Genomic DNA, 57,671 nt, shown 5'->3' on the forward strand with positions numbered 1-57,671 from the left:
TGCTCACCATACGGAAGCGAAGGTAGTTACGGAGGAAGAGTTCTTCACCAAGGGCGAGAGCGGCGGAACCATATGTTCCTCGGCCTACCAGCTCGCGGTGGATTTGATCGACCGTTCATACCCGTCATCGCGCTTCAACATTTATCCGTTCCATTTCTCCGACGGCGACAACCTGACCTCCGACAATGAGCGATGCGTAAGGCTGATCAACGAACTGATTCAACGCTGCAACCTGTTCGGCTACGGCGAAGTGAACCAATACAACCGCAGCAGCACCCTGATGTCGGCTTACCGCAACCTGCACGATCCGAAATTTGTTCATTATGTGATTCGCGAGAAGGGAGAAGTATATAAAGCGCTCAAGACCTTTTTCCCCAAGGGAATCGAAGGGAAGGTGGCAAGATGAACGCCGACGATATGAAGCAGCTTGAATACGCCATAGCGGAAATTACGGAGATCGCCGAAGGCTTTGGCCTGGATTTTTATCCGATGCGTTACGAGATCTGCCCGGCGGATATTATTTATACCTTTGGGGCTTACGGGATGCCTACCCGCTTTAGCCACTGGAGCTTTGGAAAAACATTCCATAAAATGAAGATGCAGTACGATTTCGGGCTCAGCAAAATCTATGAGCTCGTCATCAACTCCGATCCATGTTACGCGTTTCTGCTTGACGGCAACTCGTTGATTCAAAACAAGCTGATTGTGGCGCACGTGCTGGCGCACTGCGACTTTTTCAAGAACAACGTTCGCTTCTCCAAAACCAACCGCAACATGGTCGAGAGTATGTCCGCAACGGCGGAGCGTATCCGTCAATACGAGATCGAGCATGGTATAGATGAGGTCGAGAAGTTCATTGATGCCGTATTGGCCATTCAGGAGCACGTCGATCCGCTTCTTATCAAGCCGTATCACCGGCAGCGCGAGGAACGTGACGCCAAACTTATCACCATGAAAGAACCCAGAGAACGCACGTTTGGTTATGAAGATCTGTGGGATTTGGATGATCGCGGCCAAACTGAGGATAAAAAGCCTGAAGCCAAAACGAAATTTCCTCCGGTCCGGCAAAAGGACGTCATGCTGTTCATCGAAGAACACGCGCCGTATATGAAGGATTGGCAGCGCGACATTATGACGATGCTGCGCGACGAAATGCTCTATTTCTGGCCGCAGCTCGAAACGAAAATCATGAACGAAGGCTGGGCCTCTTACTGGCATCAACGCATCCTGCGCGAGCTGGACCTGACGGATGACGAGACGATCGAGTACGCCAAGCTCAATTCCTCGGTCGTGATCCCTTCGCGGCACAGCCTGAATCCTTATTATCTCGGGCTGAAAATTTATGAAGACATCGAGAAGCGATGGGATAACCCTTCCGAAGAAGAGCGAAAGCGCTTTGGCCGGAAGGGCGGCGAAGGAAGGCAAAAAATATTCGAGGTACGGGAGTGCGATTCCGACATCTCGTTCATCCGCAATTATATGACGAGGAAGCTGTGCGACGAGCTGGACCTCTATGTGTTTGAGAAAAAAGGGCCGGAGTGGAAAATCACCGACAAGTCATGGGAGAACGTTCGCGATCAGCTGGTCTATTCCCGCGTCAACGGGGGCTTCCCTTACATTGCCGTGGAGAACGGCGATTACGAACGGAAGGGAGAACTCTATCTGATGCACATGTATGAAGGGATGGAGCTGGACTTGAAGTATGTAGAGCGCACCATGCCTTACATTTATCGTCTCTGGGGCAAAACCGTCCATCTGGAAAGCGTGATCGAATCGAAGCCGGTGCTTTTCACCTATGACGGCAGGAAGCATAACCGGAAGTTTCTTTAAATGCTCAAGCCGCGGCAGCTCACTGTGCCGCGGCTTGATCGACTTTATAAACTTATACGCCTTCGCAGCCTTTCTTCCGCAGGACCTCATCCACCCAGCTTCGGTCAATCGTCCCTTTCTCAATATCAGCCATGATCTTGCGTTCGGCAGCCATCGTTTGGCGGACCTTCCCGATGAGCGCTTCCGCATGTTCATACGGTACAACCACAACACCATCCATGTCGGCCAGAATCACATCGCCGGGACGGACAATGACTCCTCCCAACTGGATCGGAACATTAATTTCGCCGGGGCCGTCCTTATATGGACCGCGATGCGTTACACCCTTGGCATACAAAGGGTAATTCATATCGCGAATCGGTTCCATGTCGCGGATTGCTCCGTCAATGATAAAGCCTTCAATTCCGTTTTTCTTTGCTATGTTAACCATGATCTCGCCCATGATGGCGTTGGTCAGGTCGCCGCCTGCATCGACCACAATGACATCCCCCGGACCTGCCATATCGATGGCTTTATGAACCATCAAATTATCGCCCGGCCTGGTCTTTACGGTAAAGGCGGAACCGACCAGGGTTCCACGGGTGTGAATCGGACGGATCGACGCATCAACCGCGTTCAGACGGTTCATGTTATCCGACAGATGAGGAGTGACGAACCCGCGGTATGTGTCCAGTACCTCATCCGATACGTTCCTTACTTTCGGCAGTATGCGAAAACCGATATTGGTCATTAGAAAGCTACCTCCAGACGGGCATTTCTAAAACCGATTTCTAAAACCGGTTTTAGAAATGCCGAAATAAAATCGGGACTTACTTGTATTGCGTATAAACCACTTTTAATTCCGTATAAAAATCTTTATTCGTCTGACCGATGGAATATGCGCCATGACCCGAATGCTTCACGCCCCCGAACGGCATATGGCCTTCGCTGATCGTACCGTTATTGATGTGGATCATTCCGGATTCGACGTCTTCCGTAAAATCATAGGCCCACTCCAATTGATCCGTAAAGATGGAGGCGGTCAACCCATATTCCGTATCGTTGGCTACGCGAACCGCTTCTTCAAACGATGCCACGCGGATGATCACAAGAACCGGCCCAAAAATTTCTTCTTTCGCCACCTTCATATCAGGCGTGACCCGAGTAATCACGGTAGGCTCGAAATAAAACCCCTTATCATAGAGGCCGCCCGTCAATCTGCTGCCTCCGAGAACAATGGACGCCCCTTGCTCTTGCGCGGATTTCATATATTCCTGAATCGTATTTACTGCGTCTTCGCTCACAACCGGACCGATTTGGGTCCCCGGGTCCATTCCGTTGCCGACCCGATACTGCTTCACTTTTTCAACGATCAGCTTCTCAAGCGATTCCGCATGCCGTTCCAGAACGATGACCCGGCTGATGGCGGTGCATCTTTGGCCGGCATTCGTGTAAGCGGAATTCACAATTTCAGTGGCGGCTCTTTCCAAATTCGCATAATCGGCAACGACTGCCGGATTTTTGCCGCCCAACTCCAATTGGACCTTGGTAAAGTTTTCAGCAGCCAGTTTATTGATGTTTCTGCCGACATGGGTAGACCCTGTAAAAGAGACCCCTCTTACCAGCGGATGGCTTACCAATGCGTCACCCACTTTGCGCCCGCTTCCCGTAACCAGATTGACCGTACCGGCCGGAAGTCCCGCTTGTTCGAACAGTTCCGTTAAAATGACCGCTGTGAGAGGCGTTTGGCTCGCCGGTTTCAACACAACCGTGCAGCCGGCGATGAGAGCGGGAACGATTTTTCGCAATGGGGTGAGAATAGGAAAATTCCATGGTGTAATGGCAGCTACCACGCCAATCGGAACGCGCACGACAGTGTTCGTTACACCTGTACGGTCGCTAGGCAGAGTGATTCCCTCCAGACGGGCGGCTTCCCCGGCCACATACCGCATTTCCTTCACGCCCCGGGCCGCTTCGGTAAATGCCTCTTTGTAAGGCTTTCCCTGCTCCCGGCACAGCGCTTCAGCCAACCGTTCTTTATTCTCATCCAATAAGGCGATGAAACGGTAAATATATTCAGCCCGTTCGGATGCGGGCACCTTTCTCCAGCTTTGGAACGCTTGATGCGCAGAGACGACCGCCCGATCCATATCTTCTGCCGTAGACAGCGGGAAGCTTCCCACCACATCATCCGTATTGCCCGGATTGACGATTTGATAAAACTCTCCGGTGCTGCCGTTTACCCATGCTCCATTAATATAATTTTGGTACACTTTCGTTTCGGTTTGCCTCGCGCTCATGATTGCATCCTCCTGTACATGGTTAAATGGATTGTCTGACGATTTCTTTCAAATCTTCCAACGTCGGTTTGCGGGGGTTGACCCATACATTGCCGCTTTCCATGCCTTCCTTGGCAATATAATCCAGATCCTCCTCCGTTACGCCGTATTCTCTGAGACCCGCAGGAATCCCGATGTCCTGATTTAATTTTTTAATGGCTTTGACGGACAGCTCGGCCGCTTCCCTTAACGGCAGTCCTGCCGTGTTTTCCCCGAAAATCTCGGCGATTTCCTTGAATTTTTCCAAATTGCCGACAAGATTAAATTGCATCACCTGCGGAAGAAGAATGGCGTTGGCAGTACCATGCGGAACTTTAAACTTCCCGCCTAACGGCATACATAAAGCATGCGCCAGGCCTAACCGCGTAGGGTTAAAAGCCATCGCCGCAATCGTGCTCGCCAGCAGCATATCATAACGCGCTTCCAGGTTATCTCCCTGCACGACGGCTTTGCGCAAGCTTTTTGCAATCAAGCGCATGCTTTCGCGGGATAAGGCTTCAGAAATCGGCTGCGTCGCCTTGTTCACGAACGATTCAAGAGCGTGCGTCAAGGCATCCATTCCGGTTGCTGCCGTCATCGGGCCCGGGAGCGATAAGGTGAGAGCCGGATCGCAGAGCGCCAGCGTTGGTGCCAGATATTTACCGCCTATGCCGAATTTGCGATGGTGATCTTTCTCCGAAATGACCGTCCAAATCGTCACCTCGCTGCCCGTTCCCGCCGTCGTCGGGATACAAATGATCGGCAAGCCAGGATTGGGAATATGATTCAAACCGGCATATTGTGTGATTTTCCCTTCGTTATTCACCATCACCGCCACGGCTTTGGCAGCGTCCTGCGCACTGCCGCCTCCAACTCCGATCACAAGATCGGCACCGAAAGCTTTCGCCTCCGCCGTCGCGATTTCAATCGTTTTGACATCAGGCTCCCGTTCCACTTCGGTGAAGGTATGAAATGTGATATGAGCCTCTGCAAGCGGCGAAGTCACTTTGTCCAGAATCCCTGCTTGCGCAACCCCGGGATCGGAAACGATGAAAACCTTTGATCCTTTCAAGCTGTCAATCCACTTGGGAAGCTCATTTACGGCATGGACGCCAAAGGCGATCTCCGTCGGCAGTTCGTACGTAAAAACCCGGCTTAATAAGTTCATGTCTACTACGCTCCTATCGATTTATCTTGAAAATCTTCTATATGGACGCCGCAGGCTTCCCCTACTTGTTTAATATCCTCGTACACTTCCCTGGTCAGGGGAATGCCTTCGGCCAGCCTTTTGCACTCGATGTTATATTCGATTTCTCCAGGCACGAAGATTTCGTTCACGCCTGCGGCTTTCGGAGAAGATTTGATTTCTTCGATCATCTGGTCAACCCGCTGCTTAAATAGGTCTACCGGCATAAAACGCGAAATATCGATCAATTGGAAGAAGTGGCCTACATTTTGCGGCTTGTCGTAATCGCCGTAGATGTTGTTGATGTGCGGTCCGAATCCCGCTCCGGTCAACACACCGCTCATGATATCGATCATCAATGATATGGCATATCCTTTGGGTCCTCCAAAAGGAAGTACGGAACCCTCCAGGGCAGACTGTGCGTCCGTGGTGGGTCTTCCCTCCTTGTCGATGGCCCACCCTTCGGGAATCGGCTTGCCCTCTTGAGCCGCCGTAATGATTTTTCCTCTGGCGACTACGCTGGTGGCCATGTCCAGAATAATCGGGTTGTATTTGCCGGCGGGAATGCCGAACGCATAAGGATTCGTGCCGATATAAGGCTGAATCCCGCCCCAGGGCGCCATCGTCGAGGGAGCGTTGGACATCGCATACGTAATCAGGTTTTCCTTCACACCCTGCTGAACGAAATAGGCCCCCGTGCCAAAATGGGTGGATTTTTTTACTCCAATATAGACGGCACCGTTCCGGCGGGCTTTCTCCATGCCTAATTCCATCGCTCTCTTCCCGACGACTTGCCCCATGCCGTCATCGCCGTCGATCAATAACGTGGCGTCGCTTTCCGCGACTACGCGAATATTCGGTTTCGGATTGACGACACCCAGTTTCAAGCGCTTGACGTAAATGGACAATCGGGTAACCCCATGGGAATCCACGCCGCGCAGGTTGGCTCCCACCAGGCTGTCGGCCACTGTGCCGCCATCGGTCTCCGACAGCCCCGCATTTTGCAAAATGCGCCGGAGGTATTCCTTCAAATGCTCTGCTTTAAAGATCATTTTCTCCACCCCTATAGCCTATTTATTATTTGATTAACCATTGCAGCGGAACCGTTACGATGGCAGGGAAGAACAACAGCAGCAGCAGAACCAGGGTATGGACCAGCAAGAAAGGCCATATGCCCTTCATGATTTCTTCCATACTGATTTTCCCAACCCCGCAGGCCACATTCAGCACGGTGCCCACCGGAGGAGTAAGCAATCCGATACAATTGTTCAAAACAAACAAAACGCCAAAGTAAACCGGGTCGATGCCTGCTTCTTTCACGATCGGCATCAGGACAGGCGTTAAGATCAGGATCGTAGGCGTTAAATCCATCGCCGTACCGATGATCATGACCAGAACGGTGATAACGATCATCAGCATTAGCGGATGTTCAACAAATGGCCCCAGCAAATCGGATAATTGGGCCGGAATATTCGCAAAAGCAATCAGCCAGGCGGACACCATAGCCGCAGCCGCCAGGAACATCACTACGCTTGTCGTTTTGGAGGCGGCCACCAGCACACTGAAAAATTGGCTGATTTTCAGCTCCCGATAGATGACTACACCGACGAATAACGCGTAAAATGCCGCAACCACCGCCGCTTCCGTCGGAGTAAATATGCCGCCGCGCAGCCCGCCGATAATAATAAGCGGCAGCAGCAGCGCCCAGAAAGCTTGTTTGGTCGCATTCCACATTTCCCTTGCCGACTTGCGCGGAAAAACCTCTACTTCGCTTTTACGGGAAATGATCGCCCACGCTATGGTTAAACCTACGCCCATGAGAATCCCCGGCACAATGCCGGCCATAAAAAGCTGTGTGATGGATACCCCGCCCGTCACGCCAAACATAATCATCGGAATGCTGGGAGGCAGGACAGGCGCGATGATGCCGCCGGCTGCAATCAACCCCGTTGACCGATTGCGGTCATATCCGGCTTTCACCATCATGGGGATCAAAATAGCCCCAAGCGCTGCGGTGTCCGCAACAGCGGATCCCGACAACCCCGCAAAGATCAGACTGGCGATAATCGCCACATAACCAAGTCCCCCCCCGAATATGTCCTACAAACGCTAGGGCAAAAGTAATGATCCGTTTGGAAATGCCGCCTTGATTCATCAGTTCCCCCGCAAGAATGAAGAAGGGGATGGCCATTAACGGGAAGTTATCCGCCCCGTTGATCAGATTTTGCGCAACGATCTGGGTATCGAACATGTCCAAAAAGAACATTAAAGCCACGCCGCTGGCCAGCAGGGCAAAAGCGATCGGCATTCCAAGCGCCATGGCGCCGAGCAATGAAGTGACAAAAATGCCTAGGGCCATTTATCTCACCCCCTTTTCCAAGAACGCGGCACTTGAGGATGAATTTGGCACCGACATGATTTCTTCTTCAGATTCACGGGTTTGATCCAGCTCAGAAACCGGGACATGTTGAAAAAAGGCTTTAAAAAGCTTGATGCCAATAATCGCCGCCATACCGATGGCCATCACCATTCCGGCTCCGAAAACAACGGACATCGAAAGTCCGATAGCCGGAGATTTAGTATTCCAATTCAGAAGAACCATCGTCCAGCTTCCATCAAGCACTAATCCCAAAATACACAGCATAATGACATTGCTGATCAAAAAGACGAGCTTTCGAAGGGCTGGAGAAAGCTTTTTGATCACGAGATCGACGCCCAAATGCTGATTCTCGTTTAAAGCGCCGACGGCCCCCAAAAAGGTAAGCCAAACGAACAGAAACCTTGCCGCTTCTTCGGACCAGGTAATTCCTGTGTTAAACAAATACCGAAGCACGACATTGCCAAACACCAGAATGGCCATTAACAAAAGAGCGCCTGCCATTGAAACGTTAACGATGCGCGTAAACGTCCTGGACATCTTTTTCAAGAGATACCATCTCCTACGGTTGAATGAGGATTATGCATGCCGGACGGAGGTAGGATGCGGAGACAGTGCCTCCGCACCCGGCAATCTTATTGCTTTGTTGCTTCCGTTATTTTTTTGTACAAATCCGCGCCGTACTCTGCATCGAATTCGTTGTGAACGTCTTTGGTCGCTTCAACAAATGGAGCCAGATCGGGCTTGCTGAGCTTCACGCCGGCTTCTTCCAGCTTCTTCATCAAATCGGCTTCCTGCTCCGCGCTTACTTTTCTTTCATAGTCCCTTGCTTCATTCGCCGCTTCCTGGACCGCCTTCTGCAATTCCGGCGACAGCTCCGACCATGTTTTTTCACTGATCATCAGCAGCATCGGCGAATACATATGATTGGTAATGGAAATATACTTTTGCACTTCGTGGAAATTATTCGTGTAAATCAGGGAAAGCGGGTTTTCTTGTCCGTCCACCGTTTTTTGCTCCAGCGCCGTATACAGCTCTCCAAACGACATCGGAGTCGGATTGGCGCCAAGCGCTTTAAAGATAGAAAGAGAGACCGGACTCTGAGGCGTTCTCAGCTTAAGACCCTGTAAATCGGCAGGGGTCAGCACTTCCCTCTTCGAATTGGAGACATTCCTAAAACCGTTTTCAAAATAGCCTAAAACGCGAAGGTGCTGTTGTTGGGGAAGCTCGCTTACCATCTCTGCCCCCAAGGGGCCGTCAAGCACCTTGTATGCGCTTTCTCTGTTCGGAAAAATATACGGCAGACCAATGACCTTTAATTTGGGAGCGATGACGGCGACCGGTTCGACTCCAATCATGCCCATTTGAACGTTGCCCGTTTTCATAAAGTTGATCAAGTCGTTATCCTGGCCGATCGTACCGTCGGTATATATATCCACTTTAATTTGACCGTTGGTTTTGGCTTCCACCAATTCTTTGAACTTTACGGCTCCCGTATGATATAAAGACGTGCTCGAGGTTCCATGGCCAAGTTTAAATACGAAAGCGGCTTTATTGTCCGATTTCGATCCTTGCGGGGCATTGGCACTATTGCCTTGCGTTCCTTGACCGGAACCGCAGCCCGCTGCCGTCAGCATAAAAGACAAGGCCAGGATAATCGCTCCCCATTTTTTGTTTTTCATAGTAACCCTCCTGCTTGTTTTTTGCTATAATAGCATTGCGTTTAAAATTTTTTCTTTCTTTGATCCGCCTTCAAAGAGCGTACTCCCAATACCTCTCTTTGAAGGCCATTTTTTTCCATGGGCATCAACTCCTTACTCGATTTTTACAGGGGAAGAACATGAAGCGCGGATAATGATTTTGGGTTCCAATTGAATAATCTGCGGCTTCATTTTCTTTTTGGATTCCAATCTATGAATCAACAAAGCTACTGCTTTGACCCCCATCTCGTAAGCCGGCTGCGCTACAGTACTTAAAGGTGGATCCAAAAGCGGTATCCACGGAAAGTCATCATAGCCGAAGATGGATACATCCGTCGGAACTCTCAATCCTGCTTTTTTTGCTCCGCTCAGCACCTCCAAATTAAGTCTTGCATTAGTTGTGAATATGGCTGTCGGCCGATCAGGCATCGATAGCAATTCTTGAGTCGCCTGAATTCCGCTGCCGTTATTTTGATCACAAATCTTAATCAACGACTCGTCGATCGGCAAGCCGTTTATGCTGAGGGCCTGTTTATATCCTTCCAGCCTTTCGATACGGGGACTCTTGTTATTCGTCGGATAGAGCAGAATGCCGATTCGCCGATGACCCTGATCAATTAAATATTGAATCGCCTGCTTGGCCCCGTTTACATTGTTAACCACAACCGTATCCGCTTTCATGTCCCCGGCCAAACGGTCCAACAGCACAAAAGGATATTTTTTTGCAATGAACTCCTCGAATAATTCGTTCGTATTCCCGATGGTATTTACAATGACGCCGTCTACCTGCCGGCTCTTGAGCATGAGAATATTGTCTCTTTCCAACTCGGGATCCTCATTGGAGCTGCTGACCATGATCCCGTATCCGCATCGGTTCGCTTCCTCCTGCGCACCCTTTAAAATCTCGGCCCAGAAAGGATTCGAAATATCGGATAAAATGATGCCGATGACCTTCGTTTTTTTCTTTTTCAAGCTCTGCGCTAACGAATTAGGACTGTAGTTCATCTCCGCTATGGCAGCTAAAATTTTATTTTTCATTTCTTCGGACATATATTCAAAATTACCGTTGAGCACCCTGGATACCGAGCTTTTGGAAACTCCCGCCCGTTGTGCAACATCATCAATGGTCGCCATAAAAACCTCCTCACTTTTCTAAAACCGGTTTCTGAAACCGGTTTTATAGGACTATAATAACATATTCCTAAAAATGTTCAATACTTTTTCCAAAAATATTTCCCGGCTTTTATAGAAAAGTGACCATTTCCATAGGGAAATGGTCACTTCCATGATTCCAACACGTATTCCATTCAAAGGTCTTGCCTGGCGCTGCGAAAACGCATGGCCGACCAATCGTCGTCAATGGCAATCAGGCGCACACCCTCGAAGCCTAACTCCTTGAGCGGCTGCCAGCCTTCATCCCGCGAAATATCCGCTTTATATTTTTCGATGTCTTCTTGGGGTATGCGAACCACAGCAGCCCTCCCGGCTCGCAGCGTTTCACCGCCTCCGGCGCCATGGCCATAACATCCCGGCTGTTTTTGGCAAAGACAAGCACGAAGCCGTAGAGCTTCCTCTCTGATTGCCCGATGGTTTCGTCCACCTCAGCCGCTTCACGAAAAGCCTGCAGGTGAGGATGAAATTCTTCAGGGGCATTCAAAACCAGCAAACGTTGTTGATTTTTGTAGTTCATCTTCTTCAGCAGCTCGTTCATCCTGAAAGCCTCCTTCAACCTGTTGTACATCGCAGACCGGCGTTTATTTTCCGAACAGAGGATTTTCTGTCAGCTTTGTCCGGATTCCAGCTTGCTTTGCGCTTCATTCACCAGCCGATCGAACAGCTCATCGTCTTCCTCAAGAATTTCCTCCAGCGACAGGATTTCCTGTTCGGGCCCCGATTCCTTCGCAAAGTTCAAGCTGTACATCCATTCTTTGGCATTCTTGCTGTGAAACGTGATTTCATATGGCGCCTGATGCCCTTCGCACGTAAATTGCACATGCCCGACATATCCGTCCTCTTTACTGTACGTCATGTCGGATTTGACGATTTGGATATCCATCCGCCTGATCCCCTTTCATCTTTTGAGCAGAAGCTCTTGATACTGTACTGTCCTGTTCCCACAGTATAGCACAACCGGCCGGCGTCCGTGCTGCCCTGCAGGATCCCGCTTGCCGGCGACGCGCGGAAGATCCGCGGCGACGCGCGGCTTTACAGCGCGGAACCGTGCCTGGCATCATGCCCGGGCTGGAGCTCGCGGGCCACCTTGGCAAACTTATAGCCTACACCATGTACATTAATAATGTACTGGGGGGCGGAAGGATCGGGCTCGATCTTTTTGCGGAGATTGCTCACATGTACAATGATCGTCCGCGTATCGTTAAAGCATTCCTGTTCCCATATTTCCCGAAACAAATATTCGTGACTTATCGTCTGCTCCGGGCGGTAGGCGAGAAAGCTCAGCAGATCGAATTCCTTGCGCGACAGCGTCACTTCCTGCCCGTTCACCTTTACGACACGACTGAGGCTGTCGATGTGGAGTGAGCCGATATGAAGCTGAGAGGGCTTGCTCTGCTCCGGGCTCTCGGCCGCCCCATTGCCTGCCAAATGCGATCTGCGCAGGTTGGCCCGTACCCGGGCGACCAGCTCATTGGGGCTGAAGGGCTTCGTAATGTAATCGTCTCCCCCTGAGTCCAGCCCCTTGATTTTATCCGCTTCGTCCTTCTTGCAGCTCAGAAACAAGATCGGCGCGCCGGAGATATTCCGCATTTCACTGCAAACCTCAAACCCGCTTCGGCCGGGAAGCAGCACATCGAGAATGATGAGATCCGGCTGCTCTGCCACAGCCAAGGAGAGTGCGTTCTCTCCATCTTCCGCGCACACCACTCGATAGTTGTTTTTCTCCAAATACAGCCGGATGACGTCGCGTATCTCGTAGTCGTCTTCAACAACCATTATGGTTTGGCCTGTCATTCCTTATTCACCTTCATTCTATATTTAAATCGCGGTTGGCGCATGCCGATGAACCGGCAAGTTACTCTTTCACTTGCGCCAATGGGATGGAAAAGCAGATGACGGTACCCTTCTGATGATCCGATCCCTCCACCCATATACGTCCGCCGTGATACTCAACGATTTCTTTGGCAATCGATAATCCGAGCCCTTTACCGCTTGTCTTGGTGTTGCGCGATTTATTGTTCGTGTAGAACCGGTCGAATATATAGGGCAAGTCTTCCGGATGGATTCCGATACCGCTATCGCTGATTCGGCACAGCATGCCTTGACCGTCATCGACCAGCTCCACATCGATCGAGCCGCCTTCAGGCGTAAACTTGACGGAATTATGAATCAAATTGCCGAACACCTGATGCAGCCGCTCCAAATCGACCTCAACCGTGGAGAACATCCCGCGTTCGGCAGCCGTTCCCTTCATATTCAATGTATAACGAAGTCCCGCGTTTCGTACATCCAACTCATATCTTGTATAAAGCAGTTCTATCAGACGCCGGGTCTGCATCGGCTGCATTTTAAAGGCGACCTGCCTTGCCTCCAATTGGGAAAGGTGAAACAAGTCTTCAATCAGCCGGTCCATCCCGACTACCTTGCTGTGGATGATTTGAAGATAACGGGTTTTCTGATCTTCCGTATCCACCATGCCGTCCATAATCGCTTCCAGATAGCATTGAATCGTAGTAAGCGGCGTTCCAAGATCGTGTGAGATATTGCTGAGCAGATGACTGCGGGAATTCTCCAAACGGGAGAGCTCGTCATTTTTCCGTTTTAACGCTTCGTTCGCCTGTTCAAGAGCCAGGGTGTGCGATTTGATTTTATCGTGAAGTCCGGTGTTCAGCTCGGTCAGAGCAGCCGAGAGCCTTTCCTCGTTGATGTAAGCCCGGGACAGCTTGGTCGATAACAGTATGGATTGGGAAAAAACAAAGATGAGCAGGCCATACCCCGACATTTGATCAGTCGTATGCACAAGCTCGTGCGCGTACAGCATGTCATTCACAATCGTCAAGGCAAAAATAGAGCAGGCCACAAGAACAATGCCGCTGCCTTCCCGTTTATGCAGCAAAGCGAGCGTGATGATGCTCATGAAGTAAACAATGCTTGCGGCGACAAACAACTGCAGAACGATCAGTGTCGGGGTGAACACCGTTGTAGGAGAAATAACGACAAATAAAGAGTAGGCCAGCATCGGTGCGCATAAAGCGAAATCGATCTTCCGGGAGCTTTCGCACGGATACAGCTTCGAGAAAAACAGCGCGAACAAGGGGATGCCCAAGGCAGCCGTCAAATACTCCATTTTCAGCAAAAGCGTCCAATTAAAATCGGGGAACATTCTGGTCAGGACACTTTCGCCAAGCAGTGTCACCCGTAAGCTGAATAACAGGCAGAACAGGCCGAAGTACAGTACGGACTGTTCCTTCGTTCTAGCGGCGAACACCCCCAAATGGTACAACCCCATGATCAGCAGGCTGCCGATCAGCAGCGTGTCGAATCCGGTGCACAGCTCTTTGGAGCGCATGATCATATCGATTGACCCCAGTTTGATGGGTTTAAGGACGCCGCCTTTTTGATGGTCAAAGTTTGATACCTGGAGCACCAAATCCAATTGGGAATCCTGCGTGTGCGCTGCCGCGGTTTGCGTAATATACTGGGGCACGGAACTCCACTTCGACGTCCCGACATGACCCGCCTCTGCAACCTCTTGTCCGTTCACCCAAAGCCTGTAAGACGTATTCATCGCCGGAATCCAGAGCATAAGCATTTCATCGGCCTGCTCCGGCAAAAGAACCTTAAGCCTGTAAGTGGCAAAGCCGTCACCCGGGCGGGATTGGCCTCCCGTCACCGTTTTATTCCAAGCGCCTGGAATCGAAAAATACTGCATCGGCAGCGGGCTTGCATTTTCTGCAAATTCATCAGGGGGGACAAGCCGGTTCCAATAAAATTCCCACTCGCCGTTCAGGGACACGGTTTCATTCGGCTTCCAGTCCCGGGTTCGCAAATCCAGGACGCCTTTTTCCGCAGCAGCCGCATGAGATAAAGACGAGAAAAACCGGCTCCCCTCCGAAAAGAGAGCCATGGCCAGAATTAGCAGCAGCAAGAAAAACGCGGTCAATACGGGAAACATTCTTTCGCTGGGCATGCTGTTCCATTCACTCTCCCGGGCTTCGATTACGGATTTGGTGCGATTCTGAGCCAATCCAAGCCCGCCTTGTTCGCAGCACCCTTCTTGCCTTAACGCGCTCCGTCTCGTTCTTAATAACTAACAATTGGGGTTAAATGTTAATTCGCTCCAATCGGCCAAAATCCTGCCTGTCCGTTGAAACCATCCCCCCGCAGCGAGGCCGTGTTAAGCCAACGCCTGCGCGGGATTTTGCGGAACAGAAGATTTACTTTAGACGTGCCGCATCCCAGTCCGTTCGATAAAATCGTATGCAGACCACAAGAGCAAACAAGCCGAGAAACAGGTAAAGGGACAACCACGCCCCCGCGCTTCCGAGCCCTGCCATAAACGTTAACCCATACGCTAAAGGGATGAACACCAGCCAGTTCAGCACCAGCGATACGCGGACGAGAAAAGAAGTGTCGCCAAGCCCTCGCAGGGCGCCGGAATAATAGTTAAGCAGACCGTCAAATAGCTGCAGGAAGGCTGAAATCATAATCAGCTTGCCGGCAAGCGTATAAATGGCCGGATCGCTCGAATACAGACGTGCTACCGTTTCGGAGAAGACAAATTCCGCCATTCCCATCAAGAGCAAAAACAGGCTGCCGAGCACGGCCACATCCGTGCCGAGCCTTCTGGCGAGGTAAGGCTCGCCGCGGCCGATTTCCTGTCCGACAAGAATCGTCGCCGTCGCCCCGAAAGCGAAAGCCGGCATATAGCCCAGCGCCATCACGTTCAGGGCGATCTCATTGGCGGCTAAGGCCTCCGTTCCCAGTCGTGTGACAAACATCGTAAATATAAACATGGCACCGCTCATGGCGAGCTCCTGCACGCCAAGCTTCCCGCTTTCGCCTGCGATCAGGCGAATGTCCGATCGGTCCGCGGCGATCCGGCGGCGTGTGCCATAGCGGCGATGAAGACGAAAGAAATACACATACGCGCTGCCGACGAGGCCAAGCGCTTCCCCGATCAACACCGCTAGCCCCGCTCCCCGCAGGCCAAGCTCGGGAAAACCCAGATTGCCGTAAGTCAATGTGTAGGTCAAAAAGATCATGGTCCCGTTGGCCAGAAGCGACATCTGCATCGGCGTCCGTGCATCCCCGATGCCGCGGAAAAAGCCTTGGAACACAAAGCTGACTATAAAGCAGGCGATAGCAAACAACCGGTATTTCAAATAGTCGGCACCGTTGGCGACAAGCTCCGCAGAGCCGCCCATCAGCTTCAGGATAAACGCCGACAGCAGCCAGCCCGTCAACACGACCAGCAGGGCTGCTCCCGCACTGACGTAAAGCGCTATATACGTCCGCCTGACCGCTTGCTCCATCTGCCCGGCCCCGTAGTTCTGCGCCACTAAATAATTGACCGAAAAGCCAAAACCGGAGCAAAGCGCCCAGGCATTGTACACAATGATATTCGAAACACCGACAATCGCAATGACCAGCGCCCCCATCGGCCCCACCATGATTAGATTGATGGTTCCCGTAACCGTACCGGCGGCAAAAGAGACGATGGAAGGAATCGCCAGGCCGAGAATAAGCTTCCAATGTTTTGTAAATTCCGCTAGCCCTTTGTTCATGTATGCAGGTCCTGAATCCTTTCATAGTATGAAGACATAATATCATTTTGACTGAATGTAAGTCTGCCAACAAGAGGCAGCATGCCACAGAATCCCGCGAATCCGCGCAACGGACCCAAAAAAAGGAACAGACCCGAACCCTATGAGCAGATTACGAATGGAAAGGGGCTACCTCCCATGGATAACGAATTGCAATCGATTATCGAAGAGCTGGCGTCCATCCAAAGACGTTATTCCCATATTCATACAAACTTTGATCGCCTTGAGCAAAAAATATCCCATATCGAGAAAAAGGTGTGGCTGTTAGAACATCGTACTTCCTCACTTGCACTGCCGGCCCATCTCAACCAGCCTGTTCGACAGGTTTAACGGCCTTGATTCGAATCCGGCGGTAATCGGCTATCCATTGCTTGCCGTCGTACAGCTTTGGCCTCAAGCCGGCTTCACACCGGAGGCACACTTCTTCCTTCTCAGCTTCGGACAATCCGGCAAAAAACGTACCCGCAAAAGCAGCCAGCCAATGGCGCAGACCCCGTTCTCCGTCATCCAGCGGCGTGGGCCGGTCGTACAGCTCCGCATAACCAACGGCAAAGCCCTGCTTCTCCAAAAGAGAAGCATACTCCCCGATGCTTGGAAAATACCAAGGATACCGTTTTTCCACCGGCACTCCATAGCTCTCTACCGCCGAGGTCAATGCTTGAATAATGGCGCCTACGTTTCCGAATCCGCCGAACTCGGCGACAAAACGTCCGCCCGGCCGCAGCGACAGCCACACCGATTCTATGGCTTTGTCCGGTTTTTGCATCCAGTGCAGCGCCGCATTGGAGAACACAGCATCATATGGAGCCTCTCCTTCCTCCAACCGGAACGTTTCCCCGTCAGCTTCTACAAAACGCAGCTCAGGATATTTTTCCTTCGCTTTAGCTATCATCGTCTCCGAGCGGTCCAAACCGGTAACGACTGCTCCGCTCAGGCTGATCTGATGCGTCAGGTCACCCGTTCCGCAGCCCAAATCCAGTATGCGTTCTGCCGGCTTCGGCTGGAGCAGGCCGATCAGGCTCTGACCCAATCGGGAGACAAATCCGATCCGTTCATCGTAATGCTCAGCGTCCCATCGTTGTTCCGTTCCATTCTCCTTCATGTGCATCTCTCCTTTTATTTCCATTATCCGGGATCGCTCTTTATTAATCCAATATATAAGAGCAATTAAATTTATAGCCTGTATCTATAAAAAATCAAAAACATAGTTCTTCGTATCCAATTACGATAATAAAAACGACAAATATCGCCATTTCTCTACTACTTATTTACTAATGATATTCGTAAACGATATAATTAATTATCTATTAAAGGGATACGGGAAGCCTATAAAATTTTTTGGATCCCCTGTTTCTTACTTTGTTTCTATCCAAGCATCCATGATATAATGTATCGAATGCGACAGGTAGGTGATTTCAATCTATGCAAAAAATTCCAGTCATACGCAATAAAAAGAGCTCCGACATTATGCTCATCCCTTCCGATGAAATTGTAAAGATAGAATGCATACGGAATAATGAGTTTATCATTCATACGGTATCCGATACATATTACTGGGCTTCTTCACTGGAAGCCTTTGAAGAAATGCTGTATGAGGAAGGGTTTCGGCTGATCGATCAAATGAACGTGGTGAACATGAACCATGTGACCGAATATGCGCCCCGCAAGGGAATCGTCACCCTGCGCTCCGATAATTCGAATCGTTACAAGACTGCTTCCGCTGCATGGATCCACGGCGAGCACATCACCAACATCATAAACCTGCTTCGCAAGATGAAAGAGCTCGACCGCGGTATTCCTCAGGATGACGAAGGCGCCGATATCTTTGAAACGATTCTCGCTCAGGAAGAAGATCACCGGTTTGCCCGTTCGTATGCCATGATCAAGGCGCTTTATGATAAGAAGAAGGCGGAGATTTCTCTAGAGGAAAGCGAATTGCGGTATAAATCGTTATTCGAGCATAATCCCGATCCCATCATTTCCTTCAATCTGAACGGCTTGATCACCAGCGTCAATCCCGCCATGCACAATGTGTCAGGCTATACGGAGAAAGAGCTGCTTCATAAGTCGATCCATCCGTATCTTCCGAAGGACCACTTTCCCCGGTGGGAACAATATTTCAAGGAAACGCTTAACGGTTCCACTGCGCATTATGAGATTTCGTTCCTCGGTAAGGACGGGAAACGGATTGAACTCAGCGTCTTGAATTTCCCTATCATCGTCGGCAAGCAAATTGCAGGCGTCTACATGATCGGCCAGGACATCAGCGAGCGCAAGCGCGCGGAAGAGATGATTATCCGCTCCGAGAAGCTTTCCATTGTCGGTCAATTGGCCGCCGGCGTGGCTCATGAGATTCGCAACCCTCTTACTTCACTCAAAGGATTCGTACAGCTGATGCAAAACAAAGTAAGCGGATACGATCATTACTTCAGCATTATGCTTGATGAACTGGAACGGATCAATTTTATCGTCAGCGAGTTTTTGGTCATAGCCAAGCCTCAATCGGTTCAGTTTCAACCGAAAGATCCGGAAACGATCCTCCACAGCACCATCCTGCTGCTCAACTCCCAAGCCATCATTCATAACGTGGAGATTATCGTTCATGCGGATCCGAACCTGCCAAAAATCAACTGCGACGAAAATCAGATCAAACAAGTGTTTATCAATATATTGAATAACTCCATCGATTCGATGTCAGAAGGCGGAACCATCCACGTCGAGTTGAGAGTGACGGATGACGGAAATCTTCTCATGCGGTTTACAGACGAAGGCTGCGGCATCCCGCAGGACCGGATCACCCGTTTGGGTGAGCCCTTCTACACCACCAAGGAAAAAGGGACGGGGCTCGGCCTCATGGTAACCTACAAGATTATCGAAAATCATGCGGGAAAAATGAAAATTTACAGCGAGCTCGGCAAAGGAACAACCGTGGAAATTTTCATGCCTGCTCTCCAAACAGATCCTCTTCCATAGAGCCAGAACGAGCCGAAAACGGGCGCCATCGCTGATCTTTCATGAATCCTGACGCCAAAACAGCCTCCCGGGTCCGATCGCCCCGGGAGGCTGTTCCATTATGATGAGTTCCGGCGTACCGGCGTGTTGCGAGCCTTCCCTGCGCCTCTTGTTTACCGGTTCAGCAGGCTGCCGACATAGCGCAGCAGCTCGTTGGCCGATGCTGTGGTATAGCCGTGCTCTTCGACCAGCCGCTTAATCACTTCATTGATGCGCTTCAGCTGGTTTTCGTCCGGCGTTTTCGTAGACGTCGTAATTTTGACGATATCCTTCAGGTCGGTGAACAGCTTCTTTTCAATCGCCTCGCGCAGACGCTCGTGGCTGCTGTAATCAAAACGTTTTCCTTTGCGCGAGTAGGAGGACATACGGATCAAAATTTCCTCCCGGAACGCTTTTTTCGCATTCTCCGAAATCCCGATCTGCTCTTCAATGGAGCGCATCAGTCTTTCGTCCGGATCCATCTCTTCTCCGGTGAGCGGATCCTTGATTTTCGCCCAATTGCAATAAGCTTCTATATTGTCCAGATAGTTGTTGAAGAGCGTTTTGGCCGACTCGTCGAAGGAGTAGACGAATGCCTTCTGTACCTCTTTTTTCGCCAGCTCGTCGTATTCCTTGCGCGCGATGGAGATAAAATTGAGGTACCTCTCCCGCTCCTCCTTCGTGATGGAAGGATGCTGGTCAAGTCCGTCCTTCAGCGCACGAAGCACATCCAGCGCATTGATAAACTCCAAGTCATGACGGATGAGCGCACTGGAAATCCGGTTGATGACGTAACGCGGATCAATGCCGGTCATGCCTTCTTCCAAATATTCGTTTTGCATCTCCTTCAAGTCCGCTTCCTTGTAGCCCTCGACCTCCTCGCCATCGTACATGCGCATCTTTTTCACGAGATCCATACCCTGCTTTTTGGATTCCTTGAGACGGGTGAGTATGGAGAAAATCGCCGCCGCGCGAAAGGAATGAGGTGCGATATGCACGTGCTTCATGTCGCTTTGCTTGATCAGCTTGGCATAAATTTTTTCTTCCTCCGACACCTTCAGATTGTAAGGAATCGGCATCACGATCATCCGCGACTGCAGCGCTTCGTTCTTTTTATTGGAGATGAACGCCTTGTACTCGGATTCATTCGTATGCGCAATGATGAGCTCGTCGGCCGAAATGAGGGCAAAACGGCCCGCCTTGAAATTGCCCTCCTGGGTGAGCGAGAGCAAGTTCCAGAGGAACTTCTCGTCGCACTTGAGCATTTCCTGAAACTCCATCAGACCGCGATTTGCCTTGTTCAGCTCGCCGTCAAACCGGTATGCCCGCGGGTCCGATTCCGATCCGTATTGGGTGATCGTCGAAAAGTCGATGCTGCCCGTCAGATCCGCTATGTCCTGGGATTTGGGATCCGAGGGGCTGAATGTCCCGATCCCGATCCGGTTTTCCTCAGAAATCAGCACGCGTTCAACCAGCACATCTTCAATACGGCCGCCGTACTCTTCGCGAAGACGAATCTGGCAGGACGGACACAGATTGCCTTCGATTTTGACCCCAAGCTCCGCTTCCACCTCAGGCCGCAGCTCATGAGGAATCAAGTGAAGCGGTTCTTCATGCATCGGGCAGCCCTGGATCGCGTAAACGGCCCCTTCATCGGTTCGTGAAAACTGTTCCAAACCTTTTTTGAGCAAGGTCACGATGGTGGACTTTCCGCCGCTCACCGGACCCATCAGCAGCAGTATCCGTTTGCGGACATCCAGCCGTCTGGCGGCAGAATGAAAATACTCCTCTACGAGCTTTTCAATCGCCAGGTCCAGCCCGAAAATCTCTTTTTCAAAGAAGTTATACTTTCGACGCCCATTCTCCTCTACTATGCCTTGGGAGGCAATCATCTCATACACTCGCGCATGAGCCGTCATTGCCAACCGCGGATTTTCCCGCAGTTTTTCTATATACTCGGCGAACGTTCCTGCCCAAGCAAGCCTTTCCGTTTCCGTGCGATAATCGGCGATTTTTTTGAATAAGTCCATGATTCAACCTCCTCCGGGTTTTGCGCGGCAACCTTTTTCATAAGCACAGGTTGAGTTTTGCAGTGCAAAACCGATTTCAACTTCTTCCGCTGCATGGCACTAAACGCTTCGAAAAGCTTCTTCAGGGTGACGTCCATACATGCTCAGTGCAACCTAAGATATCTTTCCTTACATCTTCTTTAAAATTTTGAAGTGTATTAAATAACTATGCAGTGAACGGGAGTAAGTTGACCGAAATTTTAGACAAAATTGGCCAAAACCTTAAATGAGGCGAAAGGCTTATCCAAAGGGGAACGATAAGAATGGAAAGGAGCGGAAAGTACGGCTGTGGTATAATAATCGTACGATGAAAGCTTAAAGGAGAACAACACCATGGCGATTAAAAGCGAAACCGAACTGTACGCCCCGGTCAAGGCTTATTTGGAGCGGCTTGGCTACGAGGTGCGCGGGGAAGTGCGCCACTGCGATTTGGTGGCGGTTCGCGAAGAAGAACCCCCTCTCATCGTCGAGCTCAAAAAAAGCTTCTCCATCCCGCTCCTTCTGCAGGCCATTGATCGGTTGCGGATCAGCCGTTCGGTCTACGTTGCATTCGAGCGCCCGAATAAAGGCCGCGCCCCCCATGGCGCCAGCTGGCCCGAGCTGCGCAAGCTTTGCGGCATGCTGGGGGTGGGGATGATCACTGTGCAGTTCTACAAAACCCGCAAGCCCCGAGTCGAAGTGGAATGCCATCCGCCGGCAGCGCTTACGGCTGCTGCAGCCGATCAGCCCAAAGGACCGCGCCACAACAAATACGCCGCGGGCAAGCTGATGCGGGAGTTTCGTGAGCGCGGAGCCGATTACAATGTCGGCGGGAGCTCAAAGCGCAAACTCATCACCGCGTATCGCGAAAAATCGATTCATTTGGCCTCCCTGCTCCGGCAATTCGGACCGTTGAGTCCGCGGCAGCTTCGCGACCTGACAGGCAATCCTCAAGCTGCGGGCATGCTGCAAAAAAATGTTTATCGTTGGTTCCAGCGCGTCGACCGGGGAATCTACACCCTTTCACCGCTTGGTCTGGAGGCTTTGACGACCTACGCTCATGTTGCGGAGACCCTTCCGGTTCCCGTTCCTATCGATTCCGCAAAGTAAAAAGGCCGTTCAGGGAAGCGTCACAGCCGGAGGGAACGTAAAGATGCAGGTCCGTTTCCTCTAATCACGTATCCGGGCCGCCTTGTCGGCTGCACGCTTCATCAGTTCCTTGTGGATCCAGATAGCGGCTTGCGCCCCTTCGCCCATCGCAATCGTCAGCTGTTCCGAATGAATACCGACGTCTCCCGCCGCCCATACGCCGGGCACGGACGTCATTTTGGTGCGGGGATTGGTTACGATATGCTTGTTCTCCAGCCGTTCCACCCCCAGCGATACCGCCCAATCCGTATGAACCTTGTTGCCGCCGAAGGCGATAAACCCCCTCTCCCCTTCCAGAATCCGTCCATCCGTTAGCCGGACGCCGCCGAATGACCCCTCCGCCCCATCGGGTCCGCTCAGCACTTGTTCGATCTCCGCTTCCTCCACATCGATCCTGGCTTCATGCAGCTTGTCGAGCTTATCGGGTCGGATCGCCGTCTTCTCATGATTTACAAAAATAATCCGGTCTGTCCAGTAGCGAAGCGTCAAAGCCATTCCCGCCCCGGGGTCCCCCGCTCCCATCACGATCGTCCGTTTGCCGCTGACTTCATACCCGTCGCAATCGGGGCAGACATACACGCTGATCCCCATCATCTCTTCCAGCCCGGGCAGCGGCGGATAGCGGTCCGTTATCCCCGTTGCAATGAGCAGTGTCCGTCCTTTGACCGATCCTCTGCCGTCCGCCAAGCTGACTTCAATATCATCGCCGGATTTTACGGCAGCCACCGCCTCGCCCTGCTGAAAGCTGACGCCCAGTCTCTGCGCCTGCTCTCTCCCCAGACGCCTTAGTTCAGTGCCCGCTACGCCGCCGGGCCATCCGAGCACGTTATGGTAGCGGCGGCAAAGCGTGGATCTCCCCTGGCCCTTATCGGCGACAAGCACCTGATGGCGGTACCTTCCCAGCTGAATGGCGGCCTGCAGTCCGGCAATCCCACCGCCAACGATGATGCAATCGTACATGGTCTTCGTCCTTTCTCACCGTTTTTAATAGCTTCCCTCCTCCTTTTTTTTACATACGCGCCGATATCCTTTTCAGCGCAAAAAAAGCCCGGCGCGCAATCTTCTTGCGGCCAGGCCGTATGCTTTACTTCTTCAAGCTGTCCCAGGTTTGCTGGAACTCGGTCAGCATTTGGTCTTTCGTCTTCTGCTTCGCAACGTAAGCTTGCATGGTCGCTGCGAATTTCTTGCTGGAAGCTTCGCCTCCAGGGAATTTAAACCAGTTCCAGCTGAGCGTTTTGTTCTCTTTGCTGTATTTTATAATGTCGGCCGCCAAAGGTCCGAGAATCTTCTCGTCGCCTTGAATATTCGTAAAGGCCGGGATGAACTTGAACTCTTCAACCATATATTTCTTGCCTATCTCGGAAGTCACCAGCCAGTTCAGGAACTTCTTGGCTTCTTCTTTATTAGGGGAGTTTTTGTTGATCACCCAGTTGTTCGGAACGCCTACCGGCAGCTTATCGTTTGCAGCCGCATCATCGCTGATCGGCATCGGGAGGAAGCCAACATTCAGATTCGGGTTCGTTTGGGTCAGCTGCAATTGTGTCCAGTTCCCTTGCTGCGTCATTGCCGCCTTGCCTGTAGCAAAATCGGTCACTTGTGTTTTGTAGTCGGTTTGCAGCGGGTTTTTGTTGCCGTACTGCAGCTGCAGATCAAACAGCTTCACCCAATTCTCGAACTGGGGATTACCCGGAATTTTCGCTGTGCCGTCGTTAAGACCTTTCACAAAGGCGTTCACGTCAGGCTGATGCGCGAAAGGCAGGTTCACAAAGTGGTTGCCGAGCACCCACCATTCCCCGTAGCCGTTCACAAAAGGAGTGATCCCCTTGGCTTGAAGCTTTTTCGCCGCATCTTCGAGCTGGGACAGCGTCTTAGGCAACTCCGTGATACCCGCTTGCTCGAACAAGTCTTTGTTGTACAGGAAGCCGTAGCCTTCGAGGTTCAGCGGCTGGCCGTACAGCTTGCCGTCCTTGGTCATAGGCTCCTTGGCTACCGGTACCAGATCCTTCACCCAAGGCTGGTCGGACAAATCCTCCAAATGCTCGATCCACTTGTCAAGGTCGGAGAAACCGCCATTGTTGAACAAATCGGGCTTATCGCCGGAGTTAAATTTAGCCATCAGCGCTGCGCCGTAATCCGCGCCGCCGCCGACGGTGTCGATTTGAATTTTTACGCCCGGATTTTCTTTCTCATATTCTGCGGCCAGCTTGGCGAGCGGCTCTGCGATTTCCACTTTAAACTGGAACACCTTAAGCGTTACGTTCTTGCCTCCCGCAGCTCCGTCCGTACCCGGGCTTGGCGCTTCTTCTTGCTTCGCGCAGCCTACGGCGGTCGACATCAGCATAACGGCTGCCAGGCTTATGCCGGCAAACTTTTTAAGTTTCATGGTGGGAACCTCCCTCTTTTTTACTGCTTTTTATCCAAGTTGCAAATTTATTGTATAAAATGCCCCAGGCGTCGACCACTGAGAATATTGACCGAAAAGGTGGAACATTTTGAACAACCGCTTTCATTATGCGCCCGATGCGCGTGGATCAGCCTTTTACCGAGCCTGCCGTAATACCTTCAATAATGTATTTTTGCATGGATAAGAAGAAAAGGATGATAGGAATGACACCCAGCACCAAAGCCGCCAAAGCGAGATCCCACTGCTTCGTATACTGGCCGAAGAAGGCAAAGGTGGCCAGAGGGATCGTCCGCAGATCAGGGCTGTTCAGCACCAGCAGCGGAAGCAGGAAATCGTTCCAAATCCACAAGCTGTTCAATAGAATAACTGTTACGCTCATCGGCTTCAGCAGCGGAAAAATAATTTTCCAAAATACACCGTAAGGAGTACATCCGTCCACGGTAGCCGATTCCTCGATTTCCTTCGGAATCGATTTAATAAATCCGTGATACAAAAACACATTCAGCGATACGCCGAATCCGAAATAGCAGATAATGAGTCCGGTCCGGCTGTCCATCAGATTAAGTTCGCTTGCCACTCTTACCAGCGGAATCATGATCGACTGGAATGGAATGACCATCGCGGCGACGAACGCAAGGAAAACCAGATTGTTGAACCTGGACGGTCGGCGGACGAGCCGGTAGGCAGCCATGGAGCTGATGATGACAAGCCCCACATTGCTGATGACCGTAATCCACAAGGAGTTCATGAACACCTTCGGAAATTTCATGATTTCCCAGGCTCTGATATAGTTGTCAAAGTTGATCGACTTGGGCAGGTTGGCCGAGTTGACCAGCAGATCTCCAAACGTCTTCATGGAATTGACGATAACGAAGTAGAACGGCGCCAGAAACAGCAGTCCCAACAAGATGGCGAGCACTTCCAGCAGAAATGTGCGGCTGTTGTAATTTTTAACCGATGGCATTACACCTCAACCTCCCTTTTCTTCGTGATGCTCACTTGAACCAGCGTAATCAGCGCCACGACAACGAAGAAAATTAAGGCTTTGGCCGTCCCGAGGCCGTAACGGTTATTGCGGAACGCTTCTTCATAGATGTTGAGCGCGACGGATTGGGTCGAGTTGAATGGTCCTCCTTGCGTCAAGGAGACGTTCAAGTCATACATTTTGAATGCCCAGGAAATCGTCAGGAACAAACATACCGTGACTGCCGGCATAATCATGGGCAACGTAATGTGACGCAGGGTTTGAAAGCGGGTGGCCCCGTCAATGTAAGCCGCTTCCGTCAGCTCTCTAGGCACGTTGGACAGACCCGCGATATAGATAACCATCAGATACCCGGCCGTTTGCCAAACGCTGACGATGATCAAGCCCCAGAACGCCGTAGGCGCATCGCCAAGCCAAGGCAGCTGGAAGAAGGCAAGCTGGGTCAGCTCTCCGATCGTGGCAAAGCCTTTAACGAAAATAAACTGCCAAATAAAGCCAAGCAGCAGGCCCCCGATGACGTTAGGCATAAAAAAGATGGTGCGAAGCACATTTCTGGTCTTTAATGCCTGTGACAGCAGAAGAGCCAGCAGGAAACCGAGAACGTTGGCCAGGATGACGTTCGTTATCGTAAACCGGGTTGTAAACCAGAATGACCGGTGAAAGTCTTTATCCGTCAACAAAATATGAGTAAAGTTATCAAATCCGGCCCACTTCACATCCGAAGTGACGCCGTTCCACTCCGTAAATGAGTAATAGATGCTCATGAGAAACGGAATGATGATGATGACCGAAAAGAACAATAATGCCGGTCCTACAAACACGAGCTGCTGAAGCAGATCAGCCCTGCGCTGATTCTTTTTCATGGCTTAACGCCCCCTTTTTCCTCATTTAGAAGTTTTTAATTAAAATTTGCAGATGGCCGGTAAAGTATACCCTTAGTATAGAAGCTGCCGCTTGGGAACAACATGGATTATGGTGACGTAACAGGTGGAATTTATTGATCTCTCCTGTTACAATAAGGGCTCAAACACTTTGGGGGGAGGAGCCTGTGCCTTGATACGCAACAGCATCCGGAACAAGCTGATCGTATTCCTGCTTGCCGCGACCATCATCCCGTTCTCCACCTCAATAGCGATGACTTATTTTATAACGAAGCACAATGTGATCGAAGAGACGATAAAGACCAATTCCAACTTAATCTATCAGGGAAAAACCAATATTACGAATCACTTGAACGTCATTCAGCAAGCCTCTTTGTCCATTTATAACGACACGTCTCTTTACGGTGCGGTGGAGAACGGCGCAGTCAATTACCTGGACCGGGGGGAAATCTTCCGCGGGATGCAGGCCATCGTCATGTCGGTAAAGGAAATCCAGCAAGCCTATTTATATTTGTCCAATTCCAATAAATCTTTTTTGTTCTCACAAGGGAATATATTCCGCAACGAAGGGACCGGGCCGAAATATGTGCCTCAAGTCGGCAAATCCGACACCGTCCTGGAGCCGACGCATCTGAGCCATACGTACAAATCCAGCGGGTTCAATCCGCTGCCCTCCGTTCCCGTGTTTACCCTGCACCGCTCTATTACGAACGCCGTTACAATGAAGGAATTCGGAACGCTGTCGATCGATGTGAATCTGAATATGATCCGGTCGATTGCTGAACAGCTGTACGAACAAGGAAAAGAGCAGTTGTTCATTCTCGATTCCGGGGGTACGGTCATTTACGGCCCTGATCCCATGCTGCTGGGCCAAACGCTTGAGGACGGCTGGGTGAAGCATCTGCAGCAGCTGGATCAGCCGAGCGGAAACTTCGAGTGGAACAGCGACGAGTTTAAAGGCATTCACATTTATGAACGCATGGATTCGCCTTATCATGATTGGATTCTTGTCAAACGGATTCCAAACGAGCTGCTGAACAGCAATGCCAGACAAATAACGGAAATCAATATGATGATTCTGATTGCATTCATGATCGTCGTCATTGGCGCCACCTTGGTGATTTCGATCCGGTTCACTACCCCTATCAAGCGGCTGATCGGAACAATCGGAAAAATTCAAACCGGCAACATGCACGCCGATATCGACGTCAAAGGTAATGACGAGTTTGCTATTCTGGCCGGCCGCTTCCGCAGCATGATGGAAAGAATCAACAATTTGATTATGCGGGAATATCAGCTCGAAATCGCCAACAAAACGAATCAGCTCAAGGCGCTGCAGGCGCAAATCAATCCGCACTTTTTGTATAATTCACTGCAATCGATCGGAACGCTGGCTTTGCAGCACAACGCTCCTCAGGTGTATTCGCTGATCTCCTCGCTGGCCAAGCTGATGCGCTACAGCATGAATAGCGATACGGTGGTCCCGTTTGCAAGCGAGCTCTCTCATGTGAAAGCTTATCTGGAGCTGCAAATGCAGCGTTTTGAACACAAACTGACGGTGAACTATGAGGCGGATGAAAGCATCATGCATATTCCGGTGCCCAAAATGATTTTGCAGCCACTTGTGGAAAATTACTTTAAACACGGCTTCGATCAGCGGTCGGTTTCGGAAACCTTGACGATAGCCGCCCGACTTGGGGATGACGGGCGGATGGAAATCCGGGTACAGGATGAAGGAACAGGCATGACCGAAGATACGCTTCAGAAGCTGCGGCGCAGACTGGAAGCCCGGCCGCGGCATCAGCAGGAAGAAGAAAGCATTGGCCTTATCAATGTCATGTCCCGTTTGAGGCTCTATTACGAGGATGAAGCGGAAATGATCGTCGATCATAACAAGCCTTCAGGGGTTACGGTAACCCTTCGCATACCGACGCTGCCAAAGGAGGCTTCTTAAGGGATGAAAGCCATCATTGTAGATGATGAGAAGCACGTGCGCGATGCCATAAAGCTTCTCGTGCCCTGGAATAACTTCGGTATTACCGCCGTGCTGGAGGCTCAGGACGGCGTGGAGGCTATCCAACAAATTGAAGAGCATAAACCCGAAATTATATTTACGGATATGATGATGCCGCTCAAAAACGGCATGGAGCTGATGGAATGGCTTCAAACGAACTATCCTGCGGGGAAAACGATCGTCGTGAGCGGTCATGACGATTTCGAGCTGCTCCGGCATGTCATCAAATACGGCGGCATCGACTACATTCTTAAACCGATAGATGCCGAGCAGCTTCATGGCGCGCTCGCCAAAGCCGTAACGCGCATCCGTGAGGAGGAAGCGGAGCGGTCCAGGCAAACCGAACGAAACATCGAAAGGAATCAGCTCCGGCCGGTATACTGGGAGAAAAGCTTGTCGGGGCTGATAACGGAACCGTCGGGGTATGAGAGCATGGCGGATGCCCTGCAGGAGGAGTTTGGGTTAAGCCGGGACGTTCGCGAATGCAAAGTGGCGATTTTGAGCGTGGATACGCTCAGCGCCGCTTTGAAAAATAAATTCGGCAAACATACGGAATTGCTTTTCTTCTCTTTGACGAACATCAGCAATGAAATGCTCGCTGAAGGCCTCAAACGCCTAGGAGTGGCATACCGCTATTGGAACAGCGACAATGAGGTTCTGATCTTGTTTTATGAGGAGCTGGACACCGCGGAGCAGTTGCTTGCACGATTGCAGCAGGGGATCCGGTCCGTTTTGGGGAGCACCCTTGATATCGGCATCAGCTTGCGCAGGCCGTTCCCGGCCGGTTTATCCGCGGCATACACGCAAGCGCGTCTTGCGCTGAGAAACCGGAACCTGCTGACCAAGACCAAAGCCATCTATACGTTTGACCCGAACCCGCCGGCGCCGCCCAAGCCGCTTTCCTTTACGGACTATGCGGAAGCCTTCAAGCTGGCTGTACAAAGCGGCAGCGAAAAGCAGATCCGCAAAGCGGTTCTGGAATGGACTTCTGCGGTTCGCGGACAGTCTTCCATTACGATCGGGCAGTTGGAGCTGTGGTGGCATGAGTACAATGTATCCCGGAACCGTTGGCTTACAGAGATGTTCGGGAAGGGTCTTCCTTCCTTCGGCCAGAGTGAAGGCTATGCTTTCATTCTCCCGCTGGACGAACAGGGGGCCTTCTCCATCGATTTGTGGGAGCAGCAGCTTATCCGCAGCCTGACGGAGATGTCCCGCCTGCTGCTCACCCAGCAGCAGCAGGATAGCAACGTTATTTTTGACATTGCCAGGTATATTCAGCATCATTATCATCAGGATATTACGCTTCAGGAAATCGCCAACCATTTTTACTTGAGCCGGGAATATATCTCCCGCAAGTTTAAGCAGGAATTTCACGTCAACATTTCCGATTATATAAGCGGCATCCGCATCGACAAAGCCAAGATGCTGTTGTTGAATCCCCACCTGCGCATTGCTCAGGTAGCCGCGATGGTCGGGTACGACGACGAGAAATATTTCAGCAAAGTATTCAAGAAAGCGGTTGGCATGTCCCCGAATGAATATAGGAAGGTGAACCAACCATGAATACACCCCTCGAACCGCAGCCGTCTCAAAAGGTTGAACGCTCCGGCAGAGTAAACACGAAGAAGAAAGCCTATGCCGTACTGTTTTTGACCTGGGCGCTACTGGTGGGCTTGGGCGCTTGGGGCGCTAAGCTGTATACCGACCATCTGAAGGTGCAAATGACAGATGAGATTGCCAAGCAGACCCGTGATCAGCTTGCAGCCATCCAAAGCCAATACCAGCAGGAAATCGCCGGATTGAAGGAAAGCCTGGCCGCGGATATGGCCAAGCTCCAGTCGAAAATCGATTCCGTAAACGAACTGCTCGCTTTTACCAAGGACAGTGCAAGCAGCAGGACCGACAACAGCAATCAGCTCTACACCCAATTAGCCGATGTACGGCAGAAACTCGATGAGCTGAAGAAACAGCTTGACGCGTTGAAGTAGCAAGGAAGGTGATTCGCCATGATGGACACGATACGGCAAATAAACCGGTTGATGCTGCTGGTTTGCGCGCCTTTTACCGGAATCATGATATTCCTGCTGTTCTCCCCCATGTCCGTTGCGCTTCCTGAGCAGGAACACATTGCCGCCAACGGATGGACGATGCCGGATAGCGTGCAGACGGCCGTAAGCCAACTGGACCAAGCGATCGAGGCCGCCGCTTTGACCCGGTCGACGATCGAGAAGCATTACGAGCTCTATTCCAAGAGCACGGCCGAAGCAGCCGGTATGTCCCGCACGGCCGAGCTCGCTGCCCAGCGACCCAGGATCATTTTTGACGCCAGGATCGGGCTCAAGCTGGGAGGCCATGCGATTCGATCCACATCAGGCCCCAATGCGGATATAAAGCTGTACTCCTTTAACGAACGGAACTATAAAGCCTATGCGCTTAAAGTGGATTTAAAATCGGATAAAGCGATGCAAATGGTGCTGGGGCAGGATAAGGTCGGCGGCAGCGAGACAACGCTTGAGGCCGCAAGCCGCTATGGAGCTACAGCCGGGGTCAATGCCGGCGGGTTTGCCGACGACAGCCGCAGCGGCAGGCGCTATCCGCTCAGCACGACGATGTACAACGGCAAATATGTCTACGGGTTCGAGCCAACCTTTGCAGACCTGGCATTTATCGGGCTAAGCAAGGACCGCAAGCTGATCGGGGGCAAATTCACGAGACAGGCGGATTTGGACAAGCTCAATCCAAACTTCGGGGCGACCTTTGTCCCAATCCTTCTTCAAAACGGGAATAAACAGGCCATTCCGCAGCAATGGCTCACTTCTCCCGCCCGTGCGCCGCGGACGGTTGTCGGCAATTTTAAGAATGATCAATTGCTGTTCCTGGTTACCGACGGCTACGATGAGAAAGGGAATTCGGGGGCTACGCTGCCCGAGCTGCAGGACAAGCTACTTTCTTTGGGAGTGAAGGATGCTTACAATCTGGACGGCGGAGGTTCTTCCAGCCTGATTTATGAAGGTCAGGTCATTAACAGGCCTTCGGACAATGGACGGCTCAGAAAGCTGCCCACCCACTTTTTATTTTTCAAATGACCTTTTACCATAGCTTCCACCATTTCCTGTTCAGCAATACCGGCTGTAAAGTACGGATCTCCAAACGGCTGATCAAACGTTCAGTGTTGTCTTTGAGCTCCTCCGCCAAAGTTTCGTTCAAGTGAGCAGATATCGCGGCGTAGGCGTTTTTGAGTCCGAAGGGCCTGTCGTTTATATTATGTGCATCGGATGAAATCATATGGACCATCCCCTGCCTGCACCATTCCAGGCACAACTTTTGCAGCTTGCGCCCGAATCGTCCATCGACGGCATGTGAGGTCAGCTGGGTCAAAGCTCCCCGTTCCAATAACCGCATCAGCACGGACGGAGACGACGCCAATTCCGCATTCCGCTCCGGATGAGCGATAATGGGGGTAATGCCCAGGACTATCAATTCATGAATCATCTCCTCCGTGTAGGAGGGGACCATGCCTGATGGAAGCTCTAACAAAAGATATTTTGACCCGGATAATGTGATGATTTTTCCTTGTTCAAGATCTTCTAGTAAGCCTTGGTGAATCCGAACCTCTTGCCCGGGCAGCACCTCCAAAGCGATCCGGTGCTCGCTAAGCGCCAGGTTGAGGGCCTGAGTGCGTTTTTGGATCTCATGCCCGGGATTATCATATCTTCCGTTGGCATGGTGAGGAGTCGCTATGACGGCCTTGATTCCTTCTTGGACAGCAGCACGCGCCATCAGGATGGCTTCCTGCTCATCCTGCGCGCCATCGTCGATTCCTGGCAAAATATGCGTATGTATATCGATCATGATCTCCATTCCTTCTTCATGCAAATGATTTTCAGGAAAGATGTTCACATATTTATAAGTTTTCTTTTCTTGTACCGTTGGGTATAATATGCAATGGGAGGTGCAATAGCGATGTCAGCCACGTTCTGGATTATGATTCTAATCTTATTGATGTTCATCACCGCGATACTTACAGCAGCCTATAATGATGATAAAACCAAAGGACTATGATCGAAAAAGTAGTATCGACCTGTTGCCACACGGGTTGGTGCTATTTTTTTACTTTTTAATCCTTTTTACGGGATGCAGATGCCCATCGCTTTTTCAGTTGACTGTAGATACATATTGTATCATACTATTAGTTACTAAACTACATCCCTCATGCGGTCAAAACTACAATGGATTCATATTACCGGTTTGATCATGATTGACAGACTTTAGCACTTTGGTAAATTCAACTTTTTTTAAAGTTTGTGCCTGAGTCCAAGCCCATTCCGGTTGCTTCGATTGATTGTTCAGCATAAATTGGGAGCTGATCCCCAATTGATCTAATATTTTAGCAACATCGATGTTGATGATTTTTTTGGATTCCGACACCTTTTCAACACTCCGTTTCTATTAACAATTATCCCGAATGATGACCTCTCTTCATAAATTGGAAGAAATATAGGATATATTTCCTCCTCTTGTTTAGCTTACCAAATCTAGCGTTACAAAATAGTTACAAAATCCAGTTATTCGTTATCGATTATTAACTATTCTTTTATTTTTACATGAAAGTTTACTATAATCATATTACGGGTCCCAGTTCTTAAAGTCTGCTTCTTGGAATGTCGGAGGACTTTCATCGCATGAATTATATACAAACCGGCGATATTCAATCTTATTATGAATATTATGAATCTGCATCTACGTCTTCAACAACCATTGTATTTATTCATGGGACGGGGCTCGACAGCAGCTATTTTCACTATCTTATACCGATCTTAAGGCAGCAGTACTCCATACTGCTTTATGATTTGAGAGGCCATGGACAAAGTGAAGACGGCGGCAAGGCCGCAACTATAGAATTGCTCTGCGATGATTTATTATCGTTGGTTCAAGCCTTAGGTCTTCACAACCTTGTGATCGTCGGTCACACATTCGGGGCAAACATCGCTGTTCATTTTGCCGATAGGTATGAAACGCTTATCGAAAGTCTGATATTGATCTCGCCTCAGGCTTTTTTGCCGCTGCCTCCGTTGGCCAGTGAAAAGGAATTGCGGGAAGAGCTGGCAAAAGCTCGAACATTGGATAAGTTGGGAGAATTCATGGTTCAGCGTTTAACCGTAAAGCATAAAGACCACTCGATAGCAAAACGGATCATTCAATCCTATGCCCGGCTGCCCGTTAAAATGTATATGAATCATATAGAAATCGCCTGTCAATTCAAGCTCGAGCATTTGCGCCGGATTCATAAGCCTGCATTAGTATTATCCGGCGAATCGGATCCTCTGTTCCCGCCTTCTTTCACCAGCCTTTATAATTCATTTCTTCATCATTCCAAGTTCCTTATTGTACCGGACTCATCGAATATGGTTTTTTTCGATCAGCCGGCGGTTACCGTGGAGTGGATCATGAAGTTTATTCAGAGGCCGAAAAGCATTAGAACGGATACTTATGTTTTTACTGACAGGTTCCTGCAGCAGCTTATGCTGGAGGGATATAACCGGCTTGTCGCCCGGAATAAGGTATCCATTCAATGCATGGGCGGCTTTGAAGTCCAAATGAACGGCCGGGTGATCCGGGAAGGCTGGAACACCCGATATGCCAAAAATATCCTGATCTACCTGGCATTTCGCAAAACCGCAACAAGGGAAGAACTGTGCGATATGCTTTTTCCGGAGATGACCGCCAAAAAAGCGCTTGGCAATCTCAGGGTGTATCTGAATCATTTTGCGAAGCTGTTTGAAGCCCGCCCTGAAGAGCCGCCATGTCTGGCCATTGACCGGGATTCGATTTATTTCAAATGCGCCGTTGAATGCGATTTGGCAGATGTCATGGAGGAAATGAACCGGAGCCTGGAGGAGAAGGATTCCATGCTGAAATATGCCATGTGCAAGCTGATTCTGCCGCGCGCCACCCAGCATATTCTGCCGGGCTGCTTTGACGCTTTTTCTCTCTCCTTAAAGGAGAAGTTTGCACAGGACTGGGAAAAACTGGCCATATGGGCCGCGGATTACTGCTGTAAGCTGGAGCAATTTGAGGAGGCTGCCCAGTTTATCCGCAGCTGTCTGCATTCCTATCCCAATGATGAAGGCTTAATCGAACGCATGGTAGCGATTCAAAAATTAACCAATAATAAAAAAGAACTGCGTAAATGGACCCGAAAGAAAAAAGCATCGCGCCCCGATCATTATCGGGAGACGTGATGCTCTCTTCTATTCTTTATTTTGTTTCAATAATTGCATTTCACCAAGACACTCCGCACAAATATGCCGTTCTCTGAATTCGCTCACCAGTTCCATTGATCCGCAAAAGACGCAGCGCGGACGGTATCTCTCCAGAATGATATGATCTCCGCTAACCAAAATCTCTACAGGATCTCCCTCATTCATTTGATACCGTTTACGCAAAGACTTCGGCAGCACGATCCTCCCCAATTGGTCGACTTTTCTAACAACACCTGCCGGTTTCATGATCTAGTCACCTCGCTTATCGATAACTGTCTGCTATTTTACTTTATACAGTTCGACGCCTATGAGGGAATTCCTTCCGTCTTGTTCATTTCAACCCTTGAAAGCCGGTTTGCCTCAGTCCCTCATATAATATGATGGCCGCAGAATTGGATAAATTCAGCGAACGAACCGCTTCTGTCATAGGCATCCGCATCAGTGCCGTTGGATGCTGCTCCAAAATCTTGGCGGGCAGCCCCTTCGTCTCTTTGCCGAATACCAAAAAGTCTCCATCCTGAAATGAAAACTCCGTATACAGCTTGTCCGCTTTGGTCGTTGCAAAGAAAAAGCGTGAATCTTTGTACTTATCCTTCACTTCCTGGAATGAATCATGATATTCGATATTCACCGCGTGCCAGTAATCCAGACCCGCACGTTTTAACGTTCTGTCATCCGTATTAAATCCCAGCGGCCTGACCAGATGAAGCCAGGTTCCCGTAGCAGCGCAGGTTCTGGCGATATTGCCGGTGTTTGCGGGTATTTCGGGTTCAACCAATACGATATGAAATGCCATTTGTCTTGAGTCCACTCCTCTTTCAACGTCAACCACTAGACTACTAAATCTTTGTCAATTTTAACATACATTTTACGCTTTCTTAATACAAGGATGATCCAGTGATGCCATAATACAAATATCAAGTGCACATAAAAAGGAGACTCTCGAATGTTGAAGAAAAAAATTCTTGTCGTTGACGACGAACCTTCGATTTCGATGCTCATTGAATTCAACCTTAAATTGGTTGGCTATGATGTTCACTGTGTCTATGATGGAGAATCCGTATTCAGTACAATCAAGGAATATCGACCGGACCTTATTGTTCTTGATCTGATGCTGCCCAAGGTGGACGGCTTCCAGGTCTGCCGCCGGCTTCGCTCCCAAAATAACCTGGTTCCTATTATTATGCTCACCGCCATGCATGATCTTTCCGACAAAATTGCAGGACTCGACAACGGTGCGGATGACTACATGACCAAGCCCTTCAGCCCGCAGGAGCTGATCTCGCGTATCCAGGCCATATTGCGCCGCTCCCAATTGCTCCCGTCCGCAGGGGAAGATACCCCGGTCACCATCGGAGAAATCGAGATCCTTCCGGAGCAGCGCGAGGTGAAAGTAAGAGACGAATTCATTGAACTCACGCCCAAAGAATTCGACCTGCTCCTGTTCCTTTGCAAGCACCGCGGCAAAGTACTCAGCCGGCAGCAGCTGCTTCACGGCGTTTGGGATTATCATTTCCTGGGGGATACGCGCATCGTCGATGTCCACATCAGCCATCTGCGCGACAAAATCGAAAATCAAGCGCGCAACCCCGAATATATTGTAACCATTCGCAACGTCGGATACAAATTGATAGAGCCTGCTGCCAAAGAATCTTTGGCCTAAAAGCAAAAAAGAGCACCGCCCTTATCGGCCGGTGCTCTTTTCTTTATTCTGATCCGGGTCACCTATTCCACAATGACATTGATCGTCACATTATTGGCAACCCCCGTGTAATTCGTCAGGGTTCCCGAAACGGTGATGTTTCCGCTCTCCAGCGCACTTCTTAATTTCCCGACGGAAACACCATCGCCTTGAGGATCAAAGGCGGTGCCGAGCAGCTCTTTTATTGTCGCCTGAGCTGTACCGTTTGAAAAGTGAATCCTTTTGGTAATTCCGGCTTCTGTTATCGCAAGCGTGTCGGCATTGCTTGAAGCATGGATCAGCAGACTCTCCAGCATCTGGGAATCATCCAGGGATTTGCTCAATGTGAATGTAATGGTATTCCCGGATGTGATGACTGCCGGTTCGGCATTCCCATCGATGACAGCGGCAGCGCCTATTAACGTAGGCACCGAGTCATTATTCCCCTTGATGATGGTTAAAATGACGGGAGATTGTTTTCCATTCGTATCGCTCAATACCCCGCGCACCGTAATGTTTCCATTTTGAAGCAGCTCTCTTAGCTTTTTGACAGATACGCCATCGCCCTGCGGATCCAATGCGGGGCCGAGCAATGTTGCTACCTTCACCGTTTGTTGGGTTCCGCTGGCAAAGGAAATTGTTCTGGATTGCCCGCTTTCGGAAAACGTTAGAGCGTCGGCGCCACTGGAAGCTGCGACCGTCAGGCTGGTGAACATGTCTGTATCCTGCAAAGCATCGTCTATAATGAAGGCAATGTAATTGGGCACATTTGTGTGAATCGAAAACGCTTTGCCCCCAATAACGGCGGATGCAGAGGTGATTTCCGGAACCGGTGCACTCGCAGGTTTGACGATTTTCAACTTGACTGTGGATTTATTGCCTGTCTTATCGGTCAACTCTCCTGTCAATTCGAGGTTTCCTTCGAAAAGATGCCTTCTCAAGGTGCCGACGGAAACACCGTCACCCTGCCGGTCAAAATCAGGGCCAAGCAGTTCGGCTACGCTCACATGAGCAGTCCCGTTCTGGAACGTTACCGTTCTGCTCACACCGGATGACGTAACGATTAATTTGTCTGTGTCCGATGAAGCAACAATCGTAAAATCGGTTATCATATCCGTATCGTTCAAAGCGTGATCCACATTGAATGTGACCTCATTATTCGTTCCGATGACGAGAGGGACGGACGCTTCACCGATCTTGACAGATCCCGAAATAATGACCGGCGGTTCGGTATCTCTAATAATTCCACCGCCACCACCGCCGCCGCCACCGCCAATGATGCCTCCTCCTCTTGGCCTGCCCAGTTCTTCAATTTTTTGCTCGGCATCCGCCAGCTTACTCAGATTTGGAAAGTCCTTGTCCGTTGCACCCAACTTCCGCGCCGCCTCAACTTTAGCCCTGGCCTCTTCCACGGCCGCTTTATCATCGATCGTTAATTCTGAAGCATCGGGTAATGCCGCGATGGCCTCATTGGCCGCTTTCACTGCCGCCGCCAATGCTATCGCCGCTTCCAACTGCTGGACTTTACTCTTATACAACGCCTGATTTAATTTAAATTCATAAGCCAATCTCGCCAGAGCTTGCCTGTCGGCGGCATCCAGCGGGCTAAACCGCAGTGTTCCGTCCCCGTTATCGATCCCCTTCAGGAAGCCGATTTTGAATGCCAAAGAAACATGCGGCCTCGCCCAATCCGAAATCTGACCGACATCGGAAAGAGAAGCATCAAAAGGCAGCTTCACCGCCAGTGCTTCCAGATTGAATGCGCGGATAAAAAATACGGCCAATTGCTCTCTGGTCACAGAGCTATCTGGTGAAAACGTAGTCTGGGATGTACCGTTCGTAATGTTTGTATTGAGAAGTGCTCCTACATATCCTTTGAACCATGAATTTGCGGGAACATCGGCAAACACATCGGCGGACGCCCCGTCTTCTTCCAGTCCCAAAGCAAGAACCAGGACTTTGGCAAGATGTGCCCGTGTCATTGTTTCACGGGGTTTGAAGGTGCCGTCTTCGTAGCCCGAGAGGATCCCGTCCTGCACTAAGGATCGGATTTCTTGTGCGGCATAGGAATCGGCAATATCGGAGAAAGGATACGAATTCTCCGCGGCCGTTCTGGCTGCCGAGTCGGGAGCTTCCGTCTCTGCGGAATTTGCGGTGCTTACACTGAACAGCGAAATTAACAAAGCAACGATTAAGAGGACGGACAGATGATAACGAACCGTTTTGATATTCATGGAATACAAGCGGCATTCCTCCATTTTCTTGATTTAGATTTTTATAAAAGCTTTCATTACAAAACACTATGGGTTAAATACAAGTGTCAGTTGTTTTGTCCCGCCGGATTGAAGGGTGACGGTGGCCGGAATACTCAACGCCGTTCCTCCCGCAAGCGACCTTAGCGTGCTGACCGATACGCCGTCGCCCTGCGGATCGGCACCTCCCAATATTTGGCTTACATCAATATGGACGGTACCTTGATCAAATGCAATGCTCTTCGTCATTCCCATGGCGGTAACGGAGATCGACTGGACATCAGGGGAAGCCTGAATGGAAAAACCGGTAAAACGATCCGAATCTGCAATCGAGCCTGGTAACGTAAACGAAATCGCGTTGTCTTCTCCAATCTCGGCAGCAATACGCTGTCCGCCGATATTTGCAAATGCGGACTGAATCCACTGCCCGCTTTCAGGCTGGGAACCCGACGACTCCAGATCAGTTATTTTGGCTTCGGCCTCTTGCAAAAGGTTCAAATTGGCGAAATCCGTATCGTCAGCGCCTTTGGATTTGGCCGCTTCTACTTTTTCCCGAGCCTCTGTTACCGCCTGTTTATGACTCAAGGTGAGCTGATCCACGGAAGGCAGAGCCTCAATGGCATCTACCGCCGCTTGAATCTCCCGGACCGGCAGCGCTCCGGTTACGGTTACACCGGAATCCCGACCCTTATAACTTAATGTATAAACAGTCCCTCGCGTCTGGGTGGACGTCGTGAGTACGATGACCTTGCCCCCGCTTCCCTCTTTCAGCGAAGCGTTCTGTACAGTCAGCCCGTTATCAAAGGCAAAATCGCTGCTGCTTACTGTACTGACGGCAAGGTTGAATGTAACTTCCACCGTGGTTTGATCGATTGCGGTCAATTGTTGAACAGCAATGCTTCCAGGCGCGGTGGTTGAGCCTGTACCTCCGCCTGCACTTGAACCAGGTGGTGTCTTCGGCGCTCCCGTACCCGATCCGGCAGGACCGGAAGGCTCCTTCGCGATGCGGTTGGCAGCCTCTATGAAGGAATCGCGGTTAAAATTAAACTCGAAAGCCAATCGGGCCAGCGCTTGTCTTTGCGTATGTTCGCCCGGAGCAAATCTCAGAGTCCCGTCCGCATTAGCGATCCCCTGAATGAAGCCTATATGATAAGCCAAAGCAACATAAGGTTTTGCCCAATCCGATACCTGATCTATATCCGTAAAGGGCACCTCAAGAGCCAGCTTGCCGGCTTTGTCTTCCAGACCAAACGCACGTATAAAAAAACCGGCTATTTGTTCTCTGGTCACGGGTTCATTCGGAGAGAACGCTGCTTGTGAGGTCCCTCTCGTAATTCCTGATTTCGCCAATGCTCCTACGTAACCTCTATACCAGGCATCCTCCGGAACATCTTCAAACTCTGACGCCGCCTCCGGATCTTCGGCAAGCTTTAAGGATAGAACGAGAATTTTGGCGAGATCGGCACGGGTTACAGCTTGGGCTGGCCGGAATGTTCCGTCTTCATAACCGTTGAGGAATCCCGCCTCTGCCAAACGCGAAATTTCTGCTGCTGCATAGGATTCATTCAAATCACTAAAAGCTACATTGGCACTAACCTCGGCAGTTGCAACCATACTCACTAGGGCAGACATCAAAAAAGTACGTTTCCATAAGCGGCTTTTATACCCCAAAATATCAAATCCTCCTCCATCCAAAGCTTATCTATGTATCTACATGATACAAAATGTATCATATTCTCGCTTTTTTTTCCACCATTTATTGTGAATTTTCAATAAATATTTATATTAAGGCAGCTTATTGCCTTTAAGAGTCTAGATACAATTAGTATCGGAAGTGATGATAAAAAATGCCGGGAAGCTCTTTCTCCGGCATTTTTAAGCAAATGTTCTTATCCGTTGCGTTGTTGAAAATCAACCATAAATTCTGCCAGCGCCTTGCAGGCCTCATAAGGAACGGCATTGTATGTCGATGCACGCAGTCCGCCAACGCTGCGGTGTCCCTTGAGTCCAACGAAGCCGTGCTGCTCCGACTCTTTAATAAACTGCTTCTCCAGCTCATCGTCTTTCAGACGGAAGGTGATGTTCATGATAGAGCGGCTGCCAGGATCTACTACGCCGCGGTAGAAACCGCCGCTTTCGTCAATCGCTTTGTAGATGAGGCTCGTCTTCTCACGATTGCGTTTTTCCATCGCGGTCAATCCGCCGTTGTCCCTGATCCACTTCAGCACCAGATTCACCATGTATACCGAGTATACCGGCGGAGTATTGTATAAGGAATTATTCTTCACATGTGTTTCATATCGCAGCATCGTCGGGATATTTTTAGGCGTATCCTGAAGCATGTCTTCCCGCAAAATGACGACCGTCACGCCCGATGGCCCCAGATTTTTTTGCGCCCCTGCATAAATCATGGCGAATTTGGAAACATCGACAGGACGGCAAAGAATGTCGCTCGACATATCGCCGATGAGCGGAACGCTGCCGGTATCCGGATACTGCTGATACTGGGCGCCCTCGATCGTTTCATTCGAAGTAATGTGCAGGTAAGCCGTGCCGGGATCCAGTGCCAATTGACTTACATCCGGAATACGGGTAAACTTGTCGGCTTCCGAGCTGGCCACGATCTTCGTTTCACCGAACAGCTTCGCTTCCTTGAGCGCTTTATCCGCCCAAGACCCGGTATGAACATAGCCGCCCACTTGGCCGGCTTTCAAGAAATTCATCGGAATCGCAGCAAACTGCGTGCTTGCCCCGCCCTGCATAAACAAAACCTTGTAGCCGTCCGGGATCGCAAACAATTCCTTAAGCAGGCTTTGTGTTTCCGCATTTAACTGTTCGTACTGAGAGCTGCGGTGGGAAATTTCCATAATGGACATACCGATTCCCTGGTATTCCACTAGTTCTTCCTGCGCCTTCTGAAGCACTTCCAAAGGCAGCGCCGCGGGTCCCGCATTGAAATTGTATGCGCGCTTAGTCACTGATTTCACACCTTCGCTTTTTCATAGGATATACGCTATGATAGCAAAGTTCGTCACGCTTCATCAAGTATTTGTTTACAGGATTCATCAGATTGCCCTACTTTGCAAAGCATAAGGTTATAAAATAGTAACAAACGACAAAAAAAGAGGTGTATCCCCTATGATCGAACCGCGTTGGTTTGTCGCCATCCCTATTCCTGACGAAATACGAACCGTCCTGAAAGAGAACATGGACGTCATGAAGAAACCGTATGCTTTTCAAAAGTGGGTCCATCCCCAAGATCTGCATATCACATTGAAATTTTTGGGAGCGGCCTCAGCGACAGCCCGCCGTCAAATCGTGCAAAGCTTAACCGCACTTACCTCGTCTTTCCCTGCTTTTGACCTGCGTCTAAAAGGATGGGGGACTTTCGGCCGTCCCGCTTCCCCCGGCATCCTCTGGGCAGGAGTTGGAGGCGATCTGCAGCGTCTGTCCGCTCTGCAGGCCGGAGTCGAGCACGCAGCGCTCCAGGCGGAATTTGAGCGTGAAAAGCGCCCTTACAGCCCTCATATCACTCTGGCACGAAGATATAATGGAAAAACCAAATTCCCGCCGGATCCATGGATAGCCGAGTCCGCAAATCCCGATGCCTCCCTGCATGCATGGCAGGTACAAAAAGTGGTCTTGTACCGGAGCCATTTGCACCAGAATCCGATGTACGAAGAAATAGAGTATTTCCCGCTGGTTTATGGCAATAAGGGCTAAAGGGTATTTAATTGTTCACATTGGGGGCATCGGTATACGGCTAAAATAGGAAGAGATACAATTCTAACATTCTTAATCAATACATGATTACATGAACCGCATACAAAGTCCATTCCATTCTCCGTTCCTTCAAAGAAAGGGCTGAGGTCTTTGTCAGGTTTCTGTAAGACCGGAAAAGTAATCTTCTCTGGGGACTCGACTATCGTCATCTTTCTTTCCCTTGGTACTTTTTTCACAATTCTTGGCGGCATGATACATCTACCTTCCCGGTTTAGATACAATTTGTAACATCATTTTAGCCAATTTAGTCGATTTTATCAATAGTTTAATGGTAGATTTTCACTAAAATAGCATATAAAAAGAAACATTTAGTATCAAAGAAGGGGGGCTCTTATCTTAATCTATAACGAATCATAGGATTTCATCGCAGACCGTACGCTTTGGAGATCATATAATGGGTACAAAAGACTTAAATTTTTATTCAAATTTAACCAAGATATAACAAATTCATATTGTCCCAAAATGTAAATTCGTATATGATAGGTTCACAACCACCATAAAACGAGATAATTGGCAAAACCATTGAAAAATGGTGACGCAAAGCTATAGGGGCTACCTTGAGCTATTCGCTTCAACATGCCAGCCAGTTGCCGAAAACCGGCTTCCGTTGGAATGATGTGGGACTAATGGGAAGGGGTTGGAACATGAAGAACCTAATGAAACATGATGTAAAGGACCTAATTGATCAGGATGTACAGGAATTAGTGAATTGCTTGCATCTCCCGGAAAATGAAATATTGGAACGATTTTCTTTCACCCATGAAGGGGAGATCTTGTCCAATGAAAATGCAATGAGGTTTATCCTTTTTCTAAAATCCGAATTGTTAAAAGAGTGCACCGGATGAGTGCACTTTTGTTTTTGTTCACAACCGTCAAGTCTGTATTTCATCTATAAAGCGGCGAGATTTACTAAGAGTCTGCGACGGCGGGGTTTTCAGATCGGATTCTATCAGATGATTTATATAATCTCCACTTACCAGATAAGGCAACCTTGTACCCAAATTTAAGGATACCAGTATTTTCTGAACGTCAATTTCAATTTTATTATTCATTATTTGACCACCCGATTAATAGAATCTTCATAAACCGTCTGTTGAACACTGGCTGTGTCGGCCTGCACGTAGCCGCCAGCCGCAGAAGCTTGATTCTCAAAATGATTTTTCCCAAACACGATAACCGCGATATTTGCCACGAACAACAGCACTACGATGGACCATTTGAAAAAGTTCAATTCCGCATACCTCCGATATAGGTTTACAGAGGTAACCTTACCAGCTTTATACTAAAAAGTAACTCGAAGGATGTCGGTAGAAAAAAAAAGATTTATAAATTAAACCATTTTGACTATCATAGGCTGGCATTTCTTCATAAAGCCGAAACATTATGTATCTAATCCGTTGGAATTATAGTAATATGATACTAAATGGTGCATGAAGGGAGAAACGAGACGTTTGTCGATTTTATGGGGGATCATCCTTGCCATTGCCGCTTGTTATCTTCTGTTTATTTTTCCGACTCAATGGTTGAAGGTGGAGAAAGTCAGCCACTCGCTGGGATTAAACATAAAAATATTACAAATCAGCGATATGCATATAGAACGGCTTCGGATTCGTCCCGAGCAATTAAGAAGGGTCATACAACAGGAGCGGCCGGACTATCTGTTCCTTACGGGAGATTATACAAAGCTGGAAGCGTACCTTCCTTTATTGAAGCGTTATCTGAACGTGTTCCAAGCAAGCGGCATCCCTGCCTTTGGCGTGCTCGGAAATCACGATTATCAACAGCGGAAAGTGAGCAAGCTCATCAAGCTGCTTCAGCAAAGCGGAATCCATCTTCTGCGTAATGAATCGGTTCGGCTCCCCGGGTTTGAACTCATCGGGATCGACGACTACGACAGCGGCAAAAGTCGTATCGGCGAATCCTTTCATGGAACAAACACCGGCCGCCCGCGCATTGTGATTACCCATGACCCTAATATTGTGCTCGAGATGAGGGAGCGGTTTGATTATCTTATGGCGGGGCATCTCCACGGCAAGCAATTGAATATCCCTTTCTTTTATCGGCTTCGACCAATGGGAAAGCTGCCTGCTATGGGAATTTATAAGGGGCTGCATCGAGGGCCATACGGAACCTATTATATCTCCAAGGGGATGGGGCAGACTGGAGTCAATGCTCGTTTTCTTGTCCGAAGCGAAGTCACTTTGCACTTTTTATAAAGCCCCTTATACCAACTAGACCGCCTAAGCATGACTGTTATATTGGCTCAAACAGCTCCTGACCTCGTCAATACTTAAGCCGGAGGCCCGTACCTCCCTTACCAATTGAACCCATTCCTTCTCCAGATATTCGACCTCACACTGTCCTTCTTCTCTAATAAGGTTATGAATATCTACACTAAGAACTACAGCAATTTTGTGTAAAAACTCGATGGAAGGATTATGTTGAATATTTCTTTCAATGGAGCTCAAATAAGATTTGGCCACTCCAGCCCGGCTCGCAAGTTCCGAGAGTGACAAACGCTTTTTCTGCCTCAGTTTTTGTATACGCTTTCCAATCATAATATCACCTTTAAATTAGATAAATTAGTATCCATTGATTTTAGTCAACTGTTTTGCAATCGACTTAGCGCCTTGGATTGTGCTTGGCTTTTGAGCGATTCATACTCCTGCTTCCACGCGTTCGGTCCGGTATCGTTTAAACCGGCATCGCGCAGTTCTTGTTTTGCGTTCTGAATAATACGATCGACTTGCCCGCTGCACCGTTTCTCCGCATCAGCTATTTTTTTGAAATATTTGTCCTTGATTGTTTGAAGTGCATCATTATCCAATTGCTCCTGATCACCCATAGCTGCCGAAATTTCATTTACGATCCCGTTAGCTTCAGCCTGGCATGTATTCTTGAGCTTCTCCAGCTCTGCTCTATATTTGTTCTCGATTTCTGCCGTAATTCCTGATTTAGGATCCCGCTGGTTTGCAGAAGGAGCGGAAGGAGCAGCCTCAGGGGGAGCAGAGGTGGATTGGGTCGGCGGCTCTTCCGTACTGCTCTGCTGTTTCTTCCGTGCTTCAAGCTCCTTTTTAATCTTCTTGCGCTCTTCCTCATCATAAACGCCCACTAATTCAATAGGATAGTTGGGGTCCAAAATAATGAGGTTTTTACCATATTTGCCGGTGATGGCTTTCAAGGCATCTATTTCCTGTTGACTGAGTTTTTGAAGCAGTAAATCCCGTATATGTTGTTTTTCCTCATTGTTCAGCTTATCGGTAGCCTGGCCAAGCAAAAATAAATATCCCGCATGGACAAGCCCGAATTTAACAGAATCGCCGCTGCATCCATCGCATCCTGCTTGCTGATCGGTTTATTGGCGAATTCATTGGCTTTTTCCAGCGTATTCCCCAATATAGGAGATGTGCTTTCCGGTTCCTTCAATTTACCATTGTCCTCTTGCACATGCTGACGCTGCACTATATCTTCAATCGTTGTTGAACGAATCATCCAGTACATGTAGCTAATGTAAATCATGAAACCAAGGGCGATTGCCAATAAGATCAGCAAACTCCATTTAAACCAACGCGACGGTCGTTTTAGAATTCCACTCAAACCGTATCACCACTTCTTTCTATCATTTGTTTGCATAAATAATAAGTCATGATTCCAAGGGCAGCCCCGCAAGTATCCAGGATAACATCCGATATCATCGGCGTCCTGCCGGCCGTATAGATCTGATGCATCTCATCCAAACCCGCGTATATCCCGCAAAAAAGAAGGGAAAGAACCATGTGTACTTTCGCCTTCCTGTGTATTATTCTTGCCGACAATCGGAATACAAGAAAACCTAAGACCATATATTCCATGATATGAGCCAGCTTTCGAATGAAAAACTCCATAAACGCGGCAGCCCCATTTTTATGCACACTGATCTCTTTCCCGCCATAGTTCAGCTGTACTCCTGAAAAACGCTCTTTCACGACTTGTTCTGCCTTACTATTTTGAAGCCATGGTTTCAGATCCTGCTTTTCATGGGGCTGGGCCGACATCAGGAAAATTACCGTCATCCAACAGAGGAGCGGAATCCAATGGTTCCAGAAGGACACGCTCCTTCTGCGTCTTTTCATTCTCAAACGTTACGCATCCTTTTCATTGAATTCGCTGACTGGACGGCTTCATAAGCTGCGGAAATTAGCTCATTTTCACACACTGTCTTTCAATATCTGCCCAATTCATATATAACCGGACAATGTCCTCTTCTACCAGCTCGTTGCCGTACTGTACTTCAATGATTTCCAGATCCGTAATGGCCCTTATACTGTGTCTTGCCCGTACCGGGATTTGAATTACATCTCCCGCGGCTACATGAATCAATTTATCATTAAGCACAAGTTCGCCTTCACCCGATATGATCGTCCATGCTTCACTTCGCTTCAGATGGAGCTGGTAGCTCAAGTTTTTCCCCGCATGTACTCCGATCCGTTTGGTTAACACTTCTTTACCGTCTTTTTTCGTGTAATCTAATACTCTATACCAACCCCAACGCCTTTCTTCGAACATAGGTCTTTGCTCAATATCCTTCATAATTTCTTTTATTTTGGCGCTAGCCGATTTATCTGAAACCAATATGCCGTCCGGACTAACAGCGACAACCAAATTGGAACAACCTATGATCGTTACCGGTATTTCCAACTCATTAATCAGATGTGTGTTCTTTGAATCCGCACTGATTATCCCGCTTCCTATTTGCTGTGTTTCAATCTCTTCCGTTAATGTATTCCAGGTTCCAAGATCCTTCCAGAAACCGTCATACGGCGCCACAACAATGTGTTTAGCCTTCTCCACTACTTCATAATCAAAGCTTAGTTTCGGAAGAGCATCATAATGCTTCACCAGCTCTTCATATTGAATCGGCAGCCCTCTCTGTATCAGCATGTTGATCACATAATCTAATCTAAATGCAAAAACCCCACAATTCCAAAGCGCACCTTGTTCAATCAAAAGTTTGGCTTGGTCTTCGTGAGGTTTTTCTCTAAAATGATCAACAGTCCTGTATGGTGTCAAGACTTCATTTTGCGATTTATCCGGAACGATATACCCATACTTTTCGGAAGGATACGTAGGCTTTACGCCCATAAGTGCTATATCCGCGCCTGAATCATGGACGATCGATTCCAACTCCTTTACTTTGTGGAAAAAGTGACCTTCTACGTAAGGATCGACAGGCAAAACCGTAATGACCTCCTGCAAACTTACACCAACAATAGAATAAAGATAGGTGGACATTAAGGCGATTGCGGGAAAAGTATCGCGGCGGTTCGGTTCACATACGACATTCACCTCGTGGCCCAGTTGGCTGTAAATCATTTCTACTTGTCCCAGACCGGTTATGATGTACGACTGGTTCGAAAGTCCGGCGGCGGATATCTGCCCCCAAACCCTTTGCACCATGGATTCCAATTCCTGGTTTGAATTTTTCAGCACTTTAAGGAATTGCTTCGATCTGGAATCGTTGGATAATGGCCAAAGGCGTTTGCCTGAACCTCCGGATAATAATACAAGTTTCATAGAATCCACTCCTCTGATTTTAAACAATATGAATAAAAACTGGGCTTGCACAAAAAAGCTGCTTCCTTTTCTATGTCGAACAATGTCTTCGTTATGTCATGAGTCATGGAGCAACGGACTCTTGCTGCTGCATATTTATTTCTCCATGTAATTTCGCCGATGGATATTTATAGGTCCAAGTTAGATAATAGTTCGAATTCTTACCATAAGAATTATCTAACAATATATTTTCCTTATCCAAAAGACATGCTAATATATGTCCATGAAGCCTGGAAGTTCTCACTTTATGGTACGTACTAAAAAACTTGACCGATTTACTCACCAGATAATCAGCGTATTTATACCAAAACGGTTGTACGGGAAGTATATTGCCAACAGCACGATCCAATTTATGCAACTTCATAAACATTCTTGTTATTTTTCTATCGAGTGGCGTCAATAATGTTGACCAATCCTTTTGGTCATGTGTAGAACTGACATCCTTTTGATACGAATGATTGATTTCAATATCGGTTCTAAGAAAATGAAGCTCTTCCTTTTCCGCCTTGCCGGTTGGTTTCATTGGCCACAAGTGATGGGCCATATCAGGACATAAATACACGAAACACTTATGAAACTTTTTCTTTGCCATTTCATAGTTGTTTGCGTCTCTTACAAAAACATGCAAATCCTTATGCCTATTGAATATGACTGCTGTTTTATTGAATTCATTTTCGCTTTTGAAATAAATCGTTTGGGGCAGGATGACAATACGGTGCTCCGGATAATTGTCGATAATATATTCCCTTAAAGACTGATGCTGTAAATACATGTCTCCAAGATTGCCTCCGCCTTGAAGTACGATTGTCCACTCCTTGGGAATATACATCCCTTTTTTAAAATTAATACAACTTAACCTTGCTTTCACCTTATATTGGTTATCCCTAAAAAACGCCTCTGTTCCTTTCATGATCAGCAGATCGCCAACGTTATTATAAACGGGGTAATCAATATAACAAATTTCTGTTTTTGGAGGGACTACCTTTAAAATTTGTTTGAGTTTTTCCTTGATCTCCTGCATAGGGTGTATGGCATTCATACAAGTCCCCTCCTCTTTAAATTAAGTACACTTTTCAAGTATCGATAATCATCTTTGTTGTATATTACTTGTTTAAGGGGAATTTTCAAAACGATGGGAAACGAAACCAACGTTATGGCCAGCCGAATCATCGCTCCGGTTAACAAAGCGATACTTATTCCAATCAAGCCCCAGATCGGAGCCAGAATAAAAAACAAGCCTACCGTTACGATTAAAGCAATGGCTTGTCTTATAACTATTAATCCTGGTCTGCCAAGTGCATTAAAAGCCTGTGCCAATATCCATGATCCTCCTCCGATCACACACTCCCAGGATAATAGATAAAATATGAAGCTGGAACTGATAAAATCTTTTCCGAGAAACAGCTGAATCAGAAAGGGCCCCAATAAAATAAAAGGAATGATAATCATGCCCATGATGATCATTGAGATCCGGAAGCCCCTGCTCACTTTGGTAACAATATCGGATTGATCCAGTCCTGTCACTTTCGGAAATATGACATTGCTGACCGCGGTTTGCAGTACGTTAAATACTCGGGATAACGTAAAAGCAACAGAATACAGGCCGAATTCGCGGGGGGTAAGCAGAGTAATAATAATGATTTTGTCCAGCTGCCCTGAGAGTACTCCCAACAGTTCCAGGATAAAGACCCTAAGACCATAACGTGTAAAAGGAACAAGCAGCGAGTTGTTCCATTCCCATTCCCATTTATCTTTGATCTCGCGAATCATTAGGTAAATCGCCCATACAGTCACTAGGAAACTAACCAGGAAGTTATTGAGAATCGCAGAGTAAACCGTAAGTTTACCTAACTGCCACAACAAAACAAGTCCTATAATATTAAACGTAGGAACGGAAAACCGAATCAGATTGTATATTTTGAACTTGTCGAGACTCTGAAAAACCGCCAATAAAAGATTGGTTGCCAACAATAAAAAATATGAAATACAATTAAAGATTGTGATAATTCAATAATGACAGGCGGATATTTCGCCATCCAAGCCGGCAACTGCCACCAGGCGATCCCGCCTACAACAACACTTGCCGGGAATTGAATAAATACGGAGTATAACAGATAAGTTTGTATATTATCTTTGCCGCCCTTTTTCGTATGGTAGATTAGTGAATTGGGCAGTCCGAGATTAATTAAACTGGATAAGAAACCCGGCCAAAATAACGCCGCCGCTAACACTCCTCTTCCTTCAACCCCCAGCATTCTTGCTGTGATTACAGTAGTTAATACCGTAACCGCCAATATAAATACATTGAAAAACATCGTTTGAACGATGGTACCGAACATGCCGTTCCCAAAAAATCTGGTTCTTCTTGATAGTAAGCTCATCACACACTCCACAAGAACTTAATATAATCCGTCATTTTACTTTTTCGATGAAATCTGCAATATGACTCTGATTCACGTCAGGTCTGCCGATCGAGTAATAATTCAATCCGGTCTCTTCGATGCGTTCCTTGGCATACACGTTTCTGCCGTCAATAAATACCGGCAGCTTCATCAATTTTTCTATGTTTTTCAAGTCAACTTCTTTGAACTCGTTCCATTCGGTCAACAAGCAGACGCCATGGCAATCGATGGCTGCATCTGTTATACTGTCACACCAAACAATGTTCTCATGGTTGACAACTTTTCTAAAGTTATTCATTGCGATCGGGTCATAAACTTTGATTATACAACCTTTCTTGATTAGTGTTTCAACAATTTCAATAGACGGAGCATCTCTTACATCATCAGTATTGGGTTTGAATGCTAATCCCCAAATCCCAATGGTTTTGGAAGAAAGGTTCCCCAATAGATCTTCAAGTTTATTAATGACATTGAATCTTTGATGTTTGTTTACTTCGACAACGGACTTCAACAACTTAAATTCATAATTGGCATTTCCGGCAATCTGAATTAATGCTTCCGTATCTTTAGGAAAGCATGATCCGCCGTAGCCGATCCCGGCATTTAAGAAGGATGGACCTATACGTTTATCCAGCCCCATTCCTTTGGCAACAAGTGTGACATCGGCGTTCACTTTTTCGCAAATATTTGCTATCTCATTGATAAATGAAATTTTAGTTGCGAGGAAGGCGTTGGAGGCATATTTGATCATTTCCGCGCTTCGAATATCTGTAACGATAATCTGGTCCGTGAGAGTTGAATGCAGTTCCACCGCTTTTTGTTCCGCCGGCTTGCTATCCGTTCCAATGATAATGCGATCCGGATACAAGGTGTCCTTAATGGCGGATCCTTCTCTGAGGAATTCGGGTACAGAAACGACGTCAAACGGATGTTCTGTCAATTCATATATCATTTGTGCGATCTTTTCATTGGTTCCTACAGGAACCGTACTTTTGGTCATGATGACTTTATATTCGTTGATCGCCAGCGCAATTTCTCTTGCTGCCTGTTCTATATACTGTAAATTCGCCTCACCGTTTGGCAATGATGGAGTACCGACTGCAATGATAATAATCTCCGATGCTTGCACCGATTCAGACAATTCATTAGTAAAAGACAGACGTCCGGCTTTTACGTTTTTGTCTATAAGTTCTTTCAAACCCGGTTCATAAATGGGTATCTCGCCGCGCTTCAGCATCTCTATTTTCGTTATGTCTTTATCAACACAAATCACCTTGTTTCCAAGTTCAGAAAAACAAACGCCGGAAACAAGGCCAACGTAACCTACACCTATCACACTTATATTCATATAAACACCCTCTATCCGTTTTTGTTACTCTCCCGAACTGATCATTTTCTATTTATCTCCGGTTGATCTCATCTTTTCATTACCGAAGTCAGGGTATAACGTACAACCCCTAATCTATACATTAGTTTTGCCATAACATGGATTGTTTTCTTCTTCTCTGATAAGTTGAAAAGGATGTAAACAAGGTAAAAAACGATTCTAATGTTGGAACCAATGAAAAACTTGAGTCTTTTTAACTTTTTTTCCACCCTGATTACATCGCTTACGCCCTGCCAGTATAATCTTCTGAGAAACCACTTTTTATTGATTCGATTAGAAGCGATCGTATGATTGACAAAAGCATACGGAGTATACATAATGATGTAATCCTTCCGTATTTTACGGATCAGTTCCGATTCTTCTCCCGAAAGCAAATTATTCCCTACTCGCCCCAAATCCGTTCGAAAGCAGCCATATTTCTTGAGGACGTCTTTTCTAAACGCAACATTCGCTCCGAAAGGTATGGAATTGTGATCCATTTCAGTGACTTTATCCGAGTAGTCCAGTATGGTATACAAAGAGTAATACCTTTCAGGCAGCCAGGTTGGAACGGACTTTTCCCAAACCGGATTGATTTTCCCACCTACGCAGGCAACCTTCTCATCTTGAAAGCAATCCAAGATGTGTCGTATCCAATCCTGACATGCAGTCGCATCATCATCCAAAAATAAAATAAACTCGCCCTTTGCCTCTGCAATAGCTCGATTTCTGGCATAAGACAAGCCTTTATTAACTTCCAGGACATACCTGACATGATGCTCTTTTTCTACAATGGGCATCACTAATTGGGCTGTATGATCCGTGGAATTATTATCGATAATGAGAATTTCGTATTCTGTATCAGGATAGGACTGTACCAGCACACTGTTTATTGTTTTTTCCAAATATTCCGCCCGGTTAAAGGTACATATGGCCACAGTTACTTTCATTTTAACAGCCTCTTATCTTATTTAGATTAAATCCAACTTTATTCCGTTGGATTCATTTCATTAGTTTAACTGTTCGATGATTTTCACTCTGTGCTTCCAAAAACATTTCTCAACAACCCATTTTTTTCCGTTTTCTCCCATTTGTTTTGCCAATGCTTCATTTGTCAGCAGTTCTTTTAACTTCACACGGATCTCTCCCGCATTCAACGGATCTACAAGAAAACCCGTGGTTTGATCCAATACCGCTTCAGGAATTCCGCCGCTGTTTCCTCCAATGACCGGCAGGCCATAATAATTGGCTTCCAGGAATACGATTCCGAATCCTTCTACATCGCCATTTTCTTTAATTTCTCTGCTTGGCATGATAAAGATATTCGAGCATAAATATAAGCCTTCAAGCTCATCATTATCCAAGGTTCCTGTAAATATCACGCTTTGGTTCAACCCATAGTCATTCACTATTTTTTCCAATGTTTTCCTATAAGGGCCGTCACCGCATATGACATACCGAATATCAGGATTATCTCTGCATATCGTCTTTAGAGCTTTTAGAACAACGTCATGGCCTTTACGTTCAACCAACCTGGAAACCGTTAATATGACTTTTTTGTTATGCAGATCATAGCGGTCTTTAATCTCTGTTAAATTAGGCTTTACATCTGGTTTTTCATGGATTCCTGGTTGAACGATGACGATATTTTCATTAGAAAAACCCATCTCCTTCACTTTTTCACTCGTATACTTGCTGTTGCAAATGATTTTCTTCGAGTGTCTTAATATAAATAATAAGGATTGATATGTTCTTTTGGTGTTTTTCAAACTTAAAATGTCCAACCCGTGAGTATAGCAGTAATAATCAACATGCAATACCCATTTGGCTATAGGCCCGACAAGGCCAATGGGATAGACATTCCCAAAGTGGATTTCATCATATTTGATTTTGTACTTTAAATAAATCAAGTATATGATTAATTTGAACAGTACGAGGACATTTTTAATCTTATTGCCCTTCATTGACGTACGAAATATTTTATATGTTTGTTCATGATCAAATTCTTTTGCCCTTTCGTGTGTGTGTGTCAGTACAAACGAATCGGCAGGATTTAAATTCGAAATGATGCCATGAACGTAATTTTGTATACCGCCGGCTTCCGGCGGAAAATCAATACTGACAAACAGCCGCTTTTTCATAATACCTCCTTTTTACTGACGAATGATGGTTAAGACGGTTGCCTCATGTCTGCAATCATCATTTGGTCATCGATTTGAATATCCTATTACATATGCTGCGACAGGAAAGCTTTCTTGGTCAGTCGATTATAGATTTGTGAAACATCCCTGGATTTATTTTTTGCATCAAAAAATTTTTTGACATTTTCATATCCTGTTGAAGATAGGCTTTCGTACTGGTGCTCGCTTAAATCATAGATTTCTTTAATTTGATGTGCCAAATGATCAATATCTCCGTCCTGACAAATAAAACCTCCTTCAGTCCTTGCAATAATTTCGTGTGCTCCTCCGGAATTCGCAACGATTACCGGGGTTTTTGCAAGCAATGACTCTATGATGACTCGACCGAATGGCTCTTTATCCGAGAAATTAATCGTCACATCACATTCACCCATAGCTTTAATCGGTGTACGGGTATGACCTTTAAAATTAACGTTGTATTCAAGCCCTAATTCTGCTACCAGATCTTTCAGCTGCTGTAAATAGACATCGGACCCATCTACGGCCGTATCGCCATAAATGTTAAGCTTCCAATTGGTGATGTTGAATTTTCGGGTAAATATGGAGAGCGCCTTGATGATATAGTCATATCTTTTCCACTCAACGATTCTCCCAATTACTCCAATGACTAATATACCATCTTCTTTAAATTTTCTTTGCTTCTCTAAGCTTGCATCATTTTTTTGCTCAATTCCGTTATATACAACAGCACACTTTCTCTTCACTTTTATCGTGCTTTTTACGAAATCCGATATACAAATGACTTGATCGAAAAAATGGGGGAGCAGCCATGTATAAAATTTGGATTCCATTGCATCTCTATGATGCCAAATGGTTTTCGCTTTTGTGAAGTATTTGGCAAATAGTACATACCATGGAGCTCTCCAACCATTGGCATGAACAATATGAATGTTGTGCTTCCTGACCAAATGAATGATTGCCATATTTCGTTGAATATAAGCTGCAATGTTTTTTTTGATGCTCCCCAATTCCATATGCAGCCGTTTATGAGGAGTTTTAATTTCATCTACATATTCGGTATCCTGCGGACAAAGCAAATAAATGTTATACAGGCTTGTGTCCATATGATTGATAAGATGAATCAGACTTTGCTCGGCTCCACCCTTCTTCTTGGAATGAGTCACATACATCACATTCATCTTATGATCATGAACGGGAGAATCGAAATGATCCAGGTTAGCGGCATGCTTTTCCAATATGAGCTGATTTGAATAATGGGCTTGCACTTCCTGATATCCTAATTCCCCCATTTGCCCGGCCAGATCTTTATTGTTCAACAACTTCAATATTGTTTTCTCCATATCTGCAGAGCTGTCTGCTACTTCGAAGCTGCCTTCCTTTAAATGTATCCCCTCTGCACCGATACTTGTAGTTACGACCGGTTTTTTCATCGCCAACGCATTTAATATTTTAATTCTCATCCCGCCGCCAATTTTTAATGGAACGACGAAAACGTCTGAAGCGGCAATGTAGGGTCTTTCATCTTCGACAAAACCGGTAACATGAACATTCTTTGGATATTGCGATTCATATTTCCCGATGCTTTCCGGAGGATTCTTACCGACAATATAAAATTGGATATTGGGTACTTGACGCAGCAATGATGGAAACACGTTTTCCATAAACCACGTAACCCCTTGAATATTAGGCATCCAAGCCAATGAACCTAGAAAGGTTATCGTCGGCCATTCATTTTGCCGGTAATCCAGAGGAACATATTTATTCATATCAACCCCTGCAGGCAGTAAACTTAATCTAACACGATGATTCATTTTTTCCATTAAATTCAAATCTTCCTGCGTAATCATAATGCACTCGTCAAAATCAGCACAAATACTGCTTTCGTAAGCGTTAAGCTTTGCATACTGCATCTGAAAATACAGTTTCTTAATCGGGTTTCGTTCTTCCTCTGCCACTCTTTTCATGATCAGGCTTTCCACATTATGCTGTCTCAACACCACTATCAAATGGGGATAGGTTTGTTTAATAAGACTCCCGTAATAAGCCATATGCAGATGATCCACGTAAACAATGTCGATATTCAGCTCAGATAATAATGAAAAAACCAATTCTCTCATCTGCCGATTCACGTACTTCTCCATGTTGTAGGACAAAGGCGAGATCAGGTTTTTCATTCCACCTCCTAATGTATTGGCATAGTCAACCGGCACTCCATACACTTGCATTTCCAGCGGGAAAGTGCTTAAGTCATCTTTTTCTTTTGAGTAAAAGGTGCACACCGTGATATGATGACCATATTCCGCCAAATGCTTTAGTGTATTAAAGCTGACAATCTTCCCGCCGTCATTGGGGGGATACGGATAAAGATGTGTTAAAAATAAAATGTTTTTCATTTAATTTTAACCTCATTAAGAAGGATCTGGTCGTAATAACTTATCCGAAACGAATACAGGAGATTCTTTCTCTATTTTCAGGCTGCTGCAAACGAATGTTAAGGTATAAATTAATATATGGTTTGAGGCTGGAGCAAGCTGCCTGAAAGAATCAAATACATAAAAAGGAATGAAAAAGAAAGTGCCTTAGATTCTACACGTGTCATCGAATAGATAATAAATATCAAAATACGATGCCGACAATTAAACCATATTCATAAAGCAACTTTGCAATGGTGGAGAAATTGGCTTTAAATGCCAAGTCATACTCATCCACTTTGCCTATACCTATTCCCTTGATTAATAACGTAGCATCTGATCGTTTAATTTCATCGAATGCTTTGTAAGGCCCGATAAATCGTTGAAAGGCACTGGATTGCGAAGAATTAAATTCACCGTATCTACTAATGAGTGCCGAGGAGTATTCACTATTGATATACAGGAAAGAAAAAATAAATAAAACCCCAGCCATTACAAATAATTTCCATAATTTCATGCGATAAATAATAAAAGGAACACTCACGCATAAAAGCAGAATTCCTGTCCCCGAAAATGAGGAGAGTAATCCCAACAAATAGATGAATATGGATTTGATTCGTTTGAAATAGATCAGCTCGATGATGATAGCCACTGCTAAAAATTGCGAATAAAATGATGGTTCCAAAAAAAAGATACCATTGGATTTGTAAATACTTGAGCCCCATTGAATTGGATAAGGGTTTTGATAATGCTGTTGAACGAACTGGGCCGGCAGCAAATTAAAATAATCTTGGAATTTCCAAATATGAACTGCCTGCAGTACGAATTGGATGATCCCGATCATTGCGGCAGCAAACATTAATTTTTGAAATAAGATTAATAGGTCTCTGTGGAGCTTTTCGGTTATTTCTTTTTGGATCAGTACAAAAGGCGCGTAGCAGATAAGAATGTAAATAACTGAAAAATGGGAATATTCATTTTGAAATAACAACAGGGATAACATCAATACGGTAAACAAATAAAAAAGTATGAATTTTACTTTATCTAAAACAAGTGTCTTTTGAATGATAAGTATGATTATTACTCCATAAATGACCGGAATAATCATTGGTAATTGC

52 protein-coding genes, 1 pseudogene and 1 riboswitch (1 of these 54 running past the window's edge) are annotated in these 57,671 nt (G+C 47.7%); of the genes and pseudogenes, 13 read left to right on the forward strand and 40 right to left on the reverse strand.

Annotated elements, in window-relative coordinates; genetic code table 11:
• Together EXW96_RS09610 and EXW96_RS09615 are read left to right on the forward strand one after the other, a co-directional pair.
• Positions 1-406, forward strand: a 406-nt coding sequence (locus EXW96_RS09610; RefSeq protein ID WP_174350447.1) for a DUF444 family protein, incomplete at its 5' end; no start/stop codon positions are given.
• Positions 403-1,830: a SpoVR family protein gene (locus tag EXW96_RS09615; protein ID WP_174350448.1), complete on the forward strand. Its 1,428-nt coding sequence runs from the start codon at positions 403-405 to the stop codon at positions 1,828-1,830. The genes EXW96_RS09610 and EXW96_RS09615, both read left to right, overlap by 4 nt.
• A 52-nt stretch (positions 1,831-1,882) precedes the next feature.
• Here the strand turns inward: EXW96_RS09615 and EXW96_RS09620 are convergent, their stop codons facing one another.
• From EXW96_RS09620 to EXW96_RS09680, 13 genes and pseudogenes are all read right to left on the reverse strand, one after another.
• Entirely contained in the window at positions 1,883-2,560 is a 678-nt protein-coding gene (locus EXW96_RS09620) for an RraA family protein (RefSeq protein ID WP_074727294.1), read from the reverse strand.
• 79 nt (positions 2,561-2,639) lie between these two features.
• Positions 2,640-4,109, reverse strand: a complete 1,470-nt coding sequence (locus EXW96_RS09625) for an aldehyde dehydrogenase family protein (RefSeq protein ID WP_174350449.1) — start codon at positions 4,107-4,109, stop codon at positions 2,640-2,642.
• 22 nt (positions 4,110-4,131) lie between these two features.
• Positions 4,132-5,295, reverse strand: coding sequence for an iron-containing alcohol dehydrogenase (locus tag EXW96_RS09630; RefSeq protein ID WP_174350450.1), 1,164 nt, complete (start codon positions 5,293-5,295; stop codon positions 4,132-4,134).
• 5 nt (positions 5,296-5,300) lie between these two features.
• Complete coding sequence (locus EXW96_RS09635; RefSeq protein WP_074727297.1) at positions 5,301-6,365, reverse strand: Ldh family oxidoreductase; 1,065 nt, start codon at positions 6,363-6,365, stop codon at positions 5,301-5,303.
• A 25-nt stretch (positions 6,366-6,390) separates the two neighbouring features.
• Positions 6,391-7,672: pseudogene (locus EXW96_RS09640) on the reverse strand (TRAP transporter large permease subunit).
• Positions 7,673-8,230, reverse strand: a complete 558-nt coding sequence (locus EXW96_RS09645) for a TRAP transporter small permease (RefSeq protein ID WP_074727346.1) — start codon at positions 8,228-8,230, stop codon at positions 7,673-7,675.
• A 95-nt stretch (positions 8,231-8,325) separates the two neighbouring features.
• On the reverse strand, positions 8,326-9,372 hold the full coding sequence (locus EXW96_RS09650) for a TRAP transporter substrate-binding protein (protein ID WP_062406831.1): 1,047 nt from the start codon (positions 9,370-9,372) through the stop codon (positions 8,326-8,328).
• A 132-nt stretch (positions 9,373-9,504) separates the two neighbouring features.
• Entirely contained in the window at positions 9,505-10,524 is a 1,020-nt protein-coding gene (locus tag EXW96_RS09655; protein ID WP_174350451.1) for a LacI family DNA-binding transcriptional regulator, read from the reverse strand.
• Between the two features lie 253 nt (positions 10,525-10,777).
• Positions 10,778-11,101, reverse strand: coding sequence for a hypothetical protein (locus EXW96_RS09660; protein ID WP_174350446.1), 324 nt, complete (start codon positions 11,099-11,101; stop codon positions 10,778-10,780).
• A gap of 69 nt (positions 11,102-11,170) precedes the next feature.
• Positions 11,171-11,446: a hypothetical protein gene (locus EXW96_RS09665; RefSeq protein WP_074727300.1), complete on the reverse strand. Its 276-nt coding sequence runs from the start codon at positions 11,444-11,446 to the stop codon at positions 11,171-11,173.
• A gap of 149 nt (positions 11,447-11,595) precedes the next feature.
• On the reverse strand, positions 11,596-12,357 hold the full coding sequence (locus tag EXW96_RS09670) for a response regulator transcription factor (RefSeq protein ID WP_174350452.1): 762 nt from the start codon (positions 12,355-12,357) through the stop codon (positions 11,596-11,598).
• A gap of 61 nt (positions 12,358-12,418) precedes the next feature.
• Positions 12,419-14,590 carry an ATP-binding protein gene (locus EXW96_RS09675; protein WP_254611330.1) on the reverse strand — a complete coding sequence of 724 codons (2,172 nt, stop codon included), beginning with the start codon at positions 14,588-14,590 and terminating at the stop codon, positions 12,419-12,421.
• Between the two features lie 190 nt (positions 14,591-14,780).
• A complete protein-coding gene (locus EXW96_RS09680) occupies positions 14,781-16,130 on the reverse strand; it encodes an MATE family efflux transporter (protein WP_174350453.1) in 1,350 nt (449 codons plus the stop codon).
• A 177-nt stretch (positions 16,131-16,307) separates the two neighbouring features.
• Here EXW96_RS09680 and EXW96_RS09685 point away from each other — a divergent pair, with 177 nt between their 5' ends.
• A complete protein-coding gene (locus tag EXW96_RS09685; RefSeq protein ID WP_174350454.1) occupies positions 16,308-16,499 on the forward strand; it encodes a hypothetical protein in 192 nt (63 codons plus the stop codon).
• Here the strand turns inward: EXW96_RS09685 and EXW96_RS09690 are convergent.
• Positions 16,474-17,271: a class I SAM-dependent methyltransferase gene (locus EXW96_RS09690; protein WP_174350455.1), complete on the reverse strand. Its 798-nt coding sequence runs from the start codon at positions 17,269-17,271 to the stop codon at positions 16,474-16,476. The genes EXW96_RS09685 and EXW96_RS09690 overlap by 26 nt on opposite strands.
• Positions 17,272-17,591: 320 nt before the next feature.
• Here EXW96_RS09690 and EXW96_RS09695 point away from each other — a divergent pair, with 320 nt between their 5' ends.
• Entirely contained in the window at positions 17,592-19,142 is a 1,551-nt protein-coding gene (locus EXW96_RS09695) for an ATP-binding protein (protein WP_174350456.1), read from the forward strand.
• 152 nt (positions 19,143-19,294) lie between these two features.
• On the opposite strand, the gene EXW96_RS09700 is transcribed toward EXW96_RS09695, so the two are convergent.
• Complete coding sequence (locus EXW96_RS09700; RefSeq protein ID WP_062406816.1) at positions 19,295-21,190, reverse strand: PrkA family serine protein kinase; 1,896 nt, start codon at positions 21,188-21,190, stop codon at positions 19,295-19,297.
• A 372-nt stretch (positions 21,191-21,562) separates the two neighbouring features.
• Here EXW96_RS09700 and EXW96_RS09705 point away from each other — a divergent pair, with 372 nt between their 5' ends.
• Entirely contained in the window at positions 21,563-22,318 is a 756-nt protein-coding gene (locus tag EXW96_RS09705; protein WP_174350457.1) for a DUF2161 domain-containing phosphodiesterase, read from the forward strand.
• A 60-nt stretch (positions 22,319-22,378) separates the two neighbouring features.
• Here the strand turns inward: EXW96_RS09705 and EXW96_RS09710 are convergent, their stop codons facing one another.
• The 4 genes from EXW96_RS09710 to EXW96_RS09725 form a co-directional block, all read right to left on the reverse strand.
• Positions 22,379-23,317, reverse strand: a complete 939-nt coding sequence (locus EXW96_RS09710; protein WP_174350458.1) for an NAD(P)/FAD-dependent oxidoreductase — start codon at positions 23,315-23,317, stop codon at positions 22,379-22,381.
• A gap of 124 nt (positions 23,318-23,441) precedes the next feature.
• Positions 23,442-24,740: an ABC transporter substrate-binding protein gene (locus tag EXW96_RS09715; protein ID WP_054817117.1), complete on the reverse strand. Its 1,299-nt coding sequence runs from the start codon at positions 24,738-24,740 to the stop codon at positions 23,442-23,444.
• Positions 24,741-24,888: 148 nt separating this feature from the next.
• The gene (locus EXW96_RS09720; protein ID WP_054817116.1) at positions 24,889-25,725 is read right to left on the reverse strand and encodes a carbohydrate ABC transporter permease; all 837 of its coding nucleotides are present in this window, start codon (positions 25,723-25,725) and stop codon (positions 24,889-24,891) included.
• Entirely contained in the window at positions 25,725-26,609 is an 885-nt protein-coding gene (locus EXW96_RS09725) for a carbohydrate ABC transporter permease (protein WP_062406810.1), read from the reverse strand. The genes EXW96_RS09720 and EXW96_RS09725 overlap by 1 nt, the downstream gene beginning before the upstream one ends.
• Before the next feature lie 190 nt (positions 26,610-26,799).
• On the opposite strand from EXW96_RS09725, the gene EXW96_RS09730 reads away from it, so the two are divergent.
• From EXW96_RS09730 to EXW96_RS09745, 4 genes are read left to right on the forward strand one after another with little or no spacing between them, the layout of a single operon-like run.
• Entirely contained in the window at positions 26,800-28,581 is a 1,782-nt protein-coding gene (locus EXW96_RS09730; protein ID WP_174350459.1) for a cache domain-containing sensor histidine kinase, read from the forward strand.
• 3 nt (positions 28,582-28,584) lie between these two features.
• On the forward strand, positions 28,585-30,204 hold the full coding sequence (locus EXW96_RS09735; protein ID WP_174350460.1) for a response regulator: 1,620 nt from the start codon (positions 28,585-28,587) through the stop codon (positions 30,202-30,204).
• Positions 30,201-30,629, forward strand: a complete 429-nt coding sequence (locus EXW96_RS09740) for a hypothetical protein (RefSeq protein ID WP_054817112.1) — start codon at positions 30,201-30,203, stop codon at positions 30,627-30,629. Before EXW96_RS09735 ends, EXW96_RS09740 begins: the two co-directional genes overlap by 4 nt.
• A 21-nt stretch (positions 30,630-30,650) precedes the next feature.
• The gene (locus EXW96_RS09745) at positions 30,651-31,727 is read left to right on the forward strand and encodes a phosphodiester glycosidase family protein (RefSeq protein ID WP_174350592.1); all 1,077 of its coding nucleotides are present in this window, start codon (positions 30,651-30,653) and stop codon (positions 31,725-31,727) included.
• Positions 31,728-31,731: 4 nt separating this feature from the next.
• Here EXW96_RS09745 and EXW96_RS09750 read toward each other — a convergent pair whose 3' ends face one another.
• A complete protein-coding gene (locus EXW96_RS09750) occupies positions 31,732-32,493 on the reverse strand; it encodes a tyrosine-protein phosphatase (protein WP_174350461.1) in 762 nt (253 codons plus the stop codon).
• A 372-nt stretch (positions 32,494-32,865) separates the two neighbouring features.
• Positions 32,866-33,069: a hypothetical protein gene (locus tag EXW96_RS09755; RefSeq protein ID WP_062406803.1), complete on the reverse strand. Its 204-nt coding sequence runs from the start codon at positions 33,067-33,069 to the stop codon at positions 32,866-32,868.
• Positions 33,070-33,323: 254 nt separating this feature from the next.
• Here EXW96_RS09755 and EXW96_RS09760 point away from each other — a divergent pair, with 254 nt between their 5' ends.
• A complete protein-coding gene (locus tag EXW96_RS09760) occupies positions 33,324-34,883 on the forward strand; it encodes an alpha/beta fold hydrolase (RefSeq protein WP_174350462.1) in 1,560 nt (519 codons plus the stop codon).
• A gap of 9 nt (positions 34,884-34,892) precedes the next feature.
• Here the strand turns inward: EXW96_RS09760 and EXW96_RS09765 are convergent, their stop codons facing one another.
• Positions 34,893-35,150, reverse strand: coding sequence for an AbrB/MazE/SpoVT family DNA-binding domain-containing protein (locus EXW96_RS09765; protein ID WP_054817108.1), 258 nt, complete (start codon positions 35,148-35,150; stop codon positions 34,893-34,895).
• An 85-nt stretch (positions 35,151-35,235) separates the two neighbouring features.
• Entirely contained in the window at positions 35,236-35,700 is a 465-nt protein-coding gene (trmL, locus tag EXW96_RS09770) for a tRNA (uridine(34)/cytosine(34)/5-carboxymethylaminomethyluridine(34)-2'-O)-methyltransferase TrmL (protein ID WP_174350463.1), read from the reverse strand.
• A 150-nt stretch (positions 35,701-35,850) separates the two neighbouring features.
• Between trmL and EXW96_RS09775 the strand changes: the two genes are divergently transcribed.
• Positions 35,851-36,567 (forward strand): response regulator transcription factor, encoded by a 717-nt coding sequence (locus EXW96_RS09775; RefSeq protein WP_302621118.1) that lies wholly within the window; start codon positions 35,851-35,853, stop codon positions 36,565-36,567.
• Between the two features lie 62 nt (positions 36,568-36,629).
• Here the strand turns inward: EXW96_RS09775 and EXW96_RS09780 are convergent, their stop codons facing one another.
• From EXW96_RS09780 to serC, 3 genes are all read right to left on the reverse strand, one after another.
• Positions 36,630-38,819 carry an S-layer homology domain-containing protein gene (locus tag EXW96_RS09780; RefSeq protein ID WP_254611342.1) on the reverse strand — a complete coding sequence of 730 codons (2,190 nt, stop codon included), beginning with the start codon at positions 38,817-38,819 and terminating at the stop codon, positions 36,630-36,632.
• 66 nt (positions 38,820-38,885) lie between these two features.
• Entirely contained in the window at positions 38,886-40,508 is a 1,623-nt protein-coding gene (locus EXW96_RS09785; RefSeq protein WP_174350465.1) for an S-layer homology domain-containing protein, read from the reverse strand.
• Between the two features lie 218 nt (positions 40,509-40,726).
• Positions 40,727-41,815 (reverse strand): 3-phosphoserine/phosphohydroxythreonine transaminase, encoded by a 1,089-nt coding sequence (gene serC, locus EXW96_RS09790; RefSeq protein ID WP_174350466.1) that lies wholly within the window; start codon positions 41,813-41,815, stop codon positions 40,727-40,729.
• A gap of 160 nt (positions 41,816-41,975) precedes the next feature.
• On the opposite strand from serC, the gene thpR reads away from it, so the two are divergent.
• Complete coding sequence (gene thpR / locus EXW96_RS09795) at positions 41,976-42,560, forward strand: RNA 2',3'-cyclic phosphodiesterase (protein ID WP_174350467.1); 585 nt, start codon at positions 41,976-41,978, stop codon at positions 42,558-42,560.
• A 562-nt stretch (positions 42,561-43,122) separates the two neighbouring features.
• A riboswitch (cyclic di-GMP riboswitch) is annotated at positions 43,123-43,215 on the forward strand.
• 456 nt (positions 43,216-43,671) lie between these two features.
• On the opposite strand, the gene EXW96_RS09800 is transcribed toward thpR, so the two are convergent.
• Positions 43,672-43,851: a hypothetical protein gene (locus tag EXW96_RS09800; protein ID WP_174350468.1), complete on the reverse strand. Its 180-nt coding sequence runs from the start codon at positions 43,849-43,851 to the stop codon at positions 43,672-43,674.
• A gap of 220 nt (positions 43,852-44,071) precedes the next feature.
• Here EXW96_RS09800 and EXW96_RS09805 point away from each other — a divergent pair, with 220 nt between their 5' ends.
• Positions 44,072-44,836, forward strand: a complete 765-nt coding sequence (locus EXW96_RS09805; protein ID WP_254611331.1) for a metallophosphoesterase — start codon at positions 44,072-44,074, stop codon at positions 44,834-44,836.
• Between the two features lie 24 nt (positions 44,837-44,860).
• Here the strand turns inward: EXW96_RS09805 and EXW96_RS09810 are convergent, their stop codons facing one another.
• From EXW96_RS09810 to EXW96_RS09870, 13 genes are all read right to left on the reverse strand, one after another.
• A complete protein-coding gene (locus EXW96_RS09810) occupies positions 44,861-45,178 on the reverse strand; it encodes a helix-turn-helix domain-containing protein (protein WP_062406790.1) in 318 nt (105 codons plus the stop codon).
• 44 nt (positions 45,179-45,222) lie between these two features.
• Complete coding sequence (locus tag EXW96_RS09815) at positions 45,223-45,897, reverse strand: hypothetical protein (RefSeq protein WP_174350470.1); 675 nt, start codon at positions 45,895-45,897, stop codon at positions 45,223-45,225.
• A complete protein-coding gene (locus tag EXW96_RS09820; RefSeq protein WP_174350471.1) occupies positions 45,870-46,217 on the reverse strand; it encodes a hypothetical protein in 348 nt (115 codons plus the stop codon). Before EXW96_RS09820 ends, EXW96_RS09815 begins: the two co-directional genes overlap by 28 nt.
• A complete protein-coding gene (locus EXW96_RS09825) occupies positions 46,214-46,732 on the reverse strand; it encodes a VanZ family protein (protein WP_254611343.1) in 519 nt (172 codons plus the stop codon). The genes EXW96_RS09820 and EXW96_RS09825 overlap by 4 nt, the downstream gene beginning before the upstream one ends.
• A gap of 64 nt (positions 46,733-46,796) precedes the next feature.
• Positions 46,797-48,173 carry a sugar phosphate nucleotidyltransferase gene (locus tag EXW96_RS09830; RefSeq protein ID WP_174350473.1) on the reverse strand — a complete coding sequence of 459 codons (1,377 nt, stop codon included), beginning with the start codon at positions 48,171-48,173 and terminating at the stop codon, positions 46,797-46,799.
• Positions 48,174-48,276: 103 nt separating this feature from the next.
• A complete protein-coding gene (locus EXW96_RS09835) occupies positions 48,277-49,251 on the reverse strand; it encodes a polysaccharide pyruvyl transferase family protein (protein WP_174350474.1) in 975 nt (324 codons plus the stop codon).
• Positions 49,248-50,183, reverse strand: a complete 936-nt coding sequence (locus tag EXW96_RS09840) for an oligosaccharide flippase family protein (protein WP_309225059.1) — start codon at positions 50,181-50,183, stop codon at positions 49,248-49,250. The genes EXW96_RS09835 and EXW96_RS09840 overlap by 4 nt, the downstream gene beginning before the upstream one ends.
• Positions 50,117-50,593 (reverse strand): polysaccharide biosynthesis protein, encoded by a 477-nt coding sequence (locus tag EXW96_RS09845; protein WP_174350476.1) that lies wholly within the window; start codon positions 50,591-50,593, stop codon positions 50,117-50,119. Before EXW96_RS09845 ends, EXW96_RS09840 begins: the two co-directional genes overlap by 67 nt.
• A 31-nt stretch (positions 50,594-50,624) precedes the next feature.
• The gene (locus tag EXW96_RS09850; protein WP_174350477.1) at positions 50,625-51,962 is read right to left on the reverse strand and encodes a UDP-glucose dehydrogenase family protein; all 1,338 of its coding nucleotides are present in this window, start codon (positions 51,960-51,962) and stop codon (positions 50,625-50,627) included.
• A gap of 68 nt (positions 51,963-52,030) precedes the next feature.
• On the reverse strand, positions 52,031-52,930 hold the full coding sequence (locus tag EXW96_RS09855) for a glycosyltransferase family 2 protein (protein WP_174350478.1): 900 nt from the start codon (positions 52,928-52,930) through the stop codon (positions 52,031-52,033).
• Positions 52,931-52,990: 60 nt separating this feature from the next.
• Positions 52,991-54,121 (reverse strand): glycosyltransferase family 4 protein, encoded by a 1,131-nt coding sequence (locus EXW96_RS09860; RefSeq protein ID WP_174350479.1) that lies wholly within the window; start codon positions 54,119-54,121, stop codon positions 52,991-52,993.
• A gap of 86 nt (positions 54,122-54,207) precedes the next feature.
• Entirely contained in the window at positions 54,208-56,535 is a 2,328-nt protein-coding gene (locus EXW96_RS09865; protein ID WP_174350480.1) for a glycosyltransferase, read from the reverse strand.
• A gap of 223 nt (positions 56,536-56,758) precedes the next feature.
• Positions 56,759-57,671: the 3' portion of a hypothetical protein gene (locus EXW96_RS09870; protein ID WP_174350481.1), read on the reverse strand. The gene runs 107 nt beyond the window's last position; the window shows 913 of its 1,020 coding nt (coding positions 108-1,020); its start codon lies beyond the right edge, outside the window; the stop codon is at positions 56,759-56,761.

The organism is Paenibacillus sp. JMULE4 (assembly GCF_013337105.1).
Lineage (GTDB): Bacteria > Bacillota > Bacilli > Paenibacillales > NBRC-103111 > Paenibacillus_G > Paenibacillus_G naphthalenovorans.

Coding starts and splice junctions, on each gene's coding strand:
- EXW96_RS09620 (WP_074727294.1), bottom strand. CDS start 2,560: ATGACCAATATCGGTTTTCGCATACTGCCGAAAGTAAGGAACGTATCG.
- EXW96_RS09825 (WP_254611343.1), bottom strand. CDS start 46,732: ATGAAAAGACGCAGAAGGAGCGTGTCCTTCTGGAACCATTGGATTCCG.
- EXW96_RS09835 (WP_174350474.1), bottom strand. CDS start 49,251: ATGAATGCCATACACCCTATGCAGGAGATCAAGGAAAAACTCAAACAA.
- EXW96_RS09855 (WP_174350478.1), bottom strand. CDS start 52,930: ATGAAAGTAACTGTGGCCATATGTACCTTTAACCGGGCGGAATATTTG.
- EXW96_RS09645 (WP_074727346.1), bottom strand. CDS start 8,230: ATGTCCAGGACGTTTACGCGCATCGTTAACGTTTCAATGGCAGGCGCT.
- EXW96_RS09635 (WP_074727297.1), bottom strand. CDS start 6,365: ATGATCTTTAAAGCAGAGCATTTGAAGGAATACCTCCGGCGCATTTTG.
- EXW96_RS09775 (WP_302621118.1), top strand. CDS start 35,851: ATGTTGAAGAAAAAAATTCTTGTCGTTGACGACGAACCTTCGATTTCG.
- EXW96_RS09685 (WP_174350454.1), top strand. CDS start 16,308: ATGGATAACGAATTGCAATCGATTATCGAAGAGCTGGCGTCCATCCAA.
- EXW96_RS09850 (WP_174350477.1), bottom strand. CDS start 51,962: ATGAATATAAGTGTGATAGGTGTAGGTTACGTTGGCCTTGTTTCCGGC.
- EXW96_RS09780 (WP_254611342.1), bottom strand. CDS start 38,819: ATGAATATCAAAACGGTTCGTTATCATCTGTCCGTCCTCTTAATCGTT.
- EXW96_RS09705 (WP_174350457.1), top strand. CDS start 21,563: ATGGCGATTAAAAGCGAAACCGAACTGTACGCCCCGGTCAAGGCTTAT.
- EXW96_RS09735 (WP_174350460.1), top strand. CDS start 28,585: ATGAAAGCCATCATTGTAGATGATGAGAAGCACGTGCGCGATGCCATA.
- EXW96_RS09830 (WP_174350473.1), bottom strand. CDS start 48,173: ATGAAACTTGTATTATTATCCGGAGGTTCAGGCAAACGCCTTTGGCCA.
- EXW96_RS09745 (WP_174350592.1), top strand. CDS start 30,651: ATGGACACGATACGGCAAATAAACCGGTTGATGCTGCTGGTTTGCGCG.
- EXW96_RS09690 (WP_174350455.1), bottom strand. CDS start 17,271: ATGAAGGAGAATGGAACGGAACAACGATGGGACGCTGAGCATTACGAT.
- EXW96_RS09680 (WP_174350453.1), bottom strand. CDS start 16,130: ATGAACAAAGGGCTAGCGGAATTTACAAAACATTGGAAGCTTATTCTC.
- EXW96_RS09715 (WP_054817117.1), bottom strand. CDS start 24,740: ATGAAACTTAAAAAGTTTGCCGGCATAAGCCTGGCAGCCGTTATGCTG.
- EXW96_RS09650 (WP_062406831.1), bottom strand. CDS start 9,372: ATGAAAAACAAAAAATGGGGAGCGATTATCCTGGCCTTGTCTTTTATG.
- EXW96_RS09740 (WP_054817112.1), top strand. CDS start 30,201: ATGAATACACCCCTCGAACCGCAGCCGTCTCAAAAGGTTGAACGCTCC.
- EXW96_RS09710 (WP_174350458.1), bottom strand. CDS start 23,317: ATGTACGATTGCATCATCGTTGGCGGTGGGATTGCCGGACTGCAGGCC.
- EXW96_RS09700 (WP_062406816.1), bottom strand. CDS start 21,190: ATGGACTTATTCAAAAAAATCGCCGATTATCGCACGGAAACGGAAAGG.
- EXW96_RS09810 (WP_062406790.1), bottom strand. CDS start 45,178: ATGATTGGAAAGCGTATACAAAAACTGAGGCAGAAAAAGCGTTTGTCA.
- EXW96_RS09665 (WP_074727300.1), bottom strand. CDS start 11,446: ATGGATATCCAAATCGTCAAATCCGACATGACGTACAGTAAAGAGGAC.
- EXW96_RS09660 (WP_174350446.1), bottom strand. CDS start 11,101: ATGAACGAGCTGCTGAAGAAGATGAACTACAAAAATCAACAACGTTTG.
- EXW96_RS09865 (WP_174350480.1), bottom strand. CDS start 56,535: ATGAAAAACATTTTATTTTTAACACATCTTTATCCGTATCCCCCCAAT.
- EXW96_RS09695 (WP_174350456.1), top strand. CDS start 17,592: ATGCAAAAAATTCCAGTCATACGCAATAAAAAGAGCTCCGACATTATG.
- EXW96_RS09860 (WP_174350479.1), bottom strand. CDS start 54,121: ATGAAAAAGCGGCTGTTTGTCAGTATTGATTTTCCGCCGGAAGCCGGC.
- EXW96_RS09760 (WP_174350462.1), top strand. CDS start 33,324: ATGAATTATATACAAACCGGCGATATTCAATCTTATTATGAATATTAT.
- trmL (WP_174350463.1), bottom strand. CDS start 35,700: ATGGCATTTCATATCGTATTGGTTGAACCCGAAATACCCGCAAACACC.
- thpR (WP_174350467.1), top strand. CDS start 41,976: ATGATCGAACCGCGTTGGTTTGTCGCCATCCCTATTCCTGACGAAATA.
- EXW96_RS09630 (WP_174350450.1), bottom strand. CDS start 5,295: ATGAACTTATTAAGCCGGGTTTTTACGTACGAACTGCCGACGGAGATC.
- EXW96_RS09845 (WP_174350476.1), bottom strand. CDS start 50,593: ATGAGCTTACTATCAAGAAGAACCAGATTTTTTGGGAACGGCATGTTC.
- EXW96_RS09670 (WP_174350452.1), bottom strand. CDS start 12,357: ATGACAGGCCAAACCATAATGGTTGTTGAAGACGACTACGAGATACGC.
- EXW96_RS09765 (WP_054817108.1), bottom strand. CDS start 35,150: ATGAAACCGGCAGGTGTTGTTAGAAAAGTCGACCAATTGGGGAGGATC.
- EXW96_RS09655 (WP_174350451.1), bottom strand. CDS start 10,524: ATGGCGACCATTGATGATGTTGCACAACGGGCGGGAGTTTCCAAAAGC.
- EXW96_RS09725 (WP_062406810.1), bottom strand. CDS start 26,609: ATGAAAAAGAATCAGCGCAGGGCTGATCTGCTTCAGCAGCTCGTGTTT.
- EXW96_RS09720 (WP_054817116.1), bottom strand. CDS start 25,725: ATGCCATCGGTTAAAAATTACAACAGCCGCACATTTCTGCTGGAAGTG.
- EXW96_RS09625 (WP_174350449.1), bottom strand. CDS start 4,109: ATGAGCGCGAGGCAAACCGAAACGAAAGTGTACCAAAATTATATTAAT.
- EXW96_RS09615 (WP_174350448.1), top strand. CDS start 403: ATGAACGCCGACGATATGAAGCAGCTTGAATACGCCATAGCGGAAATT.
- EXW96_RS09750 (WP_174350461.1), bottom strand. CDS start 32,493: ATGATCGATATACATACGCATATTTTGCCAGGAATCGACGATGGCGCG.